The organism is Nocardiopsis coralli, from assembly GCF_014892575.1.
Taxonomy (GTDB): Bacteria; Actinomycetota; Actinomycetes; order Streptosporangiales; family Streptosporangiaceae; genus Nocardiopsis; species Nocardiopsis coralli.
Genome location: NZ_JADBGI010000023.1, coordinates 57,672 through 102,724 on the forward strand (window position 1 = coordinate 57,672; position 45,053 = coordinate 102,724).

Below are 45,053 nucleotides of genomic sequence, written 5' to 3' on the forward strand. Positions count from 1 at the left end.
CCCGCTCGAACCAACGCTCGGCTTCTGTAGGTGTGGTGTCGAGCTGTCCCTCATGGGCCTGCTCCGGTGTGCGCCATCGCGGACGCCACGGGGCCAGGGCCTGGTCGTGCGATTCGGCAGTGTGGAGGAACCACGTGAGCACACGGCGCAGCGTGGCGCGCCGTTCGTCGATGGTCTCTTCTTCGATGGCCCGCTCCTTCGCATACGTGCGCAGCAATGCGTGCAGTTGATGATCGCAGCCCGTTCGCTCCACCAGGTTCGTGCTCTCCAGCCAGCGAAAGTCCGGTCGGTACCCGAAGAGCGCCTCGGCTGCCTGCTCGGAAAGCGTGGGGCCGGGGTACAGGCCCGCGATCCGGAACGTTCGCCTCTGGTCCGGGGGAAGCGCCTCGTAGGACGCGGTGAAGGCAGCGCGGACCGAGGCCTCCGGGTCGAGCGGATCACTGAGGCCGTCGAGGCGCCGTTCCCGGATCCGTTCGATCATCGCGGCCAACTCGTTCGGGGGCAGCCCCGCCCCACTGGCCCCTGCGATGCACAGGGCGAGGGGATGGTGGCCACACAGCTCGGCCAGCGTCCGGAGCTGGGTACCGTCCCGCTCCACACCCAGAAATCCGGTCAGCAGGCCGACCGCCTCGTTCCGGACCAGGGAGGACAGGTGTACGGGCGTTGCACCTCGGCGAGCGACCAGCCCGCTCATCGCGGTGCGCCCGGTGACGACGAGCCCGCAGGTGGGCACATCCGGCATCAGATGGCGGACCTGGGACGCACTGTGGGCATCGTCGAGCACCACGAGGCACCGGCGCTCGCGGAGGAGCGACCTGTACCGTGCTTCGAGCCCGTCGAGATCCTGTGGGAGAGAGCTCTCCTCGGCCCCCAGATCCCTCAGGAAACGGACCAGCGTCTCGGCGGGGTCGGCCACGCGAGCCGTCGGGCCGCGGAAAGTCCCGAGATCGGCGTACAGCACCCCGTCGGGGAAACGGTCGAGCACCTTCCATGCCGCCTGCACGGCCAACGCCGTCTTGCCCGATCCCGGTGCCCCGTCCACGACGCATACCGGTGGGGTCGTGCTCTCGGCGGTCAGGACCGAGACCACGCGCGCGAGGTCCTTCTCGCGCCCGACGAAATGAGCACTCGGCGACGGGAGTTGCTGCGGGCGGGGCACGTCGGCCGGGCGTTGGGGGACGGTCGACACGTGAATGTTCTGGGCTTGGAGAAGGGTGCCTCCTCCCATGCCTCCTTGGAGCGTGTTCCCGACGCCTCGAACGGTGGGCGAGGACGGCATGGACCGGGAAGGGGGCTCCTCGGGGTCCTCGGCGTCCCGATGTTCGTCGAGCCCGAACGATTCGGCAAGGAGGGCACATTCTGTGGCGGCCCACCGGCCCTCACTCCCCAGCTCCGCGAGATGGCCCCACGCTGTCGTGAAGAGCTCGTGGGCCCGTGCAAGGTTGGGTTCCGAGGGCACCTGCCGGGACAGAGTGCCCAGCGCGCTCAAGACATCGCGCACCTGCCCCTGAAGCGCCTTCTTGTCACGCAGCTCGAACTCCTCGTCACCGAGGTAGAGGGTGATGGTCCCTCTCTCCTCGCTGACCACGGCCACCGGGCGTCCGGTCTGTTCCGCGTAGCGGCCGGCAGAATCGTGCCTGGTTCCTCTCGCCTCCGTGTCCCTGCTCGCGCCGACAGTTCCGGGCCGGAGCGTGACGCGCTCCCGCACGATGCGGTCCCAACCGTCGGACAGGACGAGGGCACCGTCGTGGTGTGCTGCGCGCAGGATCTCACCGGAATTCAGCGGCTCGTCCAGCTCGCGACCGTCCGCCAGCCACTGTTCGTCCTCGTCGTGGTGGCCCAACACCACAGTGATCCCGAGCCCCTCGGCCCGCACCAGCTCGAGCCCTTGCCGTACCGGCTCGTCGAAGGCGAGCGCCGTGCGCAGTCTCGAAGGTGGTTCTCCGTCTGTGGCCATGGACCCTCCGTTTTTCGACTCCGAGTTCGGTTCGGGGCCCCTCCCGGCAGCGCCGCGCCCCCGATTCTCTTCTCGGACACGGCCCTGGACGTACCGGGCCTTTGTCGGTCACGGTTCCGCCGGGGTCACCGCGTAGCCGGGTACGGAGGGCCAGCGAACGGTCAGCACCACCGAGTCCTCTTCCGCGAACCAGGAGTGGTCCGTGCCGTGGCCCCACACGACGTAGTCGCCCTGCCGTTCCAGGAGCACCTCGCGGTTGGGCAGCGCGACCCGGAAGCGTCCGCTGATGAGCACCAGGAGTGCGGTCCGCTGCTCCCCGCGGACCCACCGGGCGCGCTCGTCACCGCGTTGGTGCACACCCCATTTGATCTCCACGGCCTCGCTGTGCCGGGGGTCGTCGGGGTCCTTGAAGTGCCCGAGCAGCCACCCGCGGTCGAGCACCGCGTCCTTGCCCGCATTGCCCACATACACGTTGTCGCCCACGGAAACGGACGCTAGCACCCCCCGATCCCGGTCACGGCCCGCGTTTTCGGCATCAGCCGGCGGAGGACCCGGGCGTCATCGCGTCCGGAGGCGGTGCTGCTCAGCGGCCGCTCCCTGTCCGTTGTCGGTGCGCCCGGCTAGACTGAATCACCAAGGCGATAAGTGATTCAGGCTGGTGAGGTGGCAACCTATGACGAGCACGGACATCGGAACGCGGATCGAGCGTGCCCGTGCGGCGGCGGGCTTCAGCCAGCGCTCCCTCGCCGAAGCAACGGGCGTCTCCCAGTCGACCCTGTCCCGCATCATCGCCGGTGACCGGATCCCGAAGATGCCCGAACTGGTGGCCATCGCCTGGGAGACCGGAACCACCGTCGCCCAGCTCACGGGTACCGGGATCTCCTCCGCACGGGCGCAATGTGCGGCCCGGTCCACCAACGACTCCGGCATGGACGGCATGCGCCGGGCACTGCTGGAGTTCCTGGAACTGGACGAGTACCTGGACGACCAGGCGATCCCCACCACGACGGGCCACAGAGCCAGTACCGAACGCCTGGAAGCGCTCCGCCCCGAACACGAAGGGCGGAGCGCAGCCGAACGGTTCCGTCGGGAACAGAACCTGGGCATGCAGCCCTTGGGTGACCTCGTGGCCGTCATCGAGCAGGCGACCGGAATCGATGTGGCCGTGCTCGACGCCGACCAGGACGAGCACGGCCTGACGATGCGGGACCCCGAGCGCGACGCGGTCTTCATCGCTGTCGCACGCACCGATCGTCCGATGCGCCAGCGCAGCACCTTGGCCCACGAGCTCGGCCATGTCCTGTTCGAGGACTGGGCGGACAGTGACACCGGAAGGTGGAGCAGCCGTTCACCGGTGGAGACGCGCGCCAACGCCTTCGCCCGCCATCTGCTCGTGCCCCTGGACGGGCTACGTGCCTTCCTCGGGGAAAGGAGCCCGGTCGACCGGTCCGACCTGTCAGCCGTGGTCCAGCGGTTCCTGGTCTCCCCCACGATCGCCGCGATCGCTTTGCACGACGCGGGATACATCGACCCGCCCACGAAGCAGGAGTGGCGGACGGGCCTGTACACACCGGGGCTGGCGACCCGCTTCGGGTGGAGCGACCATTACGAGGCGCTGAAGGCGGACTCGGCCCGGCGCAGAGCTCCGCAACAACTTCTCGCCCGCGCGATCAGGGGCTACGCCGAAGGGGTTCTGTCCCTGCAGGCCGTCGCCACCCTGCGCAGCATGACGCGCGGAGAGACCGAGGCGGAGCTGGAAGGGGCGGGCGTGGTGCCGGCCGACCCGTCCACCCTGAGGAACGCACCCGCCGAACTACCGGAGCCCGATGTGGACCTCGATGCTCTGGACGAGGCGCTCGGCGCACCTGATGAAGACGATGACGACACCGACGTGCCCAAGGCGACCGGGGGCGCCGCCGGATGAGCCACCGACCGATCATCGATGCAGGCCCCGGCCTGAACTTCCTGTCGATCAACAAGGAGCGGCTCCTGATCGGTGTCCTGGGCAAGCTCTCTGCCCCGGAGATCGTGGAGACAGAAGTACTGCGCAAGTCCCGGGACGATGAGCGCTTCCGACGGGCCGCGAAGGTCTGGCGCAAGATGACGCCCACCTACATGCAGATCCTTCCGGACAACTACACCCCCGAGCTTGCTGCCGCTGTCCAGCGCATCGCCCACCAGCCCATGGAAGAACGGGTGAAGAGGCGTAAGGATCTGGGCGAGACGATGGTGATCGCACACGCCGCCGTTGCGGCCGAGACCGGCGATGCGGTGACCGTGCTCATCGACGACGGCGAAGGGGCACGGATCGCAGCCTCGGAGAGCCGACGACTCGAACGGCTCCGGGAGAGCGGACGGGCCGTGGGCTCCATCCACCTGGTCGACACGGAGACCGTGCTTAGGACCGCGGTGGCCAGGGGTTTCATAGCGGACAGGTCGGAGCTGCGCCTGGTCTACAAGCGGCTGCGCGAGCTGGACGACGGACTGCCGCCGATCGAGAGCACCGGGCTCCTGTCTGCCACGGATTGAGGCGCCCCGAGGTCCGTGACCTCCTACCAGGGACTGTGTCCTCAACCGGTCACCGGAAAGACGCGCTGGACCCCGGCGTCCGTCTCGAACTCCTTGTGCTCGAACTCCTTCTCGACCTCGACCGTGATGGTTCCGTTGGTCAGGTCCGCGGCCGCCCCCGGGTCGATGACCAGATCCGTTTCGAAAGCGGGACCACCGTGTTCGGTACGGTGCCGTCCGTGCGGTGCTGCAGTACGTTCTCGCCCCAACACAGCACAACTCTCCCCGACGACCGACGCCCTGCTCCGGATCCCGTCCGAGCACGCCCCCGACCGGAAACGAACCCGAAGTGAACCCCCTCCTGAACCATGACCCCCGCAGAATCGGTCGTTACACCCTCGAAGCTCGGTTGGGCTCAGGAGGAATGGGACAGGTCTACTTGGCCCGCACGCCGGGTGACAGACCCATCGTCGTCAAGGTCGTCCGTTCCGAGTTCGCCCATGATGAGGAGTTCCGGCGTCGCTTCGCACAGGAGGTCGAAGCGGCCCAGCGCGTCGGGGGTTTCCACACGGCCCAGGTCGTGGATGCCGACATCGAGGCAGATCCCCCCTGGGTCGCCACGGCCCACATCCCTGCCCCTTCCCTGGAGCAGGTGTTGCAGGATCAGGGGCCGCTCGGCAGCTCCGCTCTGGAATCACTCTTCAGCGGGCTCGCAGAAGGGCTCGAAGCGATTCACGCGTGCGGGTTGGTCCACCGGGATCTGAAGCCGGGCAATGTGCTCATGGCCGAGGACGGCCCCAGGATCATCGACTTCGGGATCGCGCGCGCTCTTGATGCGGGCTCGGCAACGGTGACGGGACAGGTCATCGGCACGCTCGCCTATATGTCACCCGAACAGGTCCAGGAGCATTCCGTAGGACCGGCGAGCGATGTGTTCTCCCTGGGAACCGTGATGGCCACCGCAGCCACTGGTTCCAACCCGTTCGACGCGGCGACCATGGCGGCCACCGTGCTGCGGATCATTTCACCGGCACCCTCTGTGGAAACGCTGCCCGCCCGGCTCCGTCCTCTGGTGGAGGCCTGCTGGCAGAACGATCCAAAACTGCGCCCGACTCCACACGAGATCGTCACATCATTCGAGGGTGAGAACACCGCACGTCCACTGGTGGGAAGCGAAACGGCCTTCTCCTCGGCGAGGAGCGAACGCCAGGAAATGGACACCACTGAGGTGCAAGCTTCACCTCCGTTCGGCAAAACCAAGGTGGCGCCGCCCAAGGTGACAGCAGGAGCTCGGCATGGCCGCAGCCTCCGTCTTTTCCTACTCGTAGCGGCTAGCGCGGTTCTCATCGCAAGTTCGATCCACTGGGCGTTCCTATCCGAGGACGACGATTCGGTACCCGAATTCACCCCCGACACCGTCATCGATCTGCATGAGGGGCTGCGCGAAGATGTCGATGAGGACAGGGTCCACCACGACATCTCGGCCGCGGACCTCAGCCCGGACGCCGACCTGCTTGCCACTGCGGACAGTGTCCATGTACGACGGGGGATCACGAGGGAGGAGGCACACGATTACTATGCGCGGCTTCTGGATTCCGAGACCGGCGAAGAGGTGGTCGTTCGTCAGGGCGGCGAAGATCCGGCATTCATCGACGTCACCTTCACCTCTGAAGGTGACCCAATCGGGCTCCAGAGGACCCCAGAGGTCCACCGGTTGTGGGACATCAGCACTGGAGAAGCACTCCTCACCCTCGATAGCCAAGAGGAATCGATCGGCACTCTGGATTCCAGGCCGGAGAGCACCGATTTTCTCACCGACGGATCAGACGGTGACCTCCACCTGTGGGACGGCAGCAGTGGAGAGCGCATTGACACCTTCTCAACAGAGGGACGGTTGAATTCACCTCTCTTCTCTCCGGACGGGTCCACACTTGCCACAGGCAGCGGCACCGGTGTGCTGCTATGGGACGTGGACACAGGCGCCATCACTACGATCGACTTGGAGGAGGGTGGCGGGGGGCCGATGGCCTTCAGCGCGGACGGCGAGCTCTTCGCAACCGCGCCTCGTGACGACCACGTTCATCTGTGGGACGCAGTTTCCGGGGAGCTCGAGACCAGGATCCCCACGTACACCGACTCCTTCTACACAAGGAATTTCGGCGACCCGGAAGCGATCCGATCCTTGACCTTCAGCCCTGACGGGTCACTTCTCGCAACCGGACAAGATGACAGCAACGTGCGCCTCTGGGACATTTCCAACGGGACACACACGTCCACACTCGTGGGTCGGGATGAGCGGTCCCTTACCTCAGTGTTTTTCGGTGTCGGCGGAGAGACATTGATCAGCTCGGATTCCGCGCGCAGTGTTCAGATGTGGACGCTCCCCTGACCCACCGGAGGGCAGCCCCTTTGGGGCAGGGCCGGGGCGACCAAGACCCCGCGCACGCTGATCGGCCAGGCCCCGGACCACTGCGTGGTCAGCGTTCCGGGGCCTGGACAGCCGGGGGCCCGGCCGGCCCGGCAGACGGGCCGGCTCCGGCGACTGCTTGCCTACGTGCGCTGCCTGTTGTTGGTCCGGGACCACAGGAGCGCCAGGAGGTCGTCCCACGTGCGGGCCTCGGCCAGGCCTGTAGGGGTGGCGATCCAGTAGGACTGCGTGGACTCGCCGAAGAAGATGACCAGCCCCGGTCGACGTGCCTGGAGAGCAGCGGCTCCGCGGTGTTCGGCCGCGAACTCGGAACGGTGCCCGCCCAGCCGTGGCAGGGATTGGGCACGGTGGGTGCGGCAGGTGCGGTGGACACACGTGGGGCACGAGGTTCCGGACAGGGTGCCGGTCATGCGGCTCGGGTGCGCCGTGCGGGGTGCCGGGATAGCATGCATGGCTGATCCTGCTTTCTACGGTTTTCAGAGGCTGAGATTCAGGGTTTCTGTGGGGCTCAGGAGACGTTGCAGCGTCTTCTGAGCCCTTTTTCGTGTGTGGAGCAGTTCCGTTCTGGCCCTTGAGGTCAGGCCTGGCTCCACGGGTTGCCGTCGAGGTCGCGAGCGAGGAAGAACCAGACCTTGCGCAGCTCCGGCTGGGCGTTGTCCCCCCAGGAGGTGGCGAGGGCGTTGACCAAGGCCAACCCCCGTCCGGACTCGTGGTCGTGCTTGAGTCCGCTCGGGTCGGCGGACAGGGGTTCCCGGGGCATGGGGACCGTGCTGCCCGCGCTGTCCGGGCTGCCCACACCGCGCGGGCTGCCATGGTCCTTGCACGTGAGGTGCAGCCCCTCACAGGAACGGCGCACCACGAGGGTGAAACTGCCACCCGCCTCCCCGGAGCGGCTGTGCTGGATCGCGTTGGTCGCCAGCTCGCTGCCCAACAGGGTGAAGAGGTAGCGGTATTCGCGCGAATCTTGCGAGTCCTGCGAGTCGATCGAGCTGCTCACGGTCAACGCGCAGGTGTCCAGGAACGCCCTCACCAGGGGGAGCAGGGTCGGGATCCCGGGGAAGCTGTACTGGCGGTGGCGGAAGTGCGGGCGGTCGCGACGACCGGAGAAGTAGTGGGCGTGGTGCGGGCGGATGAAGCTGGACAGCGGAACGGTGACCTCGCTCCGGGCGAGCTCGGGCGCGAAAGCGGACATTGACGGACACACTCCTCTGTCGACCCAAATTATAATCACGTGACAATTCAGAGAAAAGCGGCACTGCCCCTCATTCAAGAAGTCGCCGCCTCTTCCTTCACGCCTCAGAATGCCGACTGCCACAACGACAGGCCAGACTCACCGGATAACCCGCCAACCTTCCAGGACTTCCTGGAATTTCCTGGAAACCATCCACGCACCGGTACGTGATGTGCTCATATAGGAACCATGACCCCGGATGAGCGTTCCTTAAAAGCCTTCGGCCGCGAGCTGCGTCGGCTGCGCGTGGAGTGCGAGCTGACTCAAGAAGCAGTTGCCCGCCGCATCTGCCAGCGCGGATCTACGGTCAGCAACTCACACGTGTCCGACATCGAAAAGGGCAAGACCATGGCCCGCCCAGCGCTTCGGCGCGCACTCGACGAGGTACTACAGGGAGGTGGCCGGCTGGAACGGCTCTGGGAGGAGTTGACCGGGTCAGGGCGTCGTGCCTGGCTCCATGAAGTCGCTGAACGCACACACCGTGCGGACGCCTTGTACGAGTACCAGGCGTTGGTGTTCCCCGTGTACTTGCAGACGGAGGCATACTCACGTGCAGTGATGCGCTACGGTGCTCCGTGGTTGTCCGCGAATGAGCTCGATGAACGAGCCCGCCAGCGATCTGCCCGAGCACAGCAGATGGCCAAGGCGTTCTCCCCCATCATCTGGCTCGTGATCGATCAGTCACTTCTCATGCGTCGCTACGGATCAGCTCAGGTTCAGAAGGACCAGCTCGCCTATGTAGCGGACCTTCTCGAGAAGGAACGGATCAACATGCTCGTCGTGCCCCTGGCTGAGCCCCGGCATGCGGGCAACAACGGTCCCTTCAGGGTCATCACGTCGCCAGACCAAGCCGAGGTCGTCTACGTGGAATCGGCCCACCAGGGACAGATCATCACTGCCACCAACGAAGTCGGTCGCTACAGGATGTGGTTCGCGGCCCTGCAGGGCGTGGCATGGGGACCGGGTGAGACGCTACAAGCGGTCCGAGAAGAAATGAAGAGGATCAACGATGACTGACTGGCACACGTCAACATACAGCGGCGGCAACAATGAATGCGTAGAGGTTCGCGAGCATGCTTTCGGTGCTGACCTCCGCGACTCCAAGCACCCCGACGCCGGCCACCTCCCCTTCCCCGCCTCCGAGTGGACATCCTTCCTCAGCAGCGCCCTGAAGTAGCCCGGCCCCCGAAAACGGAAGCTGAGACGGACGGGAAACGGACCGGTGCTCAACGAGAGCACCGGTCCGCACGGATTCCGGGTTCCGGGTTCCGGACTCCACGCAGGTTCCGCAGCAGCTACCCGCGCGGAGAAAGGAAGCTCAGCGGCCGGACTCCCCCGCGCCCCCGCACAAGGCCCCGTCTCCGGTTGCCTCTTCATCAGCTTCAGCATCTTCCCCAGCCCTTACATCAGCACCGAGATCGAGCTGGTCTCCGTCTCCCGTGCTTCCCGTGCTGGGCTCCACCTGCCCTGTGGTGCTACTTCCACTTCCCCGGAGGAAGACCACCGCAAGTGCGGCACCGGCCACCAGCACCACCGCACTGATGGTGGCGGCCAGCTGCAACCCGTCGGCGAAAGAGGAACGCACGGCTTCGAGCAGAGCGGCCCCGGGCTCACCGGGGGTCCTCTCAGCAACAGCAACCCCACCGCCGACGGTCTCAGCCGCGTCCTGGAGTTCACCTTCCTCGACCCCCTCGGGCGAGGAAGAGAACAGCCGGGTCTGGTACACGGCCATCGCCCCGGTCGCGAGGAAGGCCATACCGCCCGCGAGCCCGAACTCCGCCCCGCTCTCGGCAACACCGGAGGCCATGCCCGCGCGCTTGCGGGGAGCGGAGCTCACGATCAGGTCCGTCGTCAGCGCGAGGGTAGGGGTCACCCCGACATAGAGCACCGTGAAACCGACGACGGTCCACGCGAGGCTGACTTCAGAGGCGGTGACTGCGACCATGGTGGCACCGACCGAGGCAGTGAGCAGTCCACCTCCGACGACGTAAGCCGGACGTACGTACTGCACCAGTTTGGGCGCCAGCAACGTTGCACCGATGCCGAGCACGATCGACGGAACGGTCCACAGTCCGGCGAGCAGCGGCGTGAGCCCGAGAACGGACTGCAGGTACTGGATCACCAGGAGCTGACTTCCCGCCATCGCCGCCACAGCGAGCATCTGTGTACCGAGTCCGGCGCTGAAAGCAGGGAAGCGGAACAGGCGCAAGTCCATCAGGGGGTCGTCCATGCGCAGCTGGCGACGCACGAACACCAACCCCAGGAACAGCCCAGCGGCACAGCTCACCAACGCTTCCAGCACGGTCCCGTCCAGAGTGATCGACTTGAGCCCGTAGACGAGCAGAAGCACCGAGGCCACGAGCATCACGGCACTGGGCATGTCCAGGCGTCCGGGCAGCTTCTCGGAGCTCTCCGGCAGCAGGAACGGCCCAGCGACCAGCAACAACGCCATGACCGGCACAGCGATGAGGAACACCGAACCCCACCAGAAGAACTCCAGCAGCACACCGCCGACGAGGGGACCGACCGCTTCCCCCGCGGTGAAAGCCGTCATCCAGCAGGCGATGGCGAAGGTGCGCTGCGCCGGAACGTGGAAGAGATCCGTCAACAGGGCCAGTGTGGACGGCATCAGTGTGCCCCCTGCGACGCCGAGGAGCGCTCGTGAGGCGATCAGAGCTTCCGGGGTCGTCGAAAACGCAGCGACAACCGAAGCCGCCGCGAAGGCCACGGCTCCGATCATGAGCAGGCGGCGCCGACCGATCCGGTCCCCGAGGCTACCCATGACCAAGAGGAAGCCGGCCACCATGAAGCCGTAGATATCCAGAATCCAGAGCAGCTGTGTACCGGTCGGCTCCAGATCCGCGCTCAGGCTCGGGGCGGCCAGGTGCAGCACTGTCAGGTCCATGGAAAGCACCATGGTGGGGAGGGCGAGAACCGCCAGCCCCATCCACGCCCGGAACCCGGCGCGCTCGGGGATCTTCGCATTCACTGTCGTCACACTTCTCATCCGTTCGTCCGTCGGATGAGCCACCGGTTCGGGGAACCTTGCCCACCCTTGGTCCGCAATGCGCGAAGAACGCACCGACCCGTGCGCCTCGACTGCGGTCACGCTAAACTCTGACACCGGTGTCAGAGTCAACCCCTGAAGGGGCGAGGCCATGCGGATCGGTGAACTGTCCCGACGGACGAACGTGAGCGTGCGTTCACTGCGCTACTACGAAGAGCAAGGGCTCCTCGCTCCTCAACGGCACCCCAGTGGGTACCGCGAGTACCGCGATTCCGATGTCGTCGTGGTCGAACGCATCCGGACACTCATCTCGGCCGGCCTGAACACGGAGCTGATCGCCCAGATCCTCCACTGCTTCAGCGAGGACGGCGCGGGCGACACCCCCGTGCCGACGTGCGCCGAAATGGTGCTCGACCTCTCCGCGGCACGCGATCGCATGAACCGGAACATCAGGGACCTGGAGGCATCCCGTTCCCTGCTGGGCGCCATCATCGAAGCCGCTCCGCTGAAGACGGGTGGAGAGCCGGCCGCCCCGGGTCTTTGATGGGTGTGGGGTGGTGAGGGGCCCGCCTGTCACCCTGATGGGGGGCGGTCCCACCACCGCCTCCTGCCAGGATCCCTGCACCTGATAAGTCATGCCCTGCACAGCGCTCATACAGAGGGCCAGGTTGAGCGCCCCGAGCTTCGGCGAGGAACGAACAACCTGGCCCGTACGAGAGGCGCGGCCGTCCTCGGTCGGCGGCGTTGATCGTTGGTGTGGCGGTTGCGCCCAAGGGGCGGTTCTTGCGTCTGACTACAGGCCCTCAGCGTTCAGGTGTCGCCGGACCTCTCTTCTCTCACGCAGGAGTCCGCACGGCTGAACCACGACTCGGCCCGATGAGACCGTTCAGGAACTCCTGTGTCTCGGGGTCGGTCGAGAACAGCAGCGTTCCACGCATGCCACGGGTCATCAGGACCTTGTAGGTGTTCCTGATCAACACCTCGGCCTCTTCCTCGGTCGGCTTCTTCTGGAGCACGGGGTCCCTGCTGGCGCTCCGGTCGACCACCAGGTGACCGTTGCGGAACACGAGGTCCGGGCCGATGATCACTCCGGACCAGTCGTACTCGAACCCCTGAGCCGTGTAGACACACCCCACCTGGTCGAAGCCGCCTTCTTCGGTGGCCCACAGGGCGCTGGGCGGTGCGCCGAACGTCCATTGATCCAGACGACTGTTCCAGGGGCGGGTCCAGTCACCGATGCGGACATCATCCTTCAGCGGCTGGTCCTTCTCCGCCTTGCTCCACGGCCAGCAGTAACCCGCGCTCATGCGGGCCGAGTAGCCGGCGTCGATGGCCCGCCGGAGCTCGTCCTCCATGTCAGAGGGGGCCGAGGCGGAAGCCAACGTGAAGTCCTCGTCCCCCTCCCACGGGATCGGCCCTCCGGGGACCAGCCCGAGGAGCCGGAGCACCCATTCCTCGTACTTCGCGCTTCCCCCACAGCGGAACTGCCCGTCGAGCTCGACCTTGTGGACGAGCATGCCCTGGCGATGGGCATGCTCACGGATGGTCTCGACGGTGCCCATCTCGCCGGGACGGACGACCTGATGCTCGTCCAGAAAGAACACAGGGACCCGTGCTGCGGCGAGGAGCTCGTCGACCTGAGGACGACTGACGGCGCGCAAATCTTTTCGGGTGAACCGATGCACGGATTTTTCCCGAATACGGTGCGCCTCGTCGCAGATCAGCACATCGAATTCGTTCGGCCGCGTTTCCATGAATTGATGGAAATACTTGAACAGGCTCTTGGTGCGTTCACTACGCCATCCTGCGACACGGCGCATGGTCTGTGTGAAGGCACGCGACCCAGTGGCATGCAGGGTCCCCAATCCTTGACGGGAAAGCTCGCCCAACAAGGAGAGAGCGATCACGCTCTTTCCACTCCCCGGCCCGCCGCTGATGATGACGGCCGTCTTCTGGTTCTGCTCGTGGGCGCGGTTCACCGCATGGAGGACCGTTCGGAACGCCACCTGCTGCTCGTCCAGGAGCGTGAACCGGGGGCGCTCCTTGACCTCTTCGGACGCGACCTTCATGAGCTGTCGACTCGGTCTGATCTTGCCGCTCAGAAGCCTGTCGCCGGCAGCCGCGCCCGACTCCGGAGCAAAGCGGCTCCGCAGGAAGGTCTGGAATTCTCCGCGATTCTGGGAGGTGAACAGACTCCCCCGGTCGTCTTGGGGGAGCTCGAAAAGGTCGCGCACCGCAGGTTCATACGCGTTGTGCAGGTAGGCGACGCCTCGCAGTTGTTTGTCCGCGTCGGACAAGGATGCGACAAAATCGCTGATGTGCTCGCAGTAGGCACGCACTTGGAGCACGGGGTGGAGCTTGGGCCCGCCAGGTTGGTTGGGGACCAGGACCATGGACGGGTTCTCCTCCCACAGCTCCGCCTCACTCCACTGCTTGAGCTCAACGACGACGTAACTGTCCTCGCCCGTTTTCGGGTGCTGACCGGACAGCACCACGTCGACGCGTTTGTCGGTCAGGGGAACCTTGTACTCGATGAGCATTTCCACATCGCCCAGGCCGGCGTCGACCAGATCCGTGGCGAGCTTCGGCAGGCTACGGTTCCAGGAGCGAATTTCTGCAGGTCCGGGTGAATGCCTGAACGTATGGCGAACGTGTTCTGCGATGAGATCGCCCAGCTCCTCTTCGAGTGAGGAGGAGGAAGCGAGAGAGGAAGCAGATCGCCGAAAAGCCGTCAAGTGTACTCCAGTAGGCGGTGCGCAGAAGTGAGAGACCCAGGGCGGGGAACTGGATCTTCGCAAGCGCTTCGTAGGATACGTACACCCCGATACATCCGTTCTGCGGCCATTCAGCCGGCATCTGTCGACCGCCCTCGACCGAGGCCGCCGCAGCACCGAGGGTGTGCAGGGAAGACGGCTGCACGGCCCATGGCACTGGTGTCTTCGGCTGTGCATCAGTGACCGTCAGCCCCGTGGCCGGAACCGGCCACGGGCGTCCGCTACGGGTACTTCGTCCCGTACGGGCCGGGCGCGGGAAGGCCCCTGTTGTCTACGCTGTGTGGCCACGGGCTCTCCCCAGAGCTTCCCCCTGGACCCCCTGCCCCGGAAAGGCTCCCGTGCCCCAGCTCGCGATCGCGAAGGATTTCCTCCAGACCTACGCGGCCCTGGACAAGAAGCTGCGCAAGGGCGTGGACGACGCCCTCGACAAGTTCGCCGACACCTTCTACGCCGGCGGGCATCTGGAGAAACTGGAGTCGGCCTGTGACCCCCGCTGGCGCACGCTGCGCATCAACCTGAACCATCGGGGCATAGTGCTGGCTCCGGAGAACGGCGACCTGTACCTCCTGGTCACCGTTCTTCCGCACAACGAGGCGTACCGGTACATCCGCAACCGGCGCCCCTCGGTGAACCAGGTCCTGGGCGTGCTGGAGTTCCGCGACGAGTCCGCGATGCACGCGGTGAGCAACGCGCTCGCGCCGACGGTCGGAGACTCGGGCGGTGCGCTGTTCGCCGGTGTGCCGGACAAACACTTCACCCAGCTCGGCATCGACGAGGAGACGCTGCGCATCGCCCGCCTGCTCCCGGACGAGAGCCACCTGGATTCCTACGGCCAGAGCCTCCCCAAACCCCAGCACGACGCGCTCACCGCCCTCGCTTCGGGCATGACCCCGGACGAGGCATGGACTCAGATCAGCCGCGACCTCGTCGAGAAGGTCGAGCCGGGCACGGTCGACCCCGACGACCTGGCGACGGCCATCCGCCGCAGCCCGGACCAGGCCGTGTTCGTGGAGGGCCCCGAGGAGCTCCGCGAGCTGTTGGACCACCCCTTCGACGTGTGGCGCACCTTCCTGCACCCGCGCCAGGTGCGCATCGCCCGCAAGAAGCAGTACTCGGGGCCGGTCATGGTGACCGGGGGTGCGGGCACGGGCAAGACCGTCACCGCACTGCACCGGATCGCGCACCTGACCGAGCGGTACGTGGACACGGGCACCGGAACCGATGGTGACAGCGACCAGCTCTCCCTGCCCCTCGAGCAGGACACCGCGCCGAAGGCCCAGACCCGGGCCCCCGAGAAGCCGATCCTGTTCACGACCTTCACCAAGACCCTCGACGCGGCACTGCAGGCGCAGGTGAACCTCCTCGTCCCGGACGAGGAGCGCCGCCGCCTCGTGGACGTGCGCAACATCGACAAGATCGCCTACCAGGTGGTGCGCAAGGCCCACGGCAAGCCCGACATGAAGTTCGCGAACGCACTGGCGCCGCGATGGGACGCCCACGCCGCCGGCCTCGACGTCTCCGGACGGTTCCTGCTCGAGGAGTGGGAACACGTCGTGCTGGCTCAGGACCTGCGCACCGAGCGCGAGTACATGGAGGCCGGAAGGCGCGGGCGCGGGAGGGCCAACCGCCTGGGCGAGCAGCAGAAGCGGCAGGTGTGGGCTGCGATCCTTGCGGCGACCCAGGAGATGCGTGAGCACAACCAGTGGATCTTCACCTCCCTCGCCGCCGAGGCCGCGGACCTGCTCGAACGCACCGGCGAGCGCCTGTACCGCCACATCGTGGTGGACGAGTCGCAGGACCTCCACCCGGCCAAGTGGCGCCTGGTCCGGGCACTGGTCGACGAGGGCCCGGACGACCTGTTCATCGCCGGGGACCCGCACCAGCGCATCTACGACCACCACGTGTCGATGGCGCGGGTCGGGGTCAACGTGCGCGGGCGCAGCCACCGGTTGACGGTGAGCTACCGGAGCACGCAGGAGATCCTGAACTGGGCGGTCGGGGTGCTCGGAACGGCGCCGGTCGAGGGGTTCGACGGGGTGCGTTCGACTCTGCAGGACTACGGGTCCCCACTCCACGGCCGCCGGCCGGTGTTGCGCGGCCACGGTTCGGCCGAGGAGGAGCTCGACGAGCTCGTGCGCACGGTCGAGGGCTGGCTGCGGGACGGTGTCGAGCCGGACGCGATCGGGATCGCGGCGCGCTCCGACGCCCTGGTCCGCAAGGCCCGCTCGGCGCTGACCGAAGCCGGGATCGAGACGTGCGCGCTCGCGGAGAACTCGGGTGTCCGGGTGGGCACCATGCACTCGATGAAGGGGCTGGAGTTCCGGTGCGTGGCGGTGGTGTCCGTCGGCGCGGAGCACCTGCCGGACCTGGCCCATGTCACGGACGCCTCAGAGGACGCGGTCGCGCACGCGCACGACCTGCAGCGCGAGCGGAACCTGCTGTTCGTGGCGTGCACGCGCGCCCGGGACAGCCTGCACGTGTCCTACTCCGGTGAACCGAGCCCGTTCCTGCCCCGGGCGAGCCACTATTGAGCCGGTGTTGATCCGGTGCCCTGCCGAACGGGGCCGCCTGGCCCGCCGGCCCCGTTCGGGGCGCCTCCTGCGAGCAGCTCTTCCGGTCGCGCCGGGTGTTCTGTCCGAGCTGTGATGTAAAAGGACATCGACCCCGACCACCGGGCCGAATCCGAAGCCGAAGGAGGACACGGGTGGCCAGGAGCGTGTGGAGCCGGTTCCGCAAGGAGTGGGAGCGCAGCAGGCGCCTCGAACAGCAGTCGGCCCGCGAGTTCATGCAGGCGCAGGCCCAGGAGCAGCGGGACCAGGAGAAGGCCGAGCGGGAAGCCCGGAAGCGGGCCGCTGCCACCGAGAAGGAGAAGAAGCAGCTGCGCATCGAGCAGGGCCGGGCCGATGCCGAGGCGGCCACGGCCGAGTGCGAAGCGCGGGTCGCGGAGCTCTCCGGGCTGCTCCGCGCCGACACCCCTCCGCCGGGCGCACCGGACTTCGAGGCCCTGAAGCGGCCCTTCCGTCCCGCCCCTTTCGACCCGCAGGGCCTCGACGCCCCGGAGCCGGAACCCGAGTGGGCCGACCACGCCCCTGAGCCCCCGGGGTTCCTGGACCGGTTCCTCGGCGGACGTGGGGCTCACGAGCGCCGGTTGGCCGAGGCCGGCCGGGCGTTCGAGGTGTTGCAGGACGAGCACGCCGCGCGGGAGAAGGAGCGCCTGCGCCGCCTCGCCGAGCTCGAGCAGGAGCACCGGGAGCACCTGCACCAGGAGGAACGGGAGGCCAGCGAGCACAACGCGAGCATCGACGAACTCCGCAGCAAGTTCCACGAGGGCGACCACGACGCGGTCATCACCTACGTCGAGACCGTGCTCGGGGGCATGCCGGTCCCCGAGGGCTTCCCTCACGCCTTTCAGCTCGTGTACCGGCGTGAGCCGCGGGAGCTCGTCGTCGACTACGAGTTCCCTACCGAGGAGGTCGTTCCGGCCACGCGCTCCTACAAGTACGTGCAGACACGCGAGGAGACCGACGCGAAGCCGCGCCCTCCGAAAGAGATCAAGGCCCTCTACGCGAGCGTGCTGGCCCAGACGGCGCTGAAGGTGCTGCGGTACGCGTTCTCCGTCAAGGCGCCCGAGGTGCTGGACCGTGTGGTCTTCAACGGTTTCGTGCAGTCGGCCGACCCTGCCACCGGTCGACCGAGCAAGCCCTACCTTCTAGCCGTGTCCTCCGACCGTGAGACGTTCGACAGCCTCGTGCTCTCCGACCTGGACCCGGTCACGTGCGTGAAGCAGCAGCTGGGGGCGCGGGTCTCACCGCACCCGGGGGACCACGAACCGGTGCGCCCCATGGTCGACTTCGAGGCGCTCCTCGAACAGTTCCGGTTCGTGGACGGGGTGGACGCACCCACCGACCTGGACGGCCGCACCGACCTGCTGGAGCTGAGCGCGAACGAGTTCGAGCACCTGGTCCGCCAGCTGTTCGAGGGGATCGGTATGCAGTCGTGGGTGACGCAGGCGTCCAAGGACGACGGGGTGGACGCCGTGGCCACCAACGAGGACCCGATCGTCGGCGGGCTCTGCGTGATCCAGGCCAAGAGGTACAGCCGGGCCGTCGGGGTCGCCGCGGTCCGGGAGCTGGCGGGGACCATGGAGGACAAGCACGCCTCGAAGGGCATCATGGTCACGACCTCGTGGGTCACCAAGGGCGGCCACGACCACGCCCGCCGCCACGGGCGCATGCAGATCATCGAGTACGACAACCTCATCCACATGCTCAAGGCACACCTCGGCATGGACGTGATCATCAGCCTCCCGAAGAAGCCCCCGCCGCGCTGACGAGACGGGGTGGCGCGGCCCGGGGCGGCGCCACCGGGCCCGGGCCTCACACCGGGAAGGGCAGGAGCTCGCAGGTCAACCCGGGCGACCACAGCACGGACGCGGGTTCCCCGGTGAGGGGCTCCACCCCCGCGGCGGTCAGGAGGTCGCCGTCGAGGTGCCGGAGCCGCGCACGGTGCAGGGGCCACGGTTGGTGGTGGATCTGCACCCACCGCGTGCGCCCCAGGTGCCGGGTGTGCAGACCCCAGCGTGCGGTGAGGAAGCGCTCCAGGGGCCCGGGTTCGGGCACCGGATCCCCGACGTCCAGGGACCACGACCCGTGGGCCGTGCCCGGGAAGCGGCGTTCCACGGCGCCCGCACGGCGGCCACCGGGGCCCGGCCCTCCCGGTCCTCCCCGCACGGACACGTCCGACCACACGTAGGGCAACCCCGTCACGGCGCGGGCGGCCGCGACGAGGGGGGCGGAGTCGGCGTCCATGGTCAGGAACACGACACCGCGGCGCCCCCGCTCGTCGACGGAGTACAGGCGCACGTTCACCTCCCCGAACGCGCCGGTGGGCACGGCTCCCGCGACCAGGCTGCTCGGCACCCGGAAGGCGACCAGTCCCGCGTAGGTGACTCCGTCGAGGGTGTCCGGCCGGGTGCCCGGCGGCAGCAGGGGTGCGACGGCGGCGGGGTCCACCTCCCAGTGCACGAAGGAGACGTCCAGCCACGCCTGCCGGAGCAGGGACAGCGGCGGGTACGGGGACGGTGCTTCCGGCGAACGGCCCGTGGAAGAGGGCCGACGGGGGCGGAGGGCGGAGACGGCCATGCGTCGATTCTCCCTCGGGCCCCGGGCCGGAGGACGGCCGGCCCGGGGCACGGGGGCCCGCCGCCCCCAGCCGGGAGAGGCCCGGCCGGGTCACAGCGCTGAGGGCTGGGCGCCTTCGGCGCGGCGGGGCCCGAGCCCCACCTCCTGCGTCAGGCACCCACCCCCCGCGTCAGACCTCCGGCGCCTCGGGCGCGACACCCACGGCGACGGCGAGGTCCTGCCAGGACATCCCCGAGCCCTTGAAGACGTTGGGCCGGTCCTCGCGCCGCGACACCTCCCCGCGCACCAGCGGCGCCAGTCCGGTGAGGTCGTCGGGCGTCAGGGCACCCTCGTCGACGGCCATGACGACGTCGCCGCACTCGCGTAGCGCCGCGCCCCGGTCCTCGACGACGACGAAGGCGCGCCCCATGAGGCCTGCGTCGAGCTCACGCCGGTCGGTCTCGTGGGAGCCCATCGCGACGACACACGCGCCGTCGTCCACGAGCGATCCGTCGAAGAGCGGTTCGGCCGCGGAGGTCGCGCACACCACGAGGTCGGCCCCGGCGACGTCCTCGGGTTTCCCGGGACGGGCGTCGATCCCGCGGTCGGCGAGCTCGTCGAGGGCGGCGCGCACCTTGTGCGGGTTGCGTCCGACCAGGCGCACGTCGGTGAAGTCGCGGATCCGGGACATCGCAACGGTGTGCTCGACGGCCTGCGGTCCGTTGCCGAACACCACGAGGGTGGCGGCGTCCGGAGCGGTGAGGTGGTCGGCGGCCACGGCGGAGGTGGCGGGGGTGCGCAGCGAGGTCAGGCTGACACCGTCCACCATCAGGCGCGGGGTGAGGGTGCGCGCGTCCATGAGCACGTAGACCGCCTGGATGCGGGGCAGCCCGCGTCCCGGGTTCTCGGGCGAGACGGTGGCGACCTTGACGCCGACCCATCCGCCCAGGGTCGAGGGCATCAGGAGCAGGTGTCCGTCGCCCGCGCCGGTGTGAACGCGCGCGGGGTCGTGGGCGGGGTCGAAGCCGTCCCGCAGGGCCTTCTGCACCAGCTCGCGGGCGCGGTCGGGGCCGATGCGGCGCGCGACCTCGTCGGCGTCGACGAAGGGCAGCCCGCCGGTCGCGCCGGTCGCGCCGGTCACGGTGGTCGCGGCATCCGCGGTGCTCGCGGCGGTCGCGGTGGGGTCGGGGATCATGCCTGCTCCTGGTTCTGGTCGCGGTCGGCACCGTGGGCGGCGCCGGCCTCGGCGTCGGCGGTGCTGTTCGCGTCGGCGGTGTGGTCGGTTCCGGGTGCCACGGACTCGATGCTCAGGCCGCGAGCCCGCAGCATCGCGGTCTCCTTGCGCAGGACCGGCCCGGCGAGGGAGACGGCGGCGAAGGAGATCACGGCGAGCCCGACCATGTAGGCGGCGATGGGCCACCAGGCCTCGTCGAAGGTGGCGAGCATCCACGTGGCCAGCAGCGGAGCGGTACCGCCGGCGAGGGCGGCGCCGATCTGGTAGCCGAGGGTGACGCCGGTGTAGCGCACCCGGGCGGGGAAGATCTCCGAGGTCAGGGTGCCCAGGGTGGCGGTGACCGGGGGCCAGACCACACCGAGGCTGATGACCACGGCCGCGTAGACCGCCCAGTTCATCTGCAGGTTGAGCAGCAGGAAGAACGGCACCGAGAACAGGGCGATGAGTACGGTTCCGCCGAGGTAGACCTTGGGGCGGCCGATGCGGTCGGAGAGGGAGCCCATGGCCAGGATCACGAACGTGCTGACCAGCGCGCCCGCGCTGACGGCGTTGAGCACGACCGATTCGCGCATGTCGAGGATGCCGGTGGCGTAGCTGACCACGAAGGTCGCGAAGATGTAGAACGGCGCGGTCTCCACGACCTTGGCTCCGACGGCCACGAGCACCGAGCGCCAGTGGTCGCGCATCGTGTCCTTGATGGGGAGCTTGGCGATGGCGCCGCTCTCCTTGGCCTTGCGGAAGGCGGGGGTGTCGGCCAGGCCCTTGCGGATCCACAGGCCGACGAAGACGAGCACGACGCTGGCGATGAAGGGGATGCGCCAGCCCCACGACTCGAACTGTTCGTCGGGGAGCAGGCTGACCAGGCTGAACGCGATGGTCGACATGAGCATGCCGATGGTGATGCCGGTCTGGGGCACGGAGCCGAAGAACCCGCGCCGCTTCTTGGGTGCGTACTCGTAGGCGAGCAGGAGCGCACCGCCCCATTCGCCGCCGATGGCCAGGCCCTGGATGATGCGGCAGGCGATGAGCAGCAGGGGCGCGAGCACGCCGACCTGGGCGTAGGTGGGCAGCAGGCCGATCGCGACCGTGGCGCCGCCCATGAGGGAGAGCGTGATGACCAGGGTCTTCTTACGGCCGATGCGGTCGCCGATGTGGGAGAAGACGATGCCGCCGAAGGGGCGGATGAAGAAGGTCAGGGACAGCGACAGGTACGACAGCAGCAACGAGATGAAGGGGTCGTCGTTGGGGAAGAACTGCTTGTCGAAGATGATCGCTGCGGCGGTGGCGTAGAGGAAGAAGTCGAACCACTCGATGGCGCTGCCGTTGAGGCTGCCGATGAGGACTCGGCGGTTGGTGGCGGGTTTGCCGACCGTGGATTGTTGTTGCGGGGACACGCACAACTCCTGGGGGACGGGGCCCGTGTGGGGGACGGTGTGGGCCAGGTAACGAGACCTGTGCAACGTACAATTGTACGTTGCACGGAACAAGAGTCAGGGGTCCTTTCGTGACCCGACGGAGACCCCGGACAGAGACTCACCGGAACCCCAGGTCGGCGGGGTTTCCCGGAGGTTTCGGCATACGGGGTGAGAGATGCGGGCCGTGTCCCCGCGCACGCCCCCCGGGGACACGGCCCCGCCCGACGGCTTCGGGTGACCGGACCCGCGTGCGTTCGCGTCCACCCTGCGCGTGCCACCTCGGCTCGCCGGGGCGGTACGGGCTCCGGGCGCGCGCTGGTGCGGTTCCCCGCGCGCCTGCACGCACGGGCTTCGCGGGTTTTCCCGGGCACACGCCTGCCCGCAGGGTTCTCGGGCCGACCCGCTCGCACGTCCCACGCCGGCCCACTGGACACCCCACGTGTGTCCCACCGCAGCAGGTGTTCCGGCACGTCCCGGCACGAAGGGGGTCCTGACCGGGCGTCGAGAACCGGCCCGACGTCCGGCCCGGACCGGGGCCTCAGGCCTGCTCGGAACGGCCCGCCCACACGCCCCGGACGTGCCCGAGGTGGCGGCGCATGAGGTCCTCGGCCCCGGCCGCGTCGCCCGCCTCGACCAGGTCCAGGAGCGCGTGGTGCTCCCGCATGGTGGAGGCCAGCAGCCCTTCTTCGTGCAGACGCTTCACCGCCGACAGTCGCGACATCCCGCGCAGGCGCCGCACCTCCTCCACGAGCCGGGTGTTGCCCGCGATGCTCAGGAGACGCAGGTGGAAGGCGGTGTCAGCGGCGATGAACCCGGTGAGGTCCCCGTCGGCGGCGGCGCGTTCGATGCCGTCGGCGAGCGCGCGCAGGTCCGCGACCTGCTCCGGCCCGGCCAGGGGAACGGCCTGCCCGACCATGGGCGCTTCGAGGAGGGTCCGCACTTCCAGGATCTCGTCCAGGGCGCGGTCGCTGAACTCCACGACCCGGTACCCCCGGTGGCGCAGGGGCTCGACCAGCCCTTCCTGCGCGAGCTCCATCATCGCCTCGCGCACGGGGGTGGCCGAGACGCCGAGGCGTTGGGCAAGGGCCGGCGCGGAGTAGATGCTGCCTGGTTCGAGCTCGCCGACCACCAGGGCCTCGCGCAGGGCCTCGGCCACACGGGAACGCAGACTGGCGCGCCCGCTGAGCGAGCCCAGGGCCGGGCGGGGTCGCTCCTGCGGCACGTCGATGCTCATGTGGGGGTGTTCCTCCCGGCCGTGGTCCTGGGTTCCCAGGATGCCACGCGCCCTGCGGGGGCGGGGAACCGGGAACCCGGGCGGCCCGTGCCGAGGTGCCGGTGCGCCGGCGAAGGACCCGGCATCAGCGATCCACCCCGGACGCACGCACCCCGACCACGGGCGCGGTGCCGGACCGCAAGACCGCCCCGGCCCGCCCCGGGCACACGGAACGCCGAGATGTGGGACCCGGGCGCGACAGAGAGCCGACCACGGCCGGGGCCCGCACGCACCGTCGGTGTGCACTCGGAACACGGTCACTGTCCCGCCCCGGAGTCCGCGCGGCTCATTCCAGCGCGCGGCCGTTCCCCTCCAACCGGTGCAGGGCCTGTTGCCAACGGCGCCGACGGGCGTCGGGGCCCAGTTCCCACCAGGGGGTGCCGCGTTCGCCCAGCCCTTCCTTGGCGCACTGCACGCGCCGTCGGGCGTCCTCCTCGGCCTCCCGGTCCCCGGAACGGCGTGCGGCACCGACCTGCCTGCGGGCCGCCATGAGCGAGCCCACCAGGCGTTCGCGCACCTGTTCGGGCAGGTCGGGGTCGGAGGCCCGCCAGCGCCTGCCGTTGATGAGTACGTGATGGCCGTCGGGTGTGCGTTCGGGTCCGTCCACACCGGGATGCTTCCCGCCGGGGTAGGCAGCCCACACGGCCCACACGGCCCACACAGGCACGGGCCCTCACTCACGGTCGGGCCTGGCCCGCCGGGGCACTGCCCACAGCCGGCACCGGGCCCCGGATCTACCGCACAGCGGCACCGCCCAGACACCCGCAGAACCCCGGGCCCATGGGGCGGCGCTGCCCACAGCCGACCCCAGAGCCCGGACCCACCACGCAGCGATCACCGGAACCGACCCCAGGGCTTCGGACCCGCGCGGCACCCGCCCACAGCCGACCGCAGGGCTTCGGACCTACCGCGCGGCACCACCCGCACCCGCCTCCATGGCACGCACCGCCTCGCGCACCCGCTCGCAGGCGTGCTCACGCACGAAGGCGTTCTCGCTCAGCCGGGCGACCCCTCCCCCGTCCACCTCCAGGCGCACCCCCTCCGCGCACCGGTAGGGCCTCGACAACAGCACGGCGCCCAGCACCCGGCGCAGTCGGGACACCTCCGCCCTGACACTGACCACGTGCGCGTCGTCCCCGTGCAGCGCACGGCTGAGCGTGGCGGCACCGATGCCGTCGGGGCCGGCCAGGTACAGCATCAGGAGGATCTCCGCGTGGCGGGTGGTGAGCCCCGTGCGCCAGCGGCGTCCTCCACCCGCGACCTCCGCGCTCGGGGCTCCCGCCAGGTCCAGGCGCAGGTCGACGGTTCCTCCGTCCGACCGGGAGCACGGGCGCAGCAGCCATCCTTCGCCCACGGGGTCGGGCAGGCACGCGCCGATCCCCGGGACCGCGAGTGCGTGCCCCTCCTGCGGTGCAGCGACCCGCTCGGGCAGGGGCAGCCCGTCGCCGTGGGCCACCCACCCGTCGTCGTCCACGAGCAGGAACGGGCCCTCGCGTGCGGCGACCCGGGGACCGGCACCGTCGCGGATGCGGTCGAGCCGGCGCCGGTGCTGTTCGGCCAACCGCATCTCGGCCATGCGGGCAGCCCCGGCGACCAGCGCCCCGGTCATCGGGTGCAGGGTGAGCGCCGGGCCGCTGAGGTCGACGACGCCGAGGACCCGGCCCGTGCGGGGATCGTGCACGGGCGCCGCGGTGCAGTACCAGGGCATCTGGCGCTGTTCGAAGTGTTCGGCGGCGAACAGCTCCACCGGGTGTCCCTCGGCCAGGGCGGTGCCGATGGCGTTGGTGCCCACCGCCGATTCGGTCCAGCGGGAGCCCTCGCCGAAGCCGAGGCGGTCGGCCCCGGACCGGGTCCGTGTCGCGCCGTCGCGCCAGAGCACGACCCCGTCCTCGTCGGTGACCACCATGAGCGACTCGGAGGCGCGGGCGGCCGCAGCGACCATGCCGCGCAGTTCCGGCAGCACCCCGGCCAGGGGCGAGGTGCGCCGCCGGTGTTCGACCTGCTCGGCGGGCAGGTGATGCCTGGGGTTGGTCCCGTCGGGGTCCAGGCCCATGTCCATGACCCGTGACCAGGATCGGGCCACCAGGTTCCGGGGGTGCGATCGGGGGCTGGCGCCGCCCATGACCTCGTCACGGGTGCGGCTGAGGGCGCGTGCGTGGGATGTCAGGTCGGTTCCGGGGGCGATCGCTCGGAAGGTCGTCACTCTCACCGTCCTCGTCGGCGCCGTGGGCCGGGGCCCGGGGCGCGCAATCGAGCGCAACCCTTGTGGGCCTCCCACCACGCGGGCTGTGATTGCCATCACGTTACGCCAAGGAGGCCCTCTCATGACACTGTCCGAGACCCTGGAGACCGATGCGAGCGGGACGGACGCACGCAGGCGTGTGGAGAGCTGGCTCTCGGCCTTCGAGCGCGCGTTGACCGACCGTGACGCCGAACGTGCCGCGCACCTGTTCGCGACCACCTGTTTCTGGCGCGACCTGGTCGCCTTCACGTGGAACCTCCGGACGGTCGAGGGCCGTTCCGGGGTGGCGCACATGCTGCGTTCGGTCCTGGACACGGTCGACCCCTCCGGTTTCCGCGTGACCGAGGAGCCGACGGAGGCCGACGGGGTCGTCGAGGCCTGGATCTCCTTCGAGACCGCGGTCGGTCGGGGCAAGGGCCACCTGCGGCTGAAGGAAGAAGGCGCGTTCACCCTGTTGACGACCCTCCACGAGTTGGCGGGCCACGAGGAACCGCTGGACACCCGCCGGCCGCTGGGCACCGTGCACGGCGCCGACCCGGACCGGGTCACGTGGTCGGAGCGGCGCACCGCTGAGGTCGAAGGGCCGGGACGCACCTACGAGCCGTACGTGGTGGTGGTCGGCGGCGGTCAGGGCGGCATCGCGCTCGGCGCCCGGCTCACGCAGCTGGGGGTGCCCTACGTGGTCCTGGACCGCCACGAGCGCCCCGGCGACCAGTGGCGCGGGCGGTACAAGTCGCTGTGCCTGCACGACCCCGTCTGGTACGACCACCTCCCCTATCTGCCATTCCCGCGCAACTGGCCGGTGTTCGCCCCCAAGGACAAGATCGCGGACTGGCTGGAGATGTACACCAAGGTCATGGAGGTCAACTACTGGGCCTCCACGACGTGCCGCCGGGCCTCCTACGACGAGGAGCAGGGCGTGTGGACGGTCGTGGTCGACCGCGGCGGCGAGGAGGTGGTCCTGCACCCGCGCCACCTGGTGCTCGCCACGGGGATGTCCGGGAAAGCGAACGTGCCGGAGCTCCCCGGGCAGGACAGGTTCCGCGGCGACCAGCACCACAGTTCGCAGCACCCGGGCCCGGACGCGTACCAGGGCAGGAAGGCCGTGGTGATCGGGTCGAACAACTCGGCCTTCGACATCTGCGGGGCCCTGTGGGAGAACGGCGCCGACGTGACCATGGTGCAGCGTTCGTCGACGCACATCGTCACGTCCGATTCCCTCATGGATCTGGGCCTGGGCGACCTGTACTCCGAGCGCGCCCTGGAGGCCGGGACGACCACCGAGAAGGCCGACCTGACCTTCGCTTCGATCCCCTACCGGATCATGCACACGTTCCAGCGGCCGATCTACGACCGCATCCGCGAGCGCGACCGGGAGTTCTACGCCCGGTTGGAGCGCGCGGGTTTCCGGTTGGACTGGGGCGAGGACGGTTCCGGGCTGTTCCTGAAGTACCTCAGGCGCGGGTCCGGCTACTACATCGACGTCGGCGCCGCCGGCCTGGTCGCCGACGGGCACGTGCGGCTGGTCCACGGCCAGGCGGCCGAGCTGACCGAGACGTCGGTGGTGTTGGAGGACGGCACCGAGCTGGAGGCCGACCTGGTCGTGTACGCGACGGGGTACGGCTCGATGAACGGTTGGGCCGCCGACCTCATCGGCCAGGAGGTCGCCGACAAGGTCGGCAAGGTGTGGGGGCTGGGGTCGGAGACCGCCAAGGACCCCGGCCCGTGGGAGGGAGAGGAGCGCAACATGTGGAAACCCACCCAGCAGGAGGGGTTGTGGTTCCACGGGGGCAACCTGGCCCAGTCCCGGCACTACTCGCTCTACCTGGCCCTGCAGTTGAAGGCCAGGCACGAGGGCATCCCCACGCCCGTGTACGGGCTCCAGGAGGTCCACCACCTCGCGTGAACCGTTGCGGGCCGGGGCCTCGTGCACCGGCCCGCCCCGCCCCGTGCCCGGGGTGTGGTCCGCGTCCGGCGGCCCGGCCACATGCGCTCATCAGCCACAATGGCGACGGAGCACGCAGACCACCACAGAGAGCACGGGTGCACATGCCCATCCCCAAGGCCGAACTCCACGTCCACATCGAGGGCACCCTCGAGCCCGAACTCGCCTTCGAGCTGGCCCGGCGCAACGGCATCACGCTGAAGCACCCCGGCGTCGCGGAGCTGCGCGAGGCCTACTCCTTCGACGACCTCCAGTCGTTCCTGCACCTCTACTACGAGCTCATGGACGTGCTGCGCACCGAGGCCGACTTCCGCGACCTCGCCGCCGCCTACCTGGAGCGCGCGGCCGCGCAGGGGGTCCGGCACGCGGAGATCTTCTTCGACCCGCAGGCCCACACCACACGCGGGGTGCCGTTCGAGACGGTGCTGAACGGCCTGAACAGCGCGTTGGAGGACAGCGAGGACCGGTACGGCGTCTCGACCGCGCTCATCCTGTGCTTCCTGCGCGACCACCCGGTCGACGACGCGCTGGCGACCTTGGAGGCGGCCCGCCCGCACCTGGAGCACATCAGCGGGGTCGGCCTGGACTCGGCCGAGGTGGGCCACCCCCCGGGCAAGTTCGCCGAGGTCTTCGAGGCCGCCGGTCGGCTCGGGCTGCGCCGGGTCGCGCACGCGGGCGAGGAGGGTCCTGCCGCGTACGTGCGGGAGGCGCTGGAGGTGCTGGGCGCCGAACGCATCGACCACGGGATCCGGAGCCTGGACGACCCCGACCTGGTCGAGCACCTGGCGCGGACGCAGGTCCCGCTGACCGTGTGCCCGTTCTCGAACGTGCGGCTGCGTGCGGTGGACACCCTCGCCGACCACCCGCTGCGCCGGCTCATGGACGCGGGGCTGCTGGTGACGGTCAACTCCGACGACCCGTCCTACTTCGGCGGGCACGTGCACGACAACTACCTGGGCGTGCAGGAGCATCTGGGGTTGAGCGACGAGGACCTGCGGACGCTGGCCCGGAACTCGTTCACGGCCTCGTTCCTGTCACCGGAGCGCAGGGCCGAGCTCATCGCCGAGGTCGACGCCTACCGGTTCGGCTGAGGGCGGCGGGCGCGGGCCCGCCTCAGAAGCCTTCGCGGACCCGGCGGGCGACCTCGCCGTACCCGGCCTTCTCCAGTGCGCTGAGCTGCTGCTCGGCGAACTCGGCGCGGGCGTGGCGGTCGGGCACGGCGTCGATCATGCCGCGCAGGATCGCCACCTGGACGTCCTCCTCGGCGCTGTCCGGGATGGACTCGGCCGGCCACCAGTAGCTCTCGTAGCCGTACTCGTCGACGTCGTGGCCCGGGAGCAGGCCCGGGTCGGGGTCGAGTTCTGGGCCGAGGCCCTGTTCGGCGCCGTCCGGGTCGTGCCAAGGGCTCGATGCGGGGTCCGGACCGGTGAAGACGGGCTCCTCGGGCATGCCGTGGACCGGGTCGAGGTAGACGTAGTCGTGCTCCTCGCCGCCGTCGTCCCCGTGGGCCCCGGGGCGTGGTGCGCCCGGGCCGTGCACGTGCGAACCGTGCGCGTAGGGGCCCTCGGGGTGGGGCTCCGGGTGGGAACCGTACGGCGGCCGGCGCCCGGGCGATGCGGGCGGTGCGGGCAGGCCGGGCCCCTCGGGCCTCTCCCGGCCCTCACTTGCGTTGGGAGCCGCGTCCTCGAACGGGTCGAAGCCGTCCTCGGGGGCCTCGGGCTCGGAGGCGGGCGACGCCCCGAACCGGGACCAGGACCCGCCCCACGGACGCCGACCGCGGGCGGACTCACCGGCCCGGGTTCCTCGGCGGGCTGCTGCCCCGGGTCCGGCATCGCGCGGGGCAGCGGCACCACGTGTGCGGTCGCCGAACGCCGCTCCACCGGCGGGCGGCGGCACCGGCCCGGGCTCGGGCCGGGACGCAGGCCCGCGCTCACCCGGGGTGGGCCCGAACCGTACGGGATGATCGTCGTCGGGGTGGCTCTCCCACGGCCGTGCCCTCTCGTCCGGGTGCACCCCGGCGTCCGGGCGGGCTCCCCCTTCGAACCGCCCGTCGGTCGGGCCGAACCCGTACCCCGAGGTGGGTTCGGGTACCGCTCCCCCGTGTGCGCGGGCGGGACCGCTTGCGTGCGCGCGTCCGTACGCGTTCCCGTGCGCGCGTTCGGTCTCCTGGAGCGCGGCCCGCAGCCCGAGGTCCTTGCGCAGGTCACTGAGGCGGGCGAGGCGTTCGGCGTCCTCCTCGGGCAGGTGCAGACGCACGTGCTCGGCCCAGACGACGATGCCGGTCCCGGTGACGGCGTGCTCGACCGCCAGGTGCGCGGCCAGGTCGCACTCGGTCCGTGCGTGGTCGCGCGGGCGGGTGCGGGCGACCTTCGTGGCGGCGCGGCAGACGACGTCGCGGACGGCGGGGGCGACGGGGTTGCGCACGGTCAGGTCGACGTGTCCGGACCAGCGCCAGTGCACGACGGCGCTGAGCTGCAGGTCGTAGTCGGGGACGGCCGTGGCCAGGGCGATCTCGCCCACCCTGGTTCCGTGTGCGGGCCCGTCGGCGTAGGCGGGCGCGGAACCGTTGTGGGCCGCGCCGGGGTGGGCGCGGGGGCCGTCCGCCTGCGCGGCGCCGTCCTGGTGTCCGTCGCGTCCGGCGGTCCCGGGCCCGCCCAGGGACCCGGGCCCGCCCAGCGCCAGGAACCCGGCGACGGCGGCCACGAGCACTAGCCAGAGCAGGGTCCACACGCCGACCAGGGGGTAGAGCACGGCGGGCACGACGACCACGACGGTGGCCGCGAGGGCGGATCCGGCCACGGCGGTGCGTGCGTCGGTGAGGGGAATGGTCGCGGTCTCCTCTCACGGCGAGCCGGACGCACGGTCACCGGACGCGGGTGCGCGGCCACGCCGTGTGTGCGCCCTGGGGGCTGGGGAAGGTCCCGGGACCGGGGGTGCGCGAGAGGGTCGCCGGGGCGTACACGCCAGTCTGCCCGAGATCGGGAGCGGTCGTGTCACGAACGGCCCCCACAGCGCGGATCCGGGGGCGCTTCACACCACACGGTTCCGGCCCGTGCACCGTGTGTGCGCGATCCGCCGGTCAGGTGCCGCGAAGGCGTCGGCCCACCATCGTGAGGGCTTCGGCCTCCGGGAAGGTAGAGGCCGGGATGGCAGTGGAGTACCCGGAAGGCGCCGAGCCCGGAGAGGGCCCCGGCTCCCGGGAACGCGTCGGACCCCGAGAAGGCGGCCGGAGGCCGAGAGGGCAGTCGAGTGCGGGGAAGACATCGGGGCACGGGAGCACGGTCGGGTGCCGGGAAGGCGTCGGCCGAACAGCGGGCAAGCCCGCGGAGCCTTGCGGGCGCGGGGAGAACACCGGCCAACGATCGGGTGAGCGTTGGGTGAGAAGAGGCCGGCGCGTTCCGTGTCGCCTTGGCAATCACCCTGTGCGTCGGGACGATTGCCCGATGCGACCACTGTTCGTGCGGCCCCCGACGCCATCCACACCGGAGAAGAAGGACCACGGCGCGAGCGTCCCGGACACCGGACGCAGGTTCCGCCCCGAGGTGCAGGGCCTGCGCGCGGTCGCTGTGCTGCTGGTCCTCGTGTACCACCTCGATCCCGACCTGCTCCCGGGCGGGTACGTGGGCGTCGACGTGTTCTTCGTGATCTCGGGTTTCCTGATCACGTCACTGCTGTACCGGGAGGCCGACAAGCACGGCCGTGTCTCCATCGCCCGCTTCTACGTGCGCCGTGTGCGCCGCCTACTTCCGGCCTCCACCGTGGTGCTGCTCGTGACGGGTGCGGTCTCGCTGGTGTTCCTGCCGGTCACCCGCCTGAGCGACACCGCGTGGCAGCTCATCGCCTCCGCGGTGTACGCCGAGAACCTCTACCTGGCGCACCAGGCCGTGGACTACCTGGCCTCGGACGCGCCGCCCAGCCCGGTGCAGCACTTCTGGTCCCTGGCGGTGGAGGAGCAGTTCTACCTCGTGTGGCCACTGCTGTTCGTGCTGTGGGCGTGGGCGGTGCGCCGGTGGCGGGCGACCCCCGTGCTGTTGGGGGCCGTTCTGGCAACGGTGCTGGTGGGCTCGCTGGCGCACTCGGTCTCCTACACCGCGCAGGACCCGGCGGCGGCCTACTTCCTGCCCACGACACGCGCGTGGGAGCTGGCCGTGGGCGGGTTGCTCGCGGTCGTGCTCGCGCACCGGACCCTGCCCGCGGCCGCCCGGACCCCGCTGGTGTGGGCGGGCCTGGCCTCGATCGGGGTCTCGGCCGTGGTCTACAGCGACGCGACCGCGTTCCCTGGGTGGGCGGCGCTGCTTCCGGTGCTGGGCAGCGCGGCGGTGATCGCGGCCGGGCGTACGGAGACCCCGCTGAACTGGGGCGCGGCACAGTTCGTCGGCGACATCTCGTACTCGCTGTACCTGTGGCACTGGCCGTTGATCGTGTTCGCGCTGACCTGGACGGGGGCGACCTCCCTCGGGGCGTTGGAGATCGTCGTGGTGGCCGCGGCCTCCGTCGTGTTGGCGTGGTTGACCAAGGTGTGCGTGGAGGACCCGGTGCGCGAACGCGGCCTGGTGCCGGGCGCGCGCTCGGCCGTGGTGGTGGCCGTCGCCGGAATCGTGGCGGTCTCCGCCGTGGGCGCCGCGTCGCTGGCGCGGGTCGGTCAGTACTCCTCGGTGCCCTTCGACCCGCGTGTGCACGTGGGGGCGGCCGCGCTCGAGGAGGGTACTGCCTCCACGGGCGCGGACCTGTACCCGGCGCTGGTCGAGGCCGAGCAGGACATCCCGGCGCTGTACGACGAGGAGTGCCAGGCCCAACGCGCGGACGTCGTCCTCCGGACCGACTGCGTGTACGGCGATCCCGAGGGCGACCGGACCGTCGTGGTGGTGGGCGACTCGCACGCGGCCCAGTGGGTTCCGGCGCTGGACCGGATCGGGACGGAGCGCGGTTGGCGGGTGGTGACCCTGACCAAGTCGGCGTGCGCGTTCACGGCAGCCCCGGTGCGGTGGAGCGACGGATCGCGCTACGACGAGTGTGCGCAGTGGAACGACGCGGTGTTGGCGGAGCTCCCGGACCTGGACGCGGACGTGGTGTTCTCCAGCGCCTCCGTGAGAACGGAACCGTTGAACGCCGGCGACGACCCCACGGGCGCCCTCGCCGAGGGGCTGGCCACCCAGTGGGAGAAGGCGGCCCCGCTCACCGATCAGTTCGTGGCGGTGCGCGACACCCCCGTCGCCGACCGGGACCTCTTCGCCTGCCTGGAGGAGAACACCGATGACCTGGCCGAGTGCGCCCTCACCCGTGAGGAGGCGTTCGCGAAGGAGGACCCGCAGGTGCAGGCGGCGAGCGCGATGGAGGACGACGTGCACCTGCTCGACCTGAGCGACCTGTTCTGCGCCGAGGACCGGTGCGACGCGGTCGTGGGGAACGTGGTCGTCTACCGCGACTACCACCACATGACGGCCACCTACGCCGAGCTGCTCTCCGACCAGCTGGCCGGACGCATCGAGCAGGTGATGAGCTAGGCGGACCGAGGGCCGTGCGCGCTCCGAAGGCCGTCGAAGCGCGGGTCGAAGGATCCGCCGCCGTCCGCCGCACGGGGCGCCGAAGGGCTCAGGTGTGCCCGGGAGGCGTCCCGTAGGGACCGGGGCCGGGCGGGGGTGTGGGGCCACCGGCGGCGGGGTTCGTCCCGTACGGCCCGGCGTGCGGAACGTGCGGCCCCGGATACGGGCTCTGCTGCCCCGCGTGCGGAACCTGCGGCCCCTGCGGCCCGGTGCCGCCGTCGGCGCGCGGGAAGCCGCCGGTCCCGGGCGGGGGCCCGTACCCCGGTCCGGACCACTGGCCAGGGCCGGAGAAACCCCCGTCCGGTCCGGGCCCGCCGAACCCCGGGAGCGGACCGCCCGGGCCACCCGGCCCGGTCGGTCGGAAGTGGCCGAGCGGCCCCTGCGTCCGGCGGTCCAGCACCAGATCGGCGACCGACCACCCCAGGGCGCCGGCGAGCATCAGCGCCATGACCCAGAACCCGGGCCCGCTGGCCACCGACAGCTCCGCGAACTCCACCCCGTGATCGGCGGCGCCGGTGTCCCGCATCTCCTGCTCGCTGCCCACGTGCAGGGCGATCTGGTTGGCGATCAACCCGAGGAGGGCGACGGCGCTCATGACGATGCCGGTGACGGCGCGCGGCTTCGGGCGCGGGACGAGCGCGGTGGCGAACACCCCGGCGATGACGAGCAGGACCGTCAGCAGCAGGATCGGCTGCACGCCCACACGCAGTTCTTCCAGGTCGGCGCGGCCCAGTTCCTCAGACACCGTGCCCTGCACGCTCGGCAGCCCGTCGAAGGCCAGCGCGAACCCGCTGTAGGAGACCGTGAGGGAGCCCATCATCCCGCTGCAGGAGACGGTGAAGAAGGGCATGAGCAGGCACAACAGGGACAGGCCGAGCACGCTCGGCGTCACCGGCCTGCGTGAGGGGGACTGCGGGGGCATGGGGTCGTTCTTCCTCTCGGCGCCGGTCGGTCCGGGCGCTGGGCGGGCTGGGTCCGGGGCCCTGAGCAGGGCTCCGGCGACCACGGTGGCAGCGCGCGGGCGGGTCCACAAGCGGTTCGGGGAACCCGGGCCCGATCATCCCACCGCCCGGACCGCGAGCTGCCCGCCCACGGTCACCCCGTCAGCGCCCGGACCACGCTCAGCCCCGCCCACGCCGATGCGATGCCCAGCACGAGGCTGGCCGCCACGTACACGGCGGCCCTGCGTGCGTCCCCGCCCCGGGCCAGCTGCACGGTCTCGAACGCGAACGTGGAGTAGGTGGTCAGAGCGCCGCAGAACCCGGTCCCCCACACCGCCATGGCCTGCGGCGACAGCGGCAGCCCCAGGAGCGCTCCGAGCACCAGCGACCCCGCGGTATTGACCACGAGCGTGCCCCAGGGGAACGCGGCGCCCAGCACGCTGCGCAGCCAGAGGTCGGTGAGGTAGCGGATCGGGGCGCCGAGCGCGGCCCCCGCGGCCACGGCGAGCACGCTCACGGTGTCCCCTTCCGCCGCAGGATCCGGTGGGCCGGCGCCGAGGCCACCCACGCCGCGGCGATCGCGCCGGCCAGGGTGAGGGAGAGGTAGGCCAGGGCGACCTCGGGGGCACCTCGTTCCAGAGCGGTGACCACGTCCATGGCGTAGGCGGAGAAGGTCGTGTACCCGCCGAGCACGCCCGCGCCCAGGAACGGCCGCACCCACGGGTTCTGCGGCATCCGGTGCGCGACGACCTCCATGAGCACGCCGATGAACAGGCTGCCGGTGATGTTGATGGCGAGGATCGTCCAGGACACACCCGCGGCCGAGGGCGGCCAGGCCGTGTCGAGCCCGTACCGGGCCACGGCGCCGAGCGCTCCCCCGGCGGCGACGACCCCCGTCAGCGCCCACAGCGGCGCCGGTGTTGCGGAAGGCATGGCCCCATCCTGCACCTACGCACCTGCTCGCGCGCGCTCTGCCCCATACGGGACCGATGTCCCGGTTCCTGCGCCCGCCGCCGGGGAAGAGCCAGGCCCATGGAGGAGCGTTTCGGACCTGGACTCCGTCGTCGCCGCATCGCCGCGGGCCTGTCCCTCACCGCCCTGGGCGAGGCGACCCACTACAGCAAGGGCTATCTGAGCAAGCTCGAGACCGGCACCAAACCCCCGTCGCCCGAGGCAGCGATCGCCTGTGACGCGGCCCTGGACGCCGAAGGCGGTCTGAGCGCCCTCGCACCGGACCGCAGGATCACGCGCAGCGCGCCCGGGGTGGACCGGCGCACCGCGCTCGCCCTCGGTGCCGCGACCCTCGGCGCGGCCTCACTGCCAGGGCACGCCCCCGGAACCGCGCCCGCGCGTGTGTTCTCCGAGCAGACGCTGTCCACGTTCCGGGACCAGCTGGCCGGCGTGCGTGAACTGGGCCAGCACGTCTCCCCCGACCTGGTGCTGCCCGTGGTGCGTGCCCAGGCCGACGCGGTGCGTGCGCTGGCGGCCTCGGCCCCGGACACACAGCGGGGGACGGTCCTGCGCCTGGCCGCGCGCTTTTCGGAGTACGCGGGGTGGATGGCGCAGGAGTCCGGCTCCGACCACGGCGCCCGGGCCTGGACCGACGAGGCCGTGGAGCTCGCCGCGGCCGGGGGCGACCGGGACATGGCCGCCTACTCCCTGGTCAGGCATGCGCTGATCCGGCTCTACGCACACGACGGCCCCGGAACGGTCGACCTGGCCCGGCGCGCGCAGCGCTTCGACGGGCTCTCCACCCGGGTGCGGGGTCTGGCGGCGAAGAGGGAGGCCCAGGGGCACGCCCTGTTGGGTGCGCGGGCCGAGTGCGAACGGGCGCTGGAGCGTGCTCAGCACCATCTCGCCGATCCTCCCGGCGGACCGGAGACACTGGGGTCCATGCACGTCACCGACCCGGTGGGCCTGACGCGGGGGTGGTGCCTGGTCGACCTCGGCAGGCCGGATGCGGGCGCCGAGGTGCTGGACCGGGCGCTCGCGGAGCTCCCCTCGGCGGCGGTGCGTGCACGGACCAGGTTCGGGGTGCGCCGGGCGCTCGCGCACGCGGCCGCCGGGGAGATCGACCACGCCTGCACGTTGACCGAGGGGTTGTTGTGCGATGCCACCCCGTCGGAGTCGGCGACGGTCCTGGTGGATCTGCGCCGTCTCGCCCAGGCCCTGGGCCGCTACCACGGGCACCCGCCGGTCAGGGAGCTGTCACCGCGTCTGCAGGGCGTCCTGCAGAGCCGTTGAGAGCGCGCGTCCGACATCTAGGATCCTGGTATGGCCCGGATCCGTGACCTCGTCGTCGACTGCCGCCACCCTGCTTCGCTCGCCCGATTCTGGGCCGCGGCGCTGGACGGGTACGCGGTGGCGCCCTACGACGCGCAGGAGCTGGAGCGCCTGCGCGCCCTGGGGGTGAACGGCCCGGAGGAGGATCCCGTGGTCCTGGTGGAGGGCCCGCAAGGGTTGCCGAACCTGTTCTTCCAGCAGGGCCCCGAGCCGAAGTCCGGCAAGAACCGTCTGCATGTGGACCTGGCGGGGGCCGACGGTGAGTTGGAACGGCTGCTCTCGCTCGGCGCCGCCGTGATCGCCCGGTCCCCCGAGTGGGTGGTCCTGGCCGACCCCGAGGGCAACGAGTTCTGCCTCATGGACGGTTGAACCCCCTCCCCTTCTCTGCGGGGAGGGGGCTGCTCCGCCCTCACGCATGCCGGGGATCCGATGCCCGACCCCAGGCCCGGATGCCTTCTTCACGGCCGACGGCGGGAGAGTGGGCGGGGGTTTCCGGTGGAGCCCTCAGGTGGGCCTCGGGCACCTCCGACCGTCCGCCTCAGCCGTCGTCCCCCAGCCGGTGGTGCCCGTTGGCGGAGGCGGGGTGTGCGTGCTCCTGCGAGCCGGTCCCGTGTTCGTGGTGGGCGGCGAACGGGATCGTGCCGTCGGGTTCGGGCACGGCCGCGTCCGTCACGGTCCCGTCCGGCACCGTCCCCTCGGGCCCAGGCGCCCCCGGCTCGCCACCGGTCACCCCTGCGCCGGCCTCACCGTTCCCGGCCGTCCCCGGTCCTCCGTGCTCGTGGGCCTCGGTCTCCGCGCCCACCCAGGCCGGGATCCCGAACCGTTCCCGCAGCCCGGGCGCCAGGTGCGCGCAGGGGCTCTGCTCCACGGCACCGGCGACCCTGTTGGCGAACGTGCTGCGGTGGGGGCCGGCCTCGATCAGCTCGACGGCGGCGGCCAGAACCTCGAGCGGCTCCGGTTCCGGCCGCGCGTAACCCGGCTCCCCCACCGGTGCACCACCCGCGAACGCCTCGCCCAGGCCGTCGAGCGCGGAGGCCAGTTCCGGTTCCCGGCCGCGCAGCCGCTCTCGCACGTCGGCGAGGTCCTCCCCCTTGCCGGCCTCGGCCAGCTCCGTCAGGGTGTCGATCCGTCCGTGAGCACGGTCGACGTCGTTGCCGTTGCGGGTCAGCTCCCACAGCACGGCCTGGCCCGGGGAGGCGAAGGCGTCCTCGGCGAAGTAGCGGCGCTTGGCCCGTTCGACCTCGCGTTCGGCCTCCCACTGCCCGCGCTCCTTGCGCACCCGCGCGAGGGCGTCGAGGTGGGCGCGGTCCTCCTCGCTCAGGCACAGGTCGAGGTCGTCCGACCACACCTCCATGGCGCCCCCGGCAGCGCTCGTTCCCTCGGCCAATCGGGCGGCGAGCGCGTGGCGGGCGGGGTCGGTCTCGTGGGGGCCGTGGGCAGCGAGGGTCTCGCGGGCGACGGTGACCACCGCCTGCTGTGCCTGCGCCTCCGGGGCCCGGAGCAGGGGATGCGGGTCCCCGGTCCAGCTCCACCGGACCGTGCCCTTGAGCACGAAGGTGTAGTCGGGGTCGTTGCTGAGCAGGCGCGTCTCCCGCAGCCGGGTCGTGTTCGGCAGGGCGGGCGCCGGCGGGGCGTCGGTGTCGGCGAGGGGACCGAGGGCAGGCGCGTCCACGGTCTCCTCCTGTCTGCTCGGCCCGGTGAAACCGACGAGGAGCACGGCCGCGCCCGCGACGAGCAGCAACAGGCCCGGGATCCAGCCCCAGCCGCCCGCCACGGGGTGGAGCGCCGCGCCCAGGACGGGCCCTGCCGCGACGAGGGCGATCCCGGTTCGGGTGGGTGTGGTCATGGCGTCGTCTCCTTCACGGGGGATGCGCCCGGGTCCAGGCCCTGGGCGCGGTCGATGAGGGACAGCAGGGTCCGGGCGCCGTGCGCGTGCCTGCGCAGTTCGTCGGGGCCGAGGGGGCCGGAGGGTGTGCGCAGGGCGAGCGCGTACAGCTCCCCCAGGTGGCCGGTCTCGTGTGCGGCCGCCACCAGCCATTGCGCGCGGTGTTCCGGCAGGGAGATCCACGGGCCCACGAGCGTGGCCAGGGCGACCCCGGGGACACGTTCCAGGAGCGCGGTCAGGGCCTCGACGACCGCACGCCCGTCGGGGACGGTGTGCGCCGACACGTCCGGGTGGGTGAGCAGGTCGGCGAACAGCTCCACGTGCACGTGCGTGATCTGGCTGTTGGGCTTCTTGAACCGGGTCGTGAGCGCGTGCAGTTGCGACCGGAACAGGGAGGGGTCCGTGCGGACCAGGTCCCCCAGGCGATCGCGGGCGCGCTGGGCGACCACGGGGCTGTGGTGCGCCGCCAGGTGGCGGAGCCGGACCAGAGCCTGGTCGGGGTGGGTGACGACCATGTGCTCGGCGCACAGGGAGACCAGGGTCAGGGCGAAGGGCACCTGAAGGTCGGGTTCCTTCGCCCAGTCATAGGAACGCTGCCGCACCCTGATCCCCTGGCCCCGGTCGTTCAACGCCTCCACCAGGAGCGACCCGCCCTGGGGGCGGCCCTGCGCCGCCCAGGCCCGGGCGCGTTCCAGGAGCGGTTCGGGACGGCGTGCGCGCAGGACCTGTCCGGCCCAGTTGCGGGCGACCTGGTCGCGCCGACCGGGCAGCAGGGTGCCGCCGGTGACGCAGCGGTCCACCCACGCGCCCACGTGCCCGTGCAGGTGCGGGTGTCCGTCCCAGAAGACCTCGCGGAGCACCTGCGCGCGCCACGGGTCGGCGAAGCGGACCCGCCGCCGCTCGACCGTCGCACCCAGGCCCCGCAGTTCGGCGGTGAAGGAGGCGCGTTCGATGGGGGCGCACTCGGCCTCCGCGCCGGTGTGTTCCAGCAGGGCCGTCCCGGCCTCGGCGACCTCCTCCAGGTCGGCCCCTTCGAGGAAGGCGACGGTGCACAGGAGGGCTCGGGCGCGGCCGTCGCGCGCGTCGAGGTCGTCGTCGATGCCGTCGTGCCCGGCGCCGAGCACCGCATCGATCCACTCGGCGACCGCCCGGGCGCTGCCGCAGGGTGCGAGGGCGTGGCCGGCCCGGCGGGCGAGGTCGGCGATCTCCCCGGCCCCGGCGGCATCGAGCCACGCGTGCAGGCGCGATGCACCGCGGTCCGCCGGCGGAACCGGGAGCTCGGCTCCCTTCAAGTGCGAGGCCAGCACCCGTCGGGGATCGGGGCGCCCGGCCCGGAGGACGTGGTCGCTGAGCTCCTGGGGGACGGTTTGCGCGTTGCGTTCGTCGAGGATCACGACCAATCGCGCCCCCGCGTCAGCGATCCGGCCCACGAAACGGCGCAGCCTTTCGGGCCACCTCCGGTCGCCGAGTTCTCCTCCGGTCAGGTCCAGTAGGAGGCGTTCCCCCGGGGACGGTTCATCGCTCGTCCAGAACCCGTCGCCCTCGCTGAGCACCTCGCGTAGGCCTCGGTCCTCCTCCCCACGGGGCACGAGGAGGATCTGTGCCATCGTTCGGCGTCCCTGTCCGGGCTCGCCGATCAGGATGAGGCACCCTGGGTCTCCGAGCCGCTCCCGCTGGACCGCTTCGTCGAAGCCGGGCGGTGCCACGAAACGCGCCCGTACCGTACGGAGCCACTGCTCCTGGATCTCGACCCGCTCACGTATGAGGCCGAGGTCTTCGGCCGCACGGAACGACTCTCCCGCGTCGCCGTTGAAGAAGTTCTGGTCCCCTGTCCCGTTGTGCACGGCGGCGTCGTTGTACTGCGGCCCGTCCCCGGCGTGCACGGGTCCGCGGGTGTGCGCGACGGAGGTCGGCGCGGGCCCGTGGGTGCTCACACGCCGCCCCGGCCGGTGATCCGGTTGTTCTGTGTCCCCGACCCGTTGTGCACCTGGGAGTTGTTGTACTGCGTCCCGGTCGTGACGGGCCCCTGCGTCCCCGTGATGATCGCGCCGCCGCCGCTCTGCACGCCGCTGACCCCGTGGTTGGTGTACGAACCGGCCTGGATCCCGACCCCGGACACGTCGTGCATGCTGTTGGCGACCCCGGCGCCCGTGTCCCCCTCGTCGGGCTCGGTGAGCAGCCCCTCCAGCCGCGGCACGGCCACGAGCGCGGCCTCCACGATCTGTTCGAGGTCGGCGTCGCTGTTGCGGTGGTCGTACCGCCGGTACTGGCACTGGGCCAGGGCCTGGAGGTCCTCGGGCAGCTGCTCCCGCTTGAGCCGCGGGGCCCTGTCGAACAGGACCGGGACGACCACGCCGGTCTTCAGCACCGAGGCGATCTCGCGCCGCACCCAGTCGGACGGGTCGTCGAGCGCGCGCCCGCCGGGTCCGGGCCGGTCGAGCCAGTCGTTGCCGATGACCGCGAACAGCACCTCGCACCGGGCGAGGGCCCGCAGCAGCCCCTGTTCGAAGTCCTCGCCGGCCTCGATCGATCTGTTGGCGAGGAAGACCTCGTCGTCCCCGAACCGGTCGGCCAGGGTCCGTCGGACATTGGTGGCGACATGCTCTCCGTCACCGGTGCGGTAGTTGATGAAGCACGTGTGCACGGTTTCCCCTCCTCGTCGGTACGCATGAACGCACATGACGGGGAACCGGTAATCACCGGAACCCCACGAAGGATGATCTACACCTTGGTCACGGGAGGAAAGACGGAAAGGCCCGTTTCCTCACGCCTGTTGGGAGGGAAACGGGAAACGCACGGGAACGGGAAATGCACGCGCGCACAGCGCCGAACTGCGCATCCGTTGCTTTCTGCTGTTTCCCTCCCCCGACACACGGCGTGGGCCGCCACCCCCGGTGTTTCGGGGACGGCGGCCCACGGTGACAGAGGCTCCGCTCAGGCCCCGGTCAGAGGAACCCGGCGGGGATGGTCATCAGATCGATCCCCCAGATCGCCGGCAACAGGTAGATCGTGCAGAGCGGGATGACGACGAGCGCGATGAGGGTCAGCCAGAACCCGGCCTTGATCATCTCCATGATCGTCACTCTGCCGGTCCCGAACATGATCGCGTTCGGGGGCGTTCCCACAGGGAGCATGAAGGAACAGTTCGCGGCCATGGCGGTGGGCACCATCAGCGCGTACGGGTGCACGTCCAGGGAAACGGCGAAGGCGGCCATCACCGGCAGGATCATCGTCCCCGTCGCGGCGTTCGACGTGATCTCGGTCAGGTACAGCACCAGCGCGGTCGCGATGACGATGACCATGAAGACGTTGAGACCGTCGAGCGCGCGCAGCTGCTCACCGATCCACTCCGAGAGCCCGGTCTCGACGAACCCGGCGGCGATGGCGAGGCCGCCGCCGAACAGCAGGAGGATGCCCCACGGAATCTTCTTGGAGTCCTCCCACCGCAGGATCCGCTTCTCCCGGTTCTCCCGCGTGGGAAGCGTGAACAGGGCGACCATGGCGACCACCGCGATGATGCCGTCGCTGAGCCCCGGCAGAAGGCCTTCCCAGAGGAAGGTCCGGCTGATCCACATGAAGGCGGCGAAGAGGAAGACGGTGAAGACGATCTTCTCCTCGGCGGACATGCGCCCGAGGGACCGCTTCTCGTCACGGATGCTCTCCGCCCCGCCCGGCAGCTGCTTGAACCGGACCCGGAACTGGATGCTCGTCAGGTAGAACCACGCGAAAGCCAGCAGCACGACGACGATCGGGACACCGAACAGCATCCACTGGCCGAACCCGATGCGCTCGTCGAAGAGCGTGCCGACGGTCGCCGACAGGATCGCCAGCGGCGGGGTGCCGATGAGCGTTCCGAGGCCGCCGATCGTGGCCGCGTACCCGATGCCGAAGATGATGGCTTTTTCGAACTTGGGCAGGTCCTCGCTGTGCTCGCCCTTGCCCAGCTGTCGCGCGGCCTGGTACACGACGGCCAGGCCGACCGGGATCATCATCATCGTCGCGGCGGTGTTGGACACCCACATCGACAGGAAGGCCGTCGCGACCATGAACCCGAGGATGATGCGGCGCGGGCTCGTACCGATCGCCGAGACGATGGTGAGCGCGATGCGCCGGTGCAGGTTCCACTTCTCCATGGCGATCGCCAGGGCGAACCCGCCGAGGAACAGGAAGACGATGTCGTCGCCGTAGGCCGATACGACGGCGTCGCCGTCCAGCGCCCCGGTCAGCGGCAACAGCACGATGGGCAGCAGGGACGTGGCCGGGATGGGGATCGCCTCGGTGATCCACCAGGTCGCGACCCAGAGGGTGGTGGCCAGGACCGCGTGGCCCTCCGGTGAGAGCCCGTCGGCCTCGAAGAACAGCAGGGTCAGGGCGAACAGCACGGGGCCGAGGATCAGCCCGACGATGCGCGCGGGGGTGTAGCCGGGCGCGGGGCCGGGGTCCTCGGGGTCCTCGTCCGGTTCGGACCCGCCGGCGTCCGCCTCACGGGCGCCGGCGCCGTCGTGCGTGCCGGTGTCGGCGGCGGATCTGCTGTCGCCGGTGTGGCCGGCCGCCGCGAACTCGGTCCGCAGCGCCTTGCGCCGGGGCGAGAACGTCAGCAGGTCCTTGATCTGTCGGTGGGATTCCCACAGGCTCCCCCAGAGGGAGTGCGCGTAGGAGGCTGCCATGGATGCACCTTCTTCGGCGGTGGTCTCGGACGGTGGCCGGCTCGGGGAACGCTGGTGCGCGTCGGGGGATGCGCAGGGGCCGCGGGCTCCCAGTGGAGGGGATGCCGGGGCTCGCGGGCCGCCCGCGGGGCCGGCCGAGATGGGTGCGTCGTTGCGGGGTGGACGCATGCGCCGTTGCATGCGGGGGTGGCTGTGGTCCCGCAGGACCTCGGGGGATCGGGGTTCAGGGGTGCGCCGGCGGCCGCGCGTGGCCTCGGGGTCGCCGGCGGTTCCGGTCACACCGGGGGTTCCGGTCGGGCCGGGGCTCTCAGGTGTGCAGGCCCCGCAGGACCTCGTAGAACTCCGCCTTGCCCTCGAGGCCGATACCGGGACGCTCACCCGGGGCCACACGGCCGCCGGAGATCACCGCGTCGTCGGTGAACCCGCCGGTGGGCCGGAACTCGCCGGGGTAGGACTCGTTCCCGCCGAGCTTGAGCGCGGCCGCGATGTGCAGGGAGAACTGGTGCCCGCCGTGGGGGATGCACCGGCGGGAGGACCACCCGTGCTGGTCGAGCATGTCCAGGACCCTGCGGTACTCGGTCAGCCCGTAGCTCAGAGCCGGGTCGACCTGGAGGAAATCGCGGTCCGGGCGCATGCCGCCGTGGCGGATGAGGTTGCGGGCGTCCTGCAGGGAGAAGAGGTTCTCGCCGGTCGCGATGGGGTTGCGGTAGCGCTCCGAGAGCGCGGCGTTGAGGCTGTAGTCGAGCGGGTCGCCGACCTCCTCGTACCAGAAGAGGCCGTAGCGGTCGATGGCCCGGCCGTACTCCAGCGCGGTGTCCAGGTCGAACTTGCCGTTGACGTCGACCATGAGGCGGGACCCGTCGCCGCCGAGCACGTCGATGACCGCCTCGATGCGTTCGAGGTCCTGGGCCAGGTCGGCGCCGCCGATCTTGATCTTGACGACCTCGTACCCGGCGTCGAGGAAGCCCCGCATCTCGTCCTGCAGGTCGGCGGTGGTCTTGCCTGGTGCGTAGTAACCGCCCGCGGCGTAGACGAAGACGTCCTCGTCGGGTGCGCCGTCGCCGTAGTGGTCGGAGATCCACCGGTACAGCGGCACGCCGGCGGCCTTGGCGGCCAGGTCGTGCAGGGCCATGTCGGCGACCCCGACGGCGACGGAGCGTTCGCCGTGACCGCCGGGTTTTTCGTTGCGCATCATGACGTCCCACGCCCGGGCGGGTGAGAGCCCGCCGCCGGCGTCGAGGAGCTCCTCGGCCGGGGCGTTCTGCAGGCGGGGCAGGATGCGCTGGTTCAGGATGGCCGTGGCGTTGTAGCGGCCGTTGGAGCTGAAGCCGTAGCCGACCAGGGGTTCACCGTCGACCACCACGTCGCTGACCAGAGCGAGGACCGTGCAGTCCATGGTGCTGAAGTCGATGAACGCGTTGCGCATCGACGAACTGATCGGGATGGTCCCGGCGTGTGCCGAAACGATTTTCATGGACTCGCGCCTCCGCGTTTTCCCTCATAAGAGGCTTGTCGGACACAGGGACCCTAGAGCGGACGGAGGCGACCGTACAAGCCCTCGGGCCGGTCCGGTTCGAGCGGGTCCCCCGGAGCGGAACCGCGGCCGACCTGGCCCGTTCCGGTTGCCGGGCCCTTGCGCACCGCGGGCCGCGGCTATGGAGATAGGCGGATCCCGGACCGGGCACGAGTACCGGTCCGGGAGCACTGGTGGGGTTTTCGGGGTGATGCCCCTCGGGTGGAGAGGTGCCCCTCGGGGTGGAGGGCTTCTGGGGTTGGGGGTTCGTTGGTGTTGCCTCGGGGTCGGTGGTTCGTCGGGGTCGGGAACGATAGCCCGGCCGGCCCTGCGCGCAACCCGCGTCGGCGCCCCGCCAGTTCTCCTGGATGGGCGGAGAGAGTGGCGGGTTGGGTGGTTGCCTCCCGTGGCGCCTCGGGGTGTGCGCTCCGGGCCTGTTCGCCGGGCTGTCCCGACCCGCATCGACGAACCCCTCTTCACCCCCGAGGCCCCCGCCAGCCCAAAAGAACGGTGGGTACGTCCATCCCCCTGTGGTGACCGCATTGCGACCAACGGTCGAGGTGTGGGGGTGGTGGCTCGCTCCTGCGGAAGCACAAGCCGCCCCGCGCACTCCCGGCGGGGCACTGAGTCCCAGGGGTGGCGAGTGTGCGGGATCCTCCCGCCGAGGATCTTGCTACCAGAGCAGACCTCAGCGCTGAACCCTGCTCCAGTAGCAAGATCCCCGAAAACTCCCCCGCTCCAGAATGCCCGAGGGAAAGGGCCTTGCGGGGTTATCCACAGGCTCATTTTCAGAGTGAATGCGGGTACCCATAATATGGGGCCTCGTGTGGCCGTGAGGCCGAAATGGGTAAGGGTTCTATTGCCTTTTGGATACTGCCTTTCTCAAGACTGCTCGGGTTATGATAGGACCATGACGAACCACACCGCAGCAGCGCACACCGGCCCGGGCGACGACCCGGTCGCCGCGCGCGCATTCGCTGCGGTGGAGGAGTTCGCGCAGACCTTCCAGGGCGACATCCCTTTCGGCACTGCGGGCGAGGTTCTGGCGCGCGTGGAAAAGGCCCACGCGTTGATCGATACCCTCACC

General features: G+C 70.3%; 35 protein-coding genes (1 of these 35 only partly in view). 13 read left to right on the forward strand and 22 right to left on the reverse strand.

Going from position 1 to position 45,053, the window contains the following annotated elements:
- Together IDM40_RS22005 and IDM40_RS22010 are read right to left on the reverse strand one after the other, a co-directional pair.
- Window positions 1-1,957, reverse strand: the 5' portion of a protein-coding gene (locus IDM40_RS22005; protein WP_193123942.1) for a tetratricopeptide repeat protein. The gene continues 806 nt to the left of window position 1, outside the view; the window shows 1,957 of its 2,763 coding nt (coding positions 1-1,957); the start codon lies at window positions 1,955-1,957; its stop codon lies off the left edge, out of view.
- Window positions 1,958-2,065: 108 nt separating this feature from the next.
- Window positions 2,066-2,440 carry a signal peptidase I gene (locus tag IDM40_RS22010; protein WP_193123943.1) on the reverse strand — a complete coding sequence of 125 codons (375 nt, stop codon included), beginning with the start codon at window positions 2,438-2,440 and terminating at the stop codon, window positions 2,066-2,068.
- 190 nt (window positions 2,441-2,630) lie between these two features.
- On the opposite strand from IDM40_RS22010, the gene IDM40_RS22020 reads away from it, so the two are divergent.
- Both IDM40_RS22020 and IDM40_RS22025 read left to right on the forward strand, forming a co-directional pair.
- On the forward strand, window positions 2,631-3,881 hold the full coding sequence (locus IDM40_RS22020) for a helix-turn-helix domain-containing protein (RefSeq protein ID WP_235997835.1): 1,251 nt from the start codon (window positions 2,631-2,633) through the stop codon (window positions 3,879-3,881).
- Window positions 3,878-4,486 (forward strand): PIN domain-containing protein, encoded by a 609-nt coding sequence (locus IDM40_RS22025; RefSeq protein WP_193123944.1) that lies wholly within the window; start codon window positions 3,878-3,880, stop codon window positions 4,484-4,486. The genes IDM40_RS22020 and IDM40_RS22025 overlap by 4 nt, the downstream gene beginning before the upstream one ends.
- Before the next feature lie 41 nt (window positions 4,487-4,527).
- Here the strand turns inward: IDM40_RS22025 and IDM40_RS22030 are convergent, their stop codons facing one another.
- The gene (locus IDM40_RS22030; protein WP_193123945.1) at window positions 4,528-4,737 is read right to left on the reverse strand and encodes a hypothetical protein; all 210 of its coding nucleotides are present in this window, start codon (window positions 4,735-4,737) and stop codon (window positions 4,528-4,530) included.
- A 77-nt stretch (window positions 4,738-4,814) separates the two neighbouring features.
- Here IDM40_RS22030 and IDM40_RS22035 point away from each other — a divergent pair, with 77 nt between their 5' ends.
- The gene (locus IDM40_RS22035) at window positions 4,815-6,854 is read left to right on the forward strand and encodes a WD40 repeat domain-containing serine/threonine protein kinase (RefSeq protein ID WP_328807093.1); all 2,040 of its coding nucleotides are present in this window, start codon (window positions 4,815-4,817) and stop codon (window positions 6,852-6,854) included.
- Between the two features lie 161 nt (window positions 6,855-7,015).
- Here the strand turns inward: IDM40_RS22035 and IDM40_RS22040 are convergent, their stop codons facing one another.
- Both IDM40_RS22040 and IDM40_RS22045 read right to left on the reverse strand, forming a co-directional pair.
- Entirely contained in the window at window positions 7,016-7,345 is a 330-nt protein-coding gene (locus IDM40_RS22040) for a hypothetical protein (protein ID WP_193123947.1), read from the reverse strand.
- 125 nt (window positions 7,346-7,470) lie between these two features.
- Complete coding sequence (locus tag IDM40_RS22045; protein ID WP_193123948.1) at window positions 7,471-8,085, reverse strand: ATP-binding protein; 615 nt, start codon at window positions 8,083-8,085, stop codon at window positions 7,471-7,473.
- A gap of 228 nt (window positions 8,086-8,313) precedes the next feature.
- Here IDM40_RS22045 and IDM40_RS22050 point away from each other — a divergent pair, with 228 nt between their 5' ends.
- Both IDM40_RS22050 and IDM40_RS22055 read left to right on the forward strand, forming a co-directional pair.
- Entirely contained in the window at window positions 8,314-9,141 is an 828-nt protein-coding gene (locus tag IDM40_RS22050) for a helix-turn-helix domain-containing protein (RefSeq protein WP_193123949.1), read from the forward strand.
- The gene (locus tag IDM40_RS22055; RefSeq protein WP_193123950.1) at window positions 9,134-9,301 is read left to right on the forward strand and encodes a DUF397 domain-containing protein; all 168 of its coding nucleotides are present in this window, start codon (window positions 9,134-9,136) and stop codon (window positions 9,299-9,301) included. Before IDM40_RS22050 ends, IDM40_RS22055 begins: the two co-directional genes overlap by 8 nt.
- Before the next feature lie 141 nt (window positions 9,302-9,442).
- On the opposite strand, the gene IDM40_RS22060 is transcribed toward IDM40_RS22055, so the two are convergent.
- A complete protein-coding gene (locus tag IDM40_RS22060) occupies window positions 9,443-11,113 on the reverse strand; it encodes an MFS transporter (protein ID WP_216631146.1) in 1,671 nt (556 codons plus the stop codon).
- A 202-nt stretch (window positions 11,114-11,315) separates the two neighbouring features.
- Here IDM40_RS22060 and IDM40_RS22065 point away from each other — a divergent pair, with 202 nt between their 5' ends.
- The gene (locus tag IDM40_RS22065; protein WP_407940036.1) at window positions 11,316-11,675 is read left to right on the forward strand and encodes a MerR family transcriptional regulator; all 360 of its coding nucleotides are present in this window, start codon (window positions 11,316-11,318) and stop codon (window positions 11,673-11,675) included.
- Window positions 11,676-11,967: 292 nt separating this feature from the next.
- Here the strand turns inward: IDM40_RS22065 and IDM40_RS22070 are convergent, their stop codons facing one another.
- Window positions 11,968-13,866 (reverse strand): DUF2075 domain-containing protein, encoded by a 1,899-nt coding sequence (locus IDM40_RS22070; protein WP_193123952.1) that lies wholly within the window; start codon window positions 13,864-13,866, stop codon window positions 11,968-11,970.
- 377 nt (window positions 13,867-14,243) lie between these two features.
- Here IDM40_RS22070 and IDM40_RS22075 point away from each other — a divergent pair, with 377 nt between their 5' ends.
- Together IDM40_RS22075 and IDM40_RS28885 are read left to right on the forward strand one after the other, a co-directional pair.
- The gene (locus IDM40_RS22075; protein WP_193123953.1) at window positions 14,244-16,436 is read left to right on the forward strand and encodes a UvrD-helicase domain-containing protein; all 2,193 of its coding nucleotides are present in this window, start codon (window positions 14,244-14,246) and stop codon (window positions 16,434-16,436) included.
- Window positions 16,437-16,609: 173 nt separating this feature from the next.
- Window positions 16,610-18,235, forward strand: a complete 1,626-nt coding sequence (locus IDM40_RS28885) for a restriction endonuclease (RefSeq protein WP_216631147.1) — start codon at window positions 16,610-16,612, stop codon at window positions 18,233-18,235.
- Window positions 18,236-18,281: 46 nt separating this feature from the next.
- On the opposite strand, the gene IDM40_RS22085 is transcribed toward IDM40_RS28885, so the two are convergent.
- The 6 genes from IDM40_RS22085 to IDM40_RS22110 all read right to left on the reverse strand — a co-directional run bounded on the left by IDM40_RS22085 (window position 18,282) and on the right by IDM40_RS22110 (window position 25,150).
- Entirely contained in the window at window positions 18,282-19,046 is a 765-nt protein-coding gene (locus IDM40_RS22085) for a DUF2071 domain-containing protein (RefSeq protein ID WP_193123954.1), read from the reverse strand.
- A gap of 169 nt (window positions 19,047-19,215) precedes the next feature.
- Window positions 19,216-20,220 carry an ornithine cyclodeaminase family protein gene (locus IDM40_RS22090; protein WP_235997837.1) on the reverse strand — a complete coding sequence of 335 codons (1,005 nt, stop codon included), beginning with the start codon at window positions 20,218-20,220 and terminating at the stop codon, window positions 19,216-19,218.
- The gene (locus IDM40_RS22095) at window positions 20,217-21,653 is read right to left on the reverse strand and encodes an MFS transporter (protein WP_193123979.1); all 1,437 of its coding nucleotides are present in this window, start codon (window positions 21,651-21,653) and stop codon (window positions 20,217-20,219) included. The genes IDM40_RS22090 and IDM40_RS22095 overlap by 4 nt, the downstream gene beginning before the upstream one ends.
- Window positions 21,654-22,212: 559 nt before the next feature.
- Entirely contained in the window at window positions 22,213-22,908 is a 696-nt protein-coding gene (locus IDM40_RS22100; protein WP_193123955.1) for a GntR family transcriptional regulator, read from the reverse strand.
- A 325-nt stretch (window positions 22,909-23,233) separates the two neighbouring features.
- Window positions 23,234-23,554: a hypothetical protein gene (locus IDM40_RS22105; RefSeq protein ID WP_193123956.1), complete on the reverse strand. Its 321-nt coding sequence runs from the start codon at window positions 23,552-23,554 to the stop codon at window positions 23,234-23,236.
- 297 nt (window positions 23,555-23,851) lie between these two features.
- Window positions 23,852-25,150, reverse strand: a complete 1,299-nt coding sequence (locus tag IDM40_RS22110) for a GAF domain-containing protein (protein ID WP_193123957.1) — start codon at window positions 25,148-25,150, stop codon at window positions 23,852-23,854.
- Window positions 25,151-25,271: 121 nt separating this feature from the next.
- Between IDM40_RS22110 and IDM40_RS22115 the strand changes: the two genes are divergently transcribed.
- Both IDM40_RS22115 and IDM40_RS22120 read left to right on the forward strand, forming a co-directional pair.
- On the forward strand, window positions 25,272-27,095 hold the full coding sequence (locus tag IDM40_RS22115; protein ID WP_193123958.1) for a flavin-containing monooxygenase: 1,824 nt from the start codon (window positions 25,272-25,274) through the stop codon (window positions 27,093-27,095).
- Window positions 27,096-27,238: 143 nt separating this feature from the next.
- Window positions 27,239-28,225: an adenosine deaminase gene (locus tag IDM40_RS22120; RefSeq protein ID WP_193123959.1), complete on the forward strand. Its 987-nt coding sequence runs from the start codon at window positions 27,239-27,241 to the stop codon at window positions 28,223-28,225.
- A gap of 22 nt (window positions 28,226-28,247) precedes the next feature.
- Here the strand turns inward: IDM40_RS22120 and IDM40_RS28355 are convergent, their stop codons facing one another.
- Window positions 28,248-29,933 carry an ICP22 family protein gene (locus tag IDM40_RS28355; RefSeq protein ID WP_328807094.1) on the reverse strand — a complete coding sequence of 562 codons (1,686 nt, stop codon included), beginning with the start codon at window positions 29,931-29,933 and terminating at the stop codon, window positions 28,248-28,250.
- A 644-nt stretch (window positions 29,934-30,577) separates the two neighbouring features.
- Between IDM40_RS28355 and IDM40_RS22135 the strand changes: the two genes are divergently transcribed.
- Window positions 30,578-32,638: an acyltransferase family protein gene (locus IDM40_RS22135; RefSeq protein ID WP_193123960.1), complete on the forward strand. Its 2,061-nt coding sequence runs from the start codon at window positions 30,578-30,580 to the stop codon at window positions 32,636-32,638.
- A gap of 88 nt (window positions 32,639-32,726) precedes the next feature.
- Here IDM40_RS22135 and IDM40_RS22140 read toward each other — a convergent pair whose 3' ends face one another.
- The 3 genes from IDM40_RS22140 to IDM40_RS22150 form a co-directional block, all read right to left on the reverse strand.
- Window positions 32,727-33,599: a hypothetical protein gene (locus IDM40_RS22140; RefSeq protein WP_193123961.1), complete on the reverse strand. Its 873-nt coding sequence runs from the start codon at window positions 33,597-33,599 to the stop codon at window positions 32,727-32,729.
- Window positions 33,600-33,772: 173 nt separating this feature from the next.
- A complete protein-coding gene (locus IDM40_RS22145) occupies window positions 33,773-34,135 on the reverse strand; it encodes a fluoride efflux transporter FluC (RefSeq protein WP_193123962.1) in 363 nt (120 codons plus the stop codon).
- A complete protein-coding gene (locus IDM40_RS22150; protein WP_193123963.1) occupies window positions 34,132-34,551 on the reverse strand; it encodes a fluoride efflux transporter FluC in 420 nt (139 codons plus the stop codon). Before IDM40_RS22150 ends, IDM40_RS22145 begins: the two co-directional genes overlap by 4 nt.
- A 99-nt stretch (window positions 34,552-34,650) precedes the next feature.
- Between IDM40_RS22150 and IDM40_RS22155 the strand changes: the two genes are divergently transcribed.
- Window positions 34,651-35,862 (forward strand): helix-turn-helix domain-containing protein, encoded by a 1,212-nt coding sequence (locus IDM40_RS22155; RefSeq protein WP_193123964.1) that lies wholly within the window; start codon window positions 34,651-34,653, stop codon window positions 35,860-35,862.
- Window positions 35,863-35,892: 30 nt separating this feature from the next.
- Window positions 35,893-36,270, forward strand: a complete 378-nt coding sequence (locus IDM40_RS22160; RefSeq protein WP_193123965.1) for a VOC family protein — start codon at window positions 35,893-35,895, stop codon at window positions 36,268-36,270.
- 169 nt (window positions 36,271-36,439) lie between these two features.
- On the opposite strand, the gene IDM40_RS22165 is transcribed toward IDM40_RS22160, so the two are convergent.
- From IDM40_RS22165 to IDM40_RS22185, 5 genes are all read right to left on the reverse strand, one after another.
- Window positions 36,440-37,747: a hypothetical protein gene (locus IDM40_RS22165; protein ID WP_193123966.1), complete on the reverse strand. Its 1,308-nt coding sequence runs from the start codon at window positions 37,745-37,747 to the stop codon at window positions 36,440-36,442.
- Entirely contained in the window at window positions 37,744-39,720 is a 1,977-nt protein-coding gene (locus IDM40_RS22170) for an ATP-binding protein (protein WP_193123967.1), read from the reverse strand. The genes IDM40_RS22165 and IDM40_RS22170 overlap by 4 nt, the downstream gene beginning before the upstream one ends.
- Window positions 39,717-40,430, reverse strand: a complete 714-nt coding sequence (locus IDM40_RS22175; protein WP_193123968.1) for a toll/interleukin-1 receptor domain-containing protein — start codon at window positions 40,428-40,430, stop codon at window positions 39,717-39,719. Before IDM40_RS22175 ends, IDM40_RS22170 begins: the two co-directional genes overlap by 4 nt.
- A gap of 301 nt (window positions 40,431-40,731) precedes the next feature.
- Window positions 40,732-42,453, reverse strand: a complete 1,722-nt coding sequence (locus IDM40_RS22180) for an SLC13 family permease (protein WP_193123969.1) — start codon at window positions 42,451-42,453, stop codon at window positions 40,732-40,734.
- 307 nt (window positions 42,454-42,760) lie between these two features.
- Entirely contained in the window at window positions 42,761-43,927 is a 1,167-nt protein-coding gene (locus tag IDM40_RS22185; RefSeq protein WP_193123970.1) for an enolase C-terminal domain-like protein, read from the reverse strand.
- Window positions 43,928-45,053: the final 1,126 nt, after the last annotated feature.

What these genes read in the sequence shown, in the direction of transcription:
- IDM40_RS22040 (WP_193123947.1), bottom strand. Translation starts at nt 7,345, where the DNA reads ATGCATGCTATCCCGGCACCCCGCACGGCGCACCCGAGCCGCATGACC.
- IDM40_RS22020 (WP_235997835.1), top strand. Translation starts at nt 2,631, where the DNA reads ATGACGAGCACGGACATCGGAACGCGGATCGAGCGTGCCCGTGCGGCG.
- IDM40_RS22100 (WP_193123955.1), bottom strand. Translation starts at nt 22,908, where the DNA reads ATGAGCATCGACGTGCCGCAGGAGCGACCCCGCCCGGCCCTGGGCTCG.
- IDM40_RS22090 (WP_235997837.1), bottom strand. Translation starts at nt 20,220, where the DNA reads ATGATCCCCGACCCCACCGCGACCGCCGCGAGCACCGCGGATGCCGCG.
- IDM40_RS22135 (WP_193123960.1), top strand. Translation starts at nt 30,578, where the DNA reads ATGCGACCACTGTTCGTGCGGCCCCCGACGCCATCCACACCGGAGAAG.
- IDM40_RS22115 (WP_193123958.1), top strand. Translation starts at nt 25,272, where the DNA reads ATGACACTGTCCGAGACCCTGGAGACCGATGCGAGCGGGACGGACGCA.
- IDM40_RS22045 (WP_193123948.1), bottom strand. Translation starts at nt 8,085, where the DNA reads ATGTCCGCTTTCGCGCCCGAGCTCGCCCGGAGCGAGGTCACCGTTCCG.
- IDM40_RS22140 (WP_193123961.1), bottom strand. Translation starts at nt 33,599, where the DNA reads ATGCCCCCGCAGTCCCCCTCACGCAGGCCGGTGACGCCGAGCGTGCTC.
- IDM40_RS22085 (WP_193123954.1), bottom strand. Translation starts at nt 19,046, where the DNA reads ATGGCCGTCTCCGCCCTCCGCCCCCGTCGGCCCTCTTCCACGGGCCGT.
- IDM40_RS22185 (WP_193123970.1), bottom strand. Translation starts at nt 43,927, where the DNA reads ATGAAAATCGTTTCGGCACACGCCGGGACCATCCCGATCAGTTCGTCG.
- IDM40_RS22160 (WP_193123965.1), top strand. Translation starts at nt 35,893, where the DNA reads ATGGCCCGGATCCGTGACCTCGTCGTCGACTGCCGCCACCCTGCTTCG.
- IDM40_RS22165 (WP_193123966.1), bottom strand. Translation starts at nt 37,747, where the DNA reads ATGACCACACCCACCCGAACCGGGATCGCCCTCGTCGCGGCAGGGCCC.
- IDM40_RS22155 (WP_193123964.1), top strand. Translation starts at nt 34,651, where the DNA reads ATGGAGGAGCGTTTCGGACCTGGACTCCGTCGTCGCCGCATCGCCGCG.
- IDM40_RS22120 (WP_193123959.1), top strand. Translation starts at nt 27,239, where the DNA reads ATGCCCATCCCCAAGGCCGAACTCCACGTCCACATCGAGGGCACCCTC.
- IDM40_RS22150 (WP_193123963.1), bottom strand. Translation starts at nt 34,551, where the DNA reads ATGCCTTCCGCAACACCGGCGCCGCTGTGGGCGCTGACGGGGGTCGTC.
- IDM40_RS22055 (WP_193123950.1), top strand. Translation starts at nt 9,134, where the DNA reads ATGACTGACTGGCACACGTCAACATACAGCGGCGGCAACAATGAATGC.
- IDM40_RS22050 (WP_193123949.1), top strand. Translation starts at nt 8,314, where the DNA reads ATGACCCCGGATGAGCGTTCCTTAAAAGCCTTCGGCCGCGAGCTGCGT.
- IDM40_RS22025 (WP_193123944.1), top strand. Translation starts at nt 3,878, where the DNA reads ATGAGCCACCGACCGATCATCGATGCAGGCCCCGGCCTGAACTTCCTG.
- IDM40_RS22180 (WP_193123969.1), bottom strand. Translation starts at nt 42,453, where the DNA reads ATGGCAGCCTCCTACGCGCACTCCCTCTGGGGGAGCCTGTGGGAATCC.